51 protein-coding genes and 2 pseudogenes (1 of these 53 only partly in view) are annotated in these 57477 nt (G+C 70.1%); 19 read left to right on the top strand and 34 right to left on the bottom strand.

The features are described 5' to 3' along the window. The 3 genes from ACWDV4_RS03985 to ACWDV4_RS03995 form a co-directional block, all read left to right on the top strand. Window positions 1-1125: alpha/beta fold hydrolase (locus ACWDV4_RS03985; RefSeq protein ID WP_449974696.1), on the top strand; the 1125-nt coding region annotated here is incomplete at its 5' end. Window positions 1126-1404: 279 nt separating this feature from the next. Further along, window positions 1405-2673 (top strand): sensor histidine kinase, encoded by a 1269-nt coding sequence (locus ACWDV4_RS03990; protein ID WP_449974698.1) that lies wholly within the window; start codon window positions 1405-1407, stop codon window positions 2671-2673. After that, the gene (locus ACWDV4_RS03995; RefSeq protein ID WP_449974699.1) at window positions 2670-3953 is read left to right on the top strand and encodes a S8 family serine peptidase; all 1284 of its coding nucleotides are present in this window, start codon (window positions 2670-2672) and stop codon (window positions 3951-3953) included. The genes ACWDV4_RS03990 and ACWDV4_RS03995 overlap by 4 nt, the downstream gene beginning before the upstream one ends. 8 nt (window positions 3954-3961) lie before the next feature. On the opposite strand, the gene ACWDV4_RS04000 is transcribed toward ACWDV4_RS03995, so the two are convergent. The 8 genes from ACWDV4_RS04000 to eccCa form a co-directional block, all read right to left on the bottom strand. Further along, on the bottom strand, window positions 3962-4180 hold the full coding sequence (locus ACWDV4_RS04000) for a hypothetical protein (protein WP_449974701.1): 219 nt from the start codon (window positions 4178-4180) through the stop codon (window positions 3962-3964). Between the two features lie 117 nt (window positions 4181-4297). Beyond that, on the bottom strand, window positions 4298-4702 hold the full coding sequence (locus tag ACWDV4_RS04005; protein ID WP_449974702.1) for a hypothetical protein: 405 nt from the start codon (window positions 4700-4702) through the stop codon (window positions 4298-4300). Then, entirely contained in the window at window positions 4699-6024 is a 1326-nt protein-coding gene (locus tag ACWDV4_RS04010; RefSeq protein WP_449974704.1) for an alpha/beta hydrolase, read from the bottom strand. Before ACWDV4_RS04010 ends, ACWDV4_RS04005 begins: the two co-directional genes overlap by 4 nt. Then, window positions 6021-7283: a PPE domain-containing protein gene (locus ACWDV4_RS04015; RefSeq protein WP_449974705.1), complete on the bottom strand. Its 1263-nt coding sequence runs from the start codon at window positions 7281-7283 to the stop codon at window positions 6021-6023. The genes ACWDV4_RS04010 and ACWDV4_RS04015 overlap by 4 nt, the downstream gene beginning before the upstream one ends. 4 nt (window positions 7284-7287) lie before the next feature. Further along, the gene (locus tag ACWDV4_RS04020; RefSeq protein ID WP_449974706.1) at window positions 7288-7611 is read right to left on the bottom strand and encodes a hypothetical protein; all 324 of its coding nucleotides are present in this window, start codon (window positions 7609-7611) and stop codon (window positions 7288-7290) included. A gap of 197 nt (window positions 7612-7808) precedes the next feature. Beyond that, window positions 7809-8111, bottom strand: coding sequence for a WXG100 family type VII secretion target (locus ACWDV4_RS04025; RefSeq protein ID WP_449974707.1), 303 nt, complete (start codon window positions 8109-8111; stop codon window positions 7809-7811). Between the two features lie 24 nt (window positions 8112-8135). Then, the gene (locus tag ACWDV4_RS04030) at window positions 8136-8492 is read right to left on the bottom strand and encodes a WXG100 family type VII secretion target (RefSeq protein WP_221449026.1); all 357 of its coding nucleotides are present in this window, start codon (window positions 8490-8492) and stop codon (window positions 8136-8138) included. Between the two features lie 200 nt (window positions 8493-8692). Next, complete coding sequence (gene eccCa, locus ACWDV4_RS04035) at window positions 8693-12679, bottom strand: type VII secretion protein EccCa (protein WP_449974710.1); 3987 nt, start codon at window positions 12677-12679, stop codon at window positions 8693-8695. A gap of 219 nt (window positions 12680-12898) precedes the next feature. Here eccCa and ACWDV4_RS04040 point away from each other — a divergent pair, with 219 nt between their 5' ends. The 5 genes from ACWDV4_RS04040 to eccD all read left to right on the top strand — a co-directional run bounded on the left by ACWDV4_RS04040 (window position 12899) and on the right by eccD (window position 19011). Beyond that, entirely contained in the window at window positions 12899-13687 is a 789-nt protein-coding gene (locus tag ACWDV4_RS04040; RefSeq protein WP_449974711.1) for a hypothetical protein, read from the top strand. A 138-nt stretch (window positions 13688-13825) separates the two neighbouring features. Further along, entirely contained in the window at window positions 13826-14908 is a 1083-nt protein-coding gene (locus ACWDV4_RS04045; protein ID WP_449974712.1) for a hypothetical protein, read from the top strand. Window position 14909: 1 nt separating this feature from the next. Beyond that, complete coding sequence (locus ACWDV4_RS04050) at window positions 14910-17318, top strand: TPR repeat region-containing protein (RefSeq protein ID WP_449974714.1); 2409 nt, start codon at window positions 14910-14912, stop codon at window positions 17316-17318. 17 nt (window positions 17319-17335) lie between these two features. Beyond that, the gene (locus ACWDV4_RS04055; protein ID WP_449974715.1) at window positions 17336-17635 is read left to right on the top strand and encodes a YbaB/EbfC family nucleoid-associated protein; all 300 of its coding nucleotides are present in this window, start codon (window positions 17336-17338) and stop codon (window positions 17633-17635) included. Further along, the gene (gene eccD / locus ACWDV4_RS04060; RefSeq protein WP_449974717.1) at window positions 17635-19011 is read left to right on the top strand and encodes a type VII secretion integral membrane protein EccD; all 1377 of its coding nucleotides are present in this window, start codon (window positions 17635-17637) and stop codon (window positions 19009-19011) included. The genes ACWDV4_RS04055 and eccD overlap by 1 nt, the downstream gene beginning before the upstream one ends. Here eccD and ACWDV4_RS04065 read toward each other — a convergent pair. Then, the gene (locus ACWDV4_RS04065) at window positions 18981-20255 is read right to left on the bottom strand and encodes a type VII secretion protein EccE (RefSeq protein ID WP_449974719.1); all 1275 of its coding nucleotides are present in this window, start codon (window positions 20253-20255) and stop codon (window positions 18981-18983) included. The genes eccD and ACWDV4_RS04065 overlap by 31 nt on opposite strands. Window positions 20256-20353: 98 nt before the next feature. Here ACWDV4_RS04065 and eccB point away from each other — a divergent pair, with 98 nt between their 5' ends. Beyond that, entirely contained in the window at window positions 20354-21859 is a 1506-nt protein-coding gene (eccB, locus tag ACWDV4_RS04070) for a type VII secretion protein EccB (RefSeq protein WP_449974720.1), read from the top strand. A gap of 28 nt (window positions 21860-21887) precedes the next feature. Further along, window positions 21888-22541, top strand: a complete 654-nt coding sequence (locus ACWDV4_RS04075) for a response regulator (protein ID WP_449974721.1) — start codon at window positions 21888-21890, stop codon at window positions 22539-22541. Window positions 22542-22592: 51 nt separating this feature from the next. On the opposite strand, the gene ACWDV4_RS04080 is transcribed toward ACWDV4_RS04075, so the two are convergent. From ACWDV4_RS04080 to sigJ, 7 genes and pseudogenes are all read right to left on the bottom strand, one after another. Further along, entirely contained in the window at window positions 22593-22910 is a 318-nt protein-coding gene (locus ACWDV4_RS04080) for a hypothetical protein (RefSeq protein ID WP_449974722.1), read from the bottom strand. 574 nt (window positions 22911-23484) lie between these two features. Further along, window positions 23485-24675, bottom strand: coding sequence for a helix-turn-helix domain-containing protein (locus ACWDV4_RS04085; RefSeq protein WP_449975135.1), 1191 nt, complete (start codon window positions 24673-24675; stop codon window positions 23485-23487). Between the two features lie 211 nt (window positions 24676-24886). After that, a pseudogene (locus ACWDV4_RS04090) lies at window positions 24887-25153 on the bottom strand (transcriptional regulator); the annotation flags it as partial. A gap of 33 nt (window positions 25154-25186) precedes the next feature. Beyond that, window positions 25187-25780: a TetR/AcrR family transcriptional regulator gene (locus tag ACWDV4_RS04095; protein ID WP_449974724.1), complete on the bottom strand. Its 594-nt coding sequence runs from the start codon at window positions 25778-25780 to the stop codon at window positions 25187-25189. Between the two features lie 78 nt (window positions 25781-25858). After that, window positions 25859-26812: an HAAS signaling domain-containing protein gene (locus ACWDV4_RS04100; protein ID WP_449974725.1), complete on the bottom strand. Its 954-nt coding sequence runs from the start codon at window positions 26810-26812 to the stop codon at window positions 25859-25861. Continuing rightward, window positions 26812-27147: a PadR family transcriptional regulator gene (locus tag ACWDV4_RS04105; protein WP_449974726.1), complete on the bottom strand. Its 336-nt coding sequence runs from the start codon at window positions 27145-27147 to the stop codon at window positions 26812-26814. Before ACWDV4_RS04105 ends, ACWDV4_RS04100 begins: the two co-directional genes overlap by 1 nt. A gap of 69 nt (window positions 27148-27216) precedes the next feature. Next, window positions 27217-28101, bottom strand: coding sequence for an RNA polymerase sigma factor SigJ (gene sigJ, locus ACWDV4_RS04110; protein ID WP_449974727.1), 885 nt, complete (start codon window positions 28099-28101; stop codon window positions 27217-27219). 99 nt (window positions 28102-28200) lie between these two features. On the opposite strand from sigJ, the gene ACWDV4_RS04115 reads away from it, so the two are divergent. After that, the gene (locus ACWDV4_RS04115; RefSeq protein ID WP_449974729.1) at window positions 28201-28662 is read left to right on the top strand and encodes a carboxymuconolactone decarboxylase family protein; all 462 of its coding nucleotides are present in this window, start codon (window positions 28201-28203) and stop codon (window positions 28660-28662) included. Window positions 28663-28803: 141 nt separating this feature from the next. Continuing rightward, complete coding sequence (locus ACWDV4_RS04120; RefSeq protein ID WP_449974730.1) at window positions 28804-29529, top strand: alpha/beta fold hydrolase; 726 nt, start codon at window positions 28804-28806, stop codon at window positions 29527-29529. 27 nt (window positions 29530-29556) lie between these two features. On the opposite strand, the gene ACWDV4_RS04125 is transcribed toward ACWDV4_RS04120, so the two are convergent. Beyond that, window positions 29557-30213, bottom strand: a complete 657-nt coding sequence (locus ACWDV4_RS04125; RefSeq protein WP_449974732.1) for a response regulator — start codon at window positions 30211-30213, stop codon at window positions 29557-29559. After that, window positions 30213-31466, bottom strand: a complete 1254-nt coding sequence (locus ACWDV4_RS04130) for a sensor histidine kinase (protein ID WP_449974734.1) — start codon at window positions 31464-31466, stop codon at window positions 30213-30215. Before ACWDV4_RS04130 ends, ACWDV4_RS04125 begins: the two co-directional genes overlap by 1 nt. 133 nt (window positions 31467-31599) lie before the next feature. Here ACWDV4_RS04130 and ACWDV4_RS04135 point away from each other — a divergent pair, with 133 nt between their 5' ends. Both ACWDV4_RS04135 and ACWDV4_RS04140 read left to right on the top strand, forming a co-directional pair. Then, complete coding sequence (locus ACWDV4_RS04135) at window positions 31600-32511, top strand: ABC transporter ATP-binding protein (protein ID WP_449974735.1); 912 nt, start codon at window positions 31600-31602, stop codon at window positions 32509-32511. After that, window positions 32508-33353, top strand: a complete 846-nt coding sequence (locus ACWDV4_RS04140; RefSeq protein WP_449974737.1) for an ABC transporter permease — start codon at window positions 32508-32510, stop codon at window positions 33351-33353. Before ACWDV4_RS04135 ends, ACWDV4_RS04140 begins: the two co-directional genes overlap by 4 nt. A gap of 126 nt (window positions 33354-33479) precedes the next feature. Here ACWDV4_RS04140 and ACWDV4_RS04145 read toward each other — a convergent pair whose 3' ends face one another. From ACWDV4_RS04145 to ACWDV4_RS04200, 12 genes are all read right to left on the bottom strand, one after another. Next, a complete protein-coding gene (locus ACWDV4_RS04145; protein WP_449974738.1) occupies window positions 33480-34643 on the bottom strand; it encodes an acyl-CoA dehydrogenase family protein in 1164 nt (387 codons plus the stop codon). Continuing rightward, entirely contained in the window at window positions 34643-35812 is a 1170-nt protein-coding gene (locus ACWDV4_RS04150; RefSeq protein ID WP_449974739.1) for a CaiB/BaiF CoA transferase family protein, read from the bottom strand. Before ACWDV4_RS04150 ends, ACWDV4_RS04145 begins: the two co-directional genes overlap by 1 nt. 19 nt (window positions 35813-35831) lie before the next feature. Further along, window positions 35832-37325, bottom strand: a complete 1494-nt coding sequence (glpK, locus tag ACWDV4_RS04155) for a glycerol kinase GlpK (protein WP_449974740.1) — start codon at window positions 37323-37325, stop codon at window positions 35832-35834. Continuing rightward, window positions 37325-38977 carry a glycerol-3-phosphate dehydrogenase/oxidase gene (locus ACWDV4_RS04160; protein WP_449974741.1) on the bottom strand — a complete coding sequence of 551 codons (1653 nt, stop codon included), beginning with the start codon at window positions 38975-38977 and terminating at the stop codon, window positions 37325-37327. The genes glpK and ACWDV4_RS04160 overlap by 1 nt, the downstream gene beginning before the upstream one ends. Before the next feature lie 52 nt (window positions 38978-39029). After that, the gene (locus ACWDV4_RS04165) at window positions 39030-40049 is read right to left on the bottom strand and encodes a DUF2804 domain-containing protein (protein WP_449974743.1); all 1020 of its coding nucleotides are present in this window, start codon (window positions 40047-40049) and stop codon (window positions 39030-39032) included. Beyond that, window positions 40042-41493, bottom strand: a complete 1452-nt coding sequence (locus ACWDV4_RS04170) for an NAD-dependent succinate-semialdehyde dehydrogenase (RefSeq protein WP_449974744.1) — start codon at window positions 41491-41493, stop codon at window positions 40042-40044. Before ACWDV4_RS04170 ends, ACWDV4_RS04165 begins: the two co-directional genes overlap by 8 nt. 121 nt (window positions 41494-41614) lie before the next feature. Then, window positions 41615-42271 carry a GntR family transcriptional regulator gene (locus ACWDV4_RS04175; protein WP_449974745.1) on the bottom strand — a complete coding sequence of 219 codons (657 nt, stop codon included), beginning with the start codon at window positions 42269-42271 and terminating at the stop codon, window positions 41615-41617. Window positions 42272-42281: 10 nt separating this feature from the next. Next, the gene (locus ACWDV4_RS04180) at window positions 42282-43445 is read right to left on the bottom strand and encodes a mandelate racemase/muconate lactonizing enzyme family protein (protein WP_449974747.1); all 1164 of its coding nucleotides are present in this window, start codon (window positions 43443-43445) and stop codon (window positions 42282-42284) included. Window positions 43446-43481: 36 nt separating this feature from the next. Then, complete coding sequence (locus ACWDV4_RS04185) at window positions 43482-44354, bottom strand: carbohydrate ABC transporter permease (RefSeq protein WP_449974748.1); 873 nt, start codon at window positions 44352-44354, stop codon at window positions 43482-43484. Beyond that, complete coding sequence (locus tag ACWDV4_RS04190) at window positions 44348-45316, bottom strand: carbohydrate ABC transporter permease (RefSeq protein WP_449974749.1); 969 nt, start codon at window positions 45314-45316, stop codon at window positions 44348-44350. The genes ACWDV4_RS04185 and ACWDV4_RS04190 overlap by 7 nt, the downstream gene beginning before the upstream one ends. A gap of 14 nt (window positions 45317-45330) precedes the next feature. Further along, a complete protein-coding gene (locus ACWDV4_RS04195; RefSeq protein WP_449974750.1) occupies window positions 45331-46713 on the bottom strand; it encodes an ABC transporter substrate-binding protein in 1383 nt (460 codons plus the stop codon). 60 nt (window positions 46714-46773) lie between these two features. After that, entirely contained in the window at window positions 46774-47901 is a 1128-nt protein-coding gene (locus ACWDV4_RS04200) for a zinc-binding dehydrogenase (RefSeq protein WP_449974752.1), read from the bottom strand. A gap of 337 nt (window positions 47902-48238) precedes the next feature. Between ACWDV4_RS04200 and ACWDV4_RS04205 the strand changes: the two genes are divergently transcribed. Continuing rightward, window positions 48239-48694 carry a GbsR/MarR family transcriptional regulator gene (locus ACWDV4_RS04205; RefSeq protein WP_449974753.1) on the top strand — a complete coding sequence of 152 codons (456 nt, stop codon included), beginning with the start codon at window positions 48239-48241 and terminating at the stop codon, window positions 48692-48694. 93 nt (window positions 48695-48787) lie between these two features. On the opposite strand, the gene ACWDV4_RS04210 is transcribed toward ACWDV4_RS04205, so the two are convergent. Next, window positions 48788-49231, bottom strand: coding sequence for a hypothetical protein (locus tag ACWDV4_RS04210; RefSeq protein WP_449974755.1), 444 nt, complete (start codon window positions 49229-49231; stop codon window positions 48788-48790). 97 nt (window positions 49232-49328) lie between these two features. On the opposite strand from ACWDV4_RS04210, the gene ACWDV4_RS04215 reads away from it, so the two are divergent. Continuing rightward, a complete protein-coding gene (locus tag ACWDV4_RS04215) occupies window positions 49329-50291 on the top strand; it encodes a GlxA family transcriptional regulator (protein ID WP_449974756.1) in 963 nt (320 codons plus the stop codon). 54 nt (window positions 50292-50345) lie between these two features. Here ACWDV4_RS04215 and ACWDV4_RS04220 read toward each other — a convergent pair whose 3' ends face one another. Then, window positions 50346-51203 carry a CPBP family intramembrane glutamic endopeptidase gene (locus ACWDV4_RS04220; RefSeq protein ID WP_449974757.1) on the bottom strand — a complete coding sequence of 286 codons (858 nt, stop codon included), beginning with the start codon at window positions 51201-51203 and terminating at the stop codon, window positions 50346-50348. A 227-nt stretch (window positions 51204-51430) separates the two neighbouring features. Between ACWDV4_RS04220 and ACWDV4_RS04225 the strand changes: the two genes are divergently transcribed. Then, window positions 51431-52327: a CPBP family intramembrane glutamic endopeptidase gene (locus ACWDV4_RS04225; RefSeq protein ID WP_449974759.1), complete on the top strand. Its 897-nt coding sequence runs from the start codon at window positions 51431-51433 to the stop codon at window positions 52325-52327. Window positions 52328-52384: 57 nt separating this feature from the next. Here ACWDV4_RS04225 and ACWDV4_RS04230 read toward each other — a convergent pair whose 3' ends face one another. Then, on the bottom strand, window positions 52385-53500 hold the full coding sequence (locus tag ACWDV4_RS04230; protein WP_449974760.1) for an epoxide hydrolase family protein: 1116 nt from the start codon (window positions 53498-53500) through the stop codon (window positions 52385-52387). A 62-nt stretch (window positions 53501-53562) separates the two neighbouring features. Here ACWDV4_RS04230 and ACWDV4_RS04235 point away from each other — a divergent pair, with 62 nt between their 5' ends. Next, window positions 53563-54534 carry a helix-turn-helix transcriptional regulator gene (locus tag ACWDV4_RS04235; RefSeq protein ID WP_449974762.1) on the top strand — a complete coding sequence of 324 codons (972 nt, stop codon included), beginning with the start codon at window positions 53563-53565 and terminating at the stop codon, window positions 54532-54534. 90 nt (window positions 54535-54624) lie between these two features. On the opposite strand, the pseudogene ACWDV4_RS04240 reads toward ACWDV4_RS04235, so the two are convergent. Further along, window positions 54625-55692 (bottom strand): annotated as a pseudogene (locus tag ACWDV4_RS04240) (acyltransferase family protein); the annotation flags it as partial. A gap of 198 nt (window positions 55693-55890) precedes the next feature. Between ACWDV4_RS04240 and lon the strand changes: the two are divergent. After that, window positions 55891-57477, top strand: partial view of an endopeptidase La gene (gene lon, locus ACWDV4_RS04245; RefSeq protein ID WP_449974764.1) — the 5' portion only. It continues 765 nt past the right edge of the window; the window shows 1587 of its 2352 coding nt (coding positions 1-1587); its start codon is at window positions 55891-55893; the stop codon falls past the right edge of the window.

The following is a 57477-nucleotide window of genomic DNA, read 5'->3' on the forward strand; positions in this document are numbered from 1 at the left end:
ACGGGGGAACCTCCGTTCGGGGCAGCAGGCCGTGAAGCAGGAAACCCGGCGGGCGACCGCCGGAATCCCCGCCCTTTAGGGCAGGGAGATGTCAACCAGGACATGGACGCGATCCGGGCCGCCCTCGGCGAGCGGAAGCTGAACTACTACGGCGTCTCGTACGGCACGCTCATCGGCCAGCAGTACGCCCAGCGGTACCCGAACCGGATCCGGACCATGGTGCTGGACAGCAACATGGACCACAGCATCACCACGGCCTGGCGGTTCATGCGGACGGAGGCGACCGGCGTCGAGGAGAGCTTCGACGAGTTCGTTGCCTGGTGTCAGCGCTCCACCGAGTGTGCGCTGCACGGCCAGGACGTACGGAAGATCTTCCGGGAGCTGCGCGCCAAGGTCGAGCAGGGCGAGGTGAGCTACCCGGGTACGGACATCACCCTCACCCCGCTCGTCTTCCTGCGGGTCGTGATGCGCATGCTGTACGGACCCGAGTGGAACGAGCTGGCGCAGTTGCTCGTCGTGTTGCGTGCTGGTGGTCCGGTGCCGGCCGACCTCGCCACGTCGGCCCCGGAACTCCTGCCGACCACCGGTTCGGCCGGTACGGTGACGCTGCCCGCCTCCCCGACCGGGACCACCGAGGTGGCGGTACGCGATGCGACCCTGATCATTTGCCAGGACTGGCGACTGCCGGTGCGCAGCGCGGCCGAGTTGGCCATCTATCGGCAGGCGTTGACTCTGGTCGCCCCGGACATGACCCTCTCGCCGCTGGGCTGGCTGGTCCCGGTCGCCTGTGCCGGGCTGGATAACCTGCACCGTAATCCGCAGGCTCCGCTGCGCTTCACCGGGTCGCCGTCGATCCTGATGCTGACCAGCCGGTACGACCCGTCCACCCCGTACGAGTGGACGATGACCGCAGCCCAGCAGAGCGGCGTACGGGTGCTCCAGTACGACGGCTGGGGGCATGGCGTCTACTTCAAGGGCAGCGCCTGCTCGATCGCGGCTACGGACAACTACCTGATCACCACGCGACTGCCGGCGGCGGGCGCCCACTGCCCGGCGGTGGAGCCGACCGACGGAGCGTTGCGGCGTGGTCCGGTGGCACCGCCGACCATCCGTATGTGGAGTTGATTTGCCGAGGATGATTCGCAACTGAGTAACTGTGCATCCGGGCCCGGGACAACTGTTCCGGGCCCGGCCGTTTCATCGACATCATTCCCCGGGTGAGCTGTGCAGTTGGATACTGGTGGGTAACTAGCAGATTTACGTTGATCTCCTCTTGCCGCGCTTCTTTCCGTCGGGAAAACTGACCTCGACTCCTTTTTCGGGCCGATGACGACGAGTGGCCCGGGGCGTGGACGAAGGGGCTGATCGAGGTGCATGCTGGGCCGGCACGATGGGGAAATATCGATGACGGCCGGTAGCGTCGGCGCGACGAGCACCATGTTCGCGATGCTGACCCGAGGGGCCGTCGCGGGATTCTGGCGGATGACACGTCGACCCCTGTTCGCTCGGCGGCGACAGCCTGTCGAAGCGGGACCCTCCTGGACCGCCGCCTGCGCCACCATCCACCGACAGGCGTTCCGCAGCCTGCTTCTCGGCGCCCTCGCCTTCCGGGTGCTCGTGCTGCTGGCGCTACCCATCCCGATCGCCGCCCGGGGCGGGGCGGAGACCCTGGTCTGGCTGCTGCCCGGTGGCGCGTTGCTACTCGTCGCCAACGTCGGTGCCCTCGCCACGGCATATCGCTACCCGGCCATCGACTTCGGCCGGATCCGGGGCATGGTGCTCGTCGACCTCCTCCTGGCATACGCGGTCAGTCTCCTGATCAGCGCGACGACGTCGTACCCGGAGTTGTTCGTGGCGTACCTGGCCGGCGCGGTGGCCCTGACGACCGGGGCGTACGGCCTGCTCGGCGGATTCGCCGCCGCGCTGCTGTCCGTACCGGTGCAACTGGCCGGCCCGGCCCTGGGCGCGAGTGTCGGTGGGGCGACCGTCACCGGGCGGTTCCTGTGGCTCGGCCTCGCTGCCGTGGTGGCGGTGGCGGCCCTGGTGGTCTGTGGCCTCAGCGTCCACCGGGCGATGCTCTACGGGCTACGCGCCGGTCGGGACGCCGAACGGGCCCGGATGCTGCGGGCCCTGCACGACACCGTGCTCCAGACCCTGGAGGCCATCGCCCTGCAGAGCGCGGCGGACGAGACCGAACCCCGGGTGGCCCTGGCCGAGCTGCGCGGAGCCGCCCGCGTCCAGGCCGGCCGACTGCGCCGGATGCTCGCCGAGGGCGGCGCCACGGACGACACCACCTTCTTCGGGGCACTGGCCGAACTGTCCGAGGAGTTCGCCGTCCAGGGGCTCCGGGTCGAGCTGGCGGTGGCGACCGGTGCCGGTAACGGATTGCCCCGGGCCGGCCGGGCAGCACTGCTCGCCGCGGTCCGCGAGGCGCTTGGCAACGTGGCCAAGCACGCCAGGGTCAACGACGCGGTGGTTCGGGTCGTCGAGGACCATGGCGGCCTGGTCGTGGTGGTACGCGACCACGGGCGGGGCTTCGACGTGACCAACTACCGCCGGGGGTACGGGCTCCGAGAGTCGATCACCGCCCGGCTCCGGGACGTCGATGGTGAGGGCACCGTGGAGTCCTGGCCTGGTCGAGGCACTCGGGTCACCCTGCGGATGCCAGCATGAACCGGGGGCTCCGACCGGGGGCGTTGGGCGCGTCGCTCCGACCGAGTGTGCTGGGCGCGGCTCTTGGCTGCGTCGCCGTACTGGCCTGGACCTCGATGGCTGCCGCCGCGCCGGTGGCACAGTTGGCCGCCGCCGTGCCGGTAGTGCAGCTGGCTGCCGCCGCGCCTGCGGTACCGGCAGCGGGCATGGTCGACGGCTGCACCAAGCCGGTCGGGGTGCACACCACCGGCACCCCCTGGGCGGTGGAGCTGTTTGCCCCACAGCGGCTCTGGCCGATGACCACCGGACGTGGCGTACGGGTGGCCGTACTCGGCACCGGGGTAGACGCGGACAATGCCCAGTTCGGCCCCGACCAGGTCGAGACCGGCACGGATGTGCTGGCCGGACAGCGGGGGGCCACCGACGACTGCGACGGCCGGGGCACCTTCGCCGCCGGCCTGATCGCCGCGCAGCCGCACGACCAGACGACCATGGTCGGGCTCGCGCCCGGGGTGACCGTGCTGCCGGTGCGCTACACGCAGGCCACCCGACAGGGCAATGGCGCGGTGGACCCGAATCGGCTGGCTGCCGCCATCGACGCTGCGGTCACTGCCCGCGCCAAGGTCATCTGCGTGGTGGTGCCAGCCACCGCCGACAGCGAGGACCTGCGTACCGCCGTTTCCCGGGCACTCGCCGCCGACATCGTGGTGGTGTCGCCGGCCGCACCGGGGGCCCAGAGCCGGGGCGGCATCAGCTATCCCACCGCACTGCCCGGTGTGCTGGCGGTCGGTGCGTTCGGGCCGGACGGCGCGGCGGTATCCCCCGAGTCCGGGGAGCACATTCGGGTGGCCGCCCCCGGCCGTGGTCTGGTCAGCCTGGCCGCCGGCACTAATCGGGTCGGCCACACACCAGCGGTTGACGACCCGGCGTACGCGGCGGCGTACGTGGCCGGCACGGCGGCGCTGGTCCGGGCGTACCGGCCGGGGTTGCGCGCCACCGAGGTGGTGGCCCGCATCGAGTCGACCGCCGATCGGGTGGCGGTCGCCGGTCGACATCCGCAACTCGGCTGGGGCATGGTGAATCCCTATCGGGCGGTCACCGCCGAGGGGGTCGGCAGTTTGCCTGCTGACGGCAGCGCCGGACCGGAGATGATCGCGGCGGCGAGGCCCGCTCCGGACGACGGCGCGGACGGTCTCGTCGTACCTCTGGTGTTGGCCGGGCTCGGTGCGGCGGTGGCGACTGGCATCGGCACCGTGGTGGTACGCCGGGGCCGGGCCCGGGGCTGGCGCCCCGGTCCGTAGACCGCGCCTTATTGCTGCCAGACGATGCCTGTGCCGTACGCCTGAATGTAATGGCCGGCCGTAGTGGCGCTGCGGAATACGTGCTTGTTGCCAACGAACCGGAGGCCGACGACGGCATGAAATCCACTGTGCAGCGCCGCAGCCATGATGTCCTGATAGGCCGCGGCGACCGAGGGCTGTGGATGTGAGCAGACAATTCCGCTGTGTATTATCGCGCGGTTCGCCATGTGCGGAATGGTGTCAGTCGTAGACATTGGAACAAAAGGCTGACTCACATCAGCGAGAATATCTGACCGCGACTCGCCAGATGTGCGGTGAAAGTTCCGGCAACACCTGGCACCAGATCAATTCCCTTCTGCGGTCGGTACGCAGGCAGTGGCACCACCGACGACCACGTCACCGGTGCCGTCCCGGGCGATGTGCACACCGAGGTTGGCCCCGTCCCGCTGGAACTGGTAGGCCACCTCGGCCTCGCTGCTGCGGTCGGTGCCGTGCCAACCGTCGGCGGTCAACTCCGGCACCACCTCGGTGAGCAGGATTCCGATCGCCTCCGGTGTGGTGGCCACCCGCAGGTTGTACTCCCACCGGACCGACTCGCTCGGGGTGCCAGCTGGGCGGAACATGTCGCAGTCCAGCTGTTCGTCGCGGCTGATCCGGGCCGCGCCGAACCGGGCCGCGATGCCATCCAGCACCGTACGCAGCGGTGCCGCGACAGCGGCCAACGGTTCGAAGTCGATCGGCGTGGTCACGGCGTCGACCGTACCGGCACCACCGAGCCACCGGTGAAGACGTTGTAGATGTTCCACCACGCGTCCGAGTGGTAGATCAGCACGTCGGAGTGGGCGGCCTTACCCTCCAGCGGCCGGCCGTCGGGATAGTTGCCGGTCTCCAACCGGACCACCCCGGGAAACTTGTCGGGATCGGCCCCGTGGCCCCAGTTGCCGAGGTTGACGTCCCGTACCCAGGCGATCGGGTCGCCGGGGGCGGTCATCGAATAGCGCTGCACGTCCTGGTGGACCGGGCGCAGATCCGCCGGGCCGTCCACGTCGTGCCCCATGCCGGCCGACTCGATGTGCAGCACCCGGTTGGCGTCCAGCCCGAACTGCTCGGCGGTGCCGACGACCGCCCCGCCGTACGAGTGGCCGGCGTAGGTGACCTGCACCCCGTTACCGGCGGCAGCCGAGCCGGCGATCTCCGTACGCAGCTCGCGGGAGAAATCGGCGAGCCGGGGCCCGAGATCGTCGGCATAGCGCGCCGACGGTGCCTGCGGAAACAGGTTGGACGGCAGGTCCCCATCCATCCACAGGACGACCGCCAGGTCCCGCTTCGGGGCCGCGTCCACGAATCCGGCCATCGTGTCGTGGTAGCGCTCCAGGCTGGCCAGCTCGGAGTACGTCCCGGGGACGAAGACCGCCACGTTGCGGGTTTTTGGCCCGATGTCACCGACCAACTCGACCATCGAGCCGTCGCCGGACGGATCGAACGAGAGGATCTTGCGGTGCTCGGCGAGGATGTTCTCGTACAGCTCGATGCGGGCCTGCGACTTTTCGATGTCCTGCTTCAGGAAACGTTCTTCCTGGTAGTCCCGGTGGAACGGTGGGCCGTCCAACTCCTTCTTGAGCTGGGCCAGCCGCTGCCGTTCGGCGTCCAGCGCGGTGCTGACTGCCTGCCGGTTCGCGGCGATCCGGCCGGCGAACGGGGTGGAACCGGCTGGTGCGGCAGCCCCACGTCCGCCCGAGGCCGGGTCGGCGGTCCCGCCGAGCAGGCTCAGGAAGCTCTGACTCACCCGGGTGTCGCCCTGTCGGTAGTTGGCGACCGAGGCGGTCACCCCGGCGGCCAACCGGCGGGTGCTGGTGGCTGCCGTCTCCAGTTCGGTGGTGCTGGCCTGGAGGCTGCTGCCGTGGGCATGCATCGCCTGCTGGGACTGCGGCAGCAGACCGAACGCCTCGGCGGCGACCGGCGGTGTGCCGATCCGGGCCCGTACGCTGCTCAGCTGGTCCGCACCGCTGCCCAGCTCCGTGGCGGCGGTGTCGAGGGCGACCGGGACAGCCCGGAATCCGGTGCCGGTCATGCCCATGGCCGTTGGTTGTTGGCGGGCTGGTTCGGGTCGAGGTCCTCGCCGATCACCGCCGGGGTGACCAGGGACTGTTCACCCCAGACGTCCTCGGTCTCGATCAGCCAGGGCGGGATTCGGCGACCGCCGGCGGCGTCCCCCGCCCCCATCGGCGCGAACGGCATGGCGGGCATGAAACCCCCGGCCATTCCCTTCGCGCCCACTGCCGCCGCCGCTCCGGCGGCCCCGGCGAGCCCGCTCACCACGGGGGCACCGGACTGGCTGCTGAGCATCTGGTTGCCGACCGGGGTCTTGTCGATGCCACCACCACCGATGCCGCCACCCCCGCCTCCGCCGACGCCACCGCTACCACCACTGGCGAGCGAGGCGGTGCTGGTGCCCAGCTTGTCGGCCTTCTTGTCGCCTGGCTTGCTGCCGGGCAGCAGCCGGGGCAGCAAGCTGGTGAACCGGCCACCGAGCGCGGCCGAGGCGGCCGCCAGGCCGGCGGTGAACATCGCGCTGAACAGCGGTGGGCTGGTGCTGGGGCTGGGCTGCGTCGGGTCCGTCGGCGGGGTGCCGTCGGGCGTGGGAGCCACGCCCGGCTGCGGTATGACCGGAAGGGGCGGGGAGACCGGGGCCGGGTCGTTCGCCGGAGGTGTGGCCGTGGGCCGGCTGGCGGCGGTCGGCGCGATCGGCATCGAGTCTTCGGCCACGGTGTACTGCCCGGCCAGCGTGGTCATGACCCGGACGGCCTGCTGGTGGGCCGCGTTGGCGGCGTCCTGTGCCTGCTGATGGGCTTTGACCTGGTTGATGGCGTCGGACTGTTGCCGCTGGAATGCGTCCACCGTCGCCGGCGGGGTATCGGCCGGCAGGGCGAGTGGTGTCGTCGCGGCGGCGATGACCGACGGAGCGAGATCAGGTACGGACTGTGGGGCGGGCATCGTCTTACGGGCGGTGTCGAGCGCCTCGCCCGAGGTGTAGGCCAGGTCCCGGATCGCGTACGCGGTGTCGGCGACCCGGCGGATGCCCGACGTCAAGTCTTTGATCATTGTCTGGTACTGGCGGGCCGCGCTCCCGTCCCACCATTGCTCGAACTCGCGGAGCTGGCGTTCGACGTCGCCGGCCCGATCGTGCAACGCGTTTGCGGCCGCCTCCCAGCCTCGCGCTGCCGAGACCACCGTTTCCGGCTTGCTGGCGTAGAGCATCCGGACCAGTTCCGGGTGACTGTGCTGACTGAAGTCGCTGCGGGCTCGGCCGCCCCGCTGGTTGCCCGGCATCGTCTCAGCCCTTTCCGTGGCCGCGGAAGGAGGTGGCGACGCCGAAGTCGTAATCGGCGTAGCCGTCGGCGATCATGTGGGTCACGTCGTTGGCGAACGCGATGGCTTCTCGCACCGTGTGCAGCAGCTCGTGCATCTGTTCGACCGCCGTCCGGTGCCGGTCGCTCAGCGAGGACGCCTCGACGAAGTCACCGAGCAGCATCGGCTGTACGCGCAGCAAGCCGAGGTTGTCGGTCGGCTTGCGCATCGCCTCCAGCTGGGTCTCCAGCTCCCGGGCGAACTCTTGCAGCGATTCCAGGTGGACCCGGAACGACTCCTCTTGGGACATCGGCGCGCTCTCCTGTCTCGGCGCTCGTCGGCAAGACCGTCGTCAGGCTGGTTCGCCGTCGACGACGGGTCGGGCGACCGGCCCGGTCAGCGATAGCCGCTCCGTGACCGGCCTGATCGGCGACAGCCGCTCCGGCGGCCCGGTCGGCGACGGCGCGGGTGGGTCCCCCGACTCCCCCCGCGCCATCGCCGATCAGCTCAGCCGAAGTAGCTGGCGTTACGGTTCTCCAGCGCCAACTGCACGTCGTGCGCCTCGTTCACCTTGCCGGAGAACTGACCGATGATCGTGATGATCTCGTTCAGCGCAGCGCGCAGCCGGGTTTCGGACTGCTCGGCGGCCTGACCGGCGGAGCTGCCGGAGGCGTACCAGGTTTCCTTGATCGGACCCAGACTGGTGTGCAGCTGCTCCATGTGGCTGGTCAGCGACTGGGCCTTGACGTGCAGCGAGTCTGCGGCGGCACGAAGCCCCGCGAACTCGACGTTGATGACATCGCCGTTCATCTCGAATCACCCCATCCGGGCAGGTTAGGCCGGCCCACCGGCGAGACGGTTGAGTACGGAGCTGCCCTCGCCGACGGCGCCCGCGAGGCCCTTGAGGGAGTCGGCGACGGTCCAGTCGCCAGTGTCGTAGTTACGGAAGCTCTGGTTGACCAAGCCGGACATGGTCTCCAGTTCACGGGCCGCGACCCGCATGCTTTCCTGCAGCCGGTTCTGCAACTGCCAGAACGCGGTTGCCTGGTTGCCGGCGTACCGGCTCAGCACCGAGACGAGTTCGCTCTCCAGCTCGGTCATGGTCCGCGCCGCGTTCGTAGCGGCCTCGTCGAACCCGCTGACCGCTCGCGTCATCGCAGCGGCATCGCTCTTGAATCCGGGACTGGCCACGTCGGGTCACCTCCTTCAGGCGGAGTGGCGCGCCGGCTCGCGGCGCCGTACATGCTGGGGATGTTAGGTAGATGCGACCCTTAGTTAGTACGGCACAACTACCCGCCGGGGACACGGCACTATTACCCACACGACCGACGGGCGGTGTCCACTCGGCCCATCCGTCACCAGCCGGATTCAGGCCGAGCCGTCGACAGGGCTCAGGCCGAATCAACATCGGACCAGGCGATTTGGACCAACGACACCCCGGTACGCCGGTTCACCAACTGGCCCCGACCGGGCGGCTGCACGCTGGGCTTGACGTCCGCCAGCAGTGCCCCCTCGTCCCGGGGACCGGAGAGCAACAGGCCGGGCGTACCGAGGTCGCGCAGCCGCTGCATCCCCGGCTCGTAGAGGGCTCGGCTCGCGCCACCCGTACGACGGGTCACCACCAGGTGCAGGCCGACGTCCTTGGCCTGGGGCAGGAACTCCAGTAGCGGGGCCAGCGGGTTGCGGGTCGGCGTCACCACCAGGTCATAGTCGTCGACGAGGACGAACAGCTCCGGCCCGGTCCACCAGCTCCGCTCCCGCAGCTGCACTGCGGTCAGCTCCGGACCGGGCATCCGCTGCTGGATGCCCTGGGCGGCCTCGGCGATGAGCTGGGTGAGCACCGGCTCGCTGCCGGCGTAACCGAGCAGGTGCGGGCCGGTGATCGCGTCCAGCAGCCCGCGGCGGTAGTCGGCGATGATGATCGCGGCATCGGCCACCGGATAGCGGGCGGCGATCTGCTGGGCCAGCACCCGCAGCAGGTTGGTCTTGCCGGACTCCACGTCCCCGAAGGCGATGAAGTGCGGGTCGGCGTCGAAGTCCAGGTAGCTCGGGCCGAGGTCCGCCTCGGCCAAGCCGACCGGGATACGCCGGTCGGTGCGGGCCTGGCCGTCGGCCGATACCGGTGCCGGTGCCGGCAGGTCGGTGACCGGCACCAGTCGGGGCAGCAGCCGTACCTGTGGGGCTCGCGCTCCCCGCCAGCCGGCGTCCACCTGCTTCACAAGGTCCGCCGCACCGGCCGGCAGGTCGGCGACGGAGCTGCCCGCGTCGATCCGGGGCAGAGCCCCGAGGAAGTGCAGCTTTTCGCTGGTCAGGCCACGCCCGGGGGAGCGTTGTGGCACGCTGGCGGCGGCCCGCCGGTCGTACGCCGAGTCGGCCGGGTCACCGAGCCGCAGTTCGATGTGGGTGCCGATCAGGTCCCGGAGCGCGGGACGGATCTCCATCGCCCGGTTGGCGGAGAGTACGACGTGGATGCCGAAGCCGAGCCCCCGGGCGGCCAGCGTGGTGACCGTTTCGTCCAGCGGCTCGAACTCCTGACGCAGGGTCATCCAGCCGTCGACGACCAGGAAGACGTCCCCGAAGGCCCGACCGTCGGCGGTCGGTGGCGGCTGCCGCCGGAAGGTGGCCATCGAGTCGATCCGGTGCTCCGCGAACAGCTTCTCCCGTTCGGCGAGGAGCGCGGTCAGCTCGGCGACGATGCGGCGTACCTTCTCGGTGTCCATCCGGGTGGCGTAGCCGCTGACGTGCGGCAGCCCGGCCACCGTGGCGAGCCCGCCACCGCCGAAGTCGAGCGCGAAGAATTGCAGCTCGGCGGGGGTGTGGGTAAGGGCGAGGGCGGAAACCAGGGTACGCAGCAGCATGCTCTTGCCGCTCTGCGGACCGCCGAGCACCAGGGCGTGCCCGGCCGCGCCGGAGAGTTCCGCCCAGAACAGGTCCCGGCGCTGCTCGTACGGCTTGTCCACGATGGCCAGTGGCACGGTGAGCTGCCCGTTGCCGGCCCAGCCGACCGGGCTGAAGCCGCGCTCCGGGTCGAGCCCGAGTGGGGGCAACAGTTGGTCGAGGCTGGGCGGGTCGGCCAGTGGCGGCAGCCAGATCTGGTGGGCAGCGGGCCCGTGCCCGAGCAGCCGGCCGACCATCGCGTCCAGGATCGTCGTACCGGTCGTTCCCGGGGCAGGTTTTCGGTCGGCGGTGGCGACGGGGAGGACCGCACCCGCCTCCGCTTCGGCCAGCTCCAGTGGGGCCAGCCGGTACGGCAGGATGCGCCGCTCGTACGGCACCTCCGCCTCGATGCCGGGGGCGTGTTCGGGTGGCAGTTCACCGGAGACGTACGCGGCTTTGAAGCGTTGCAGGGTGGTGGTGTCGTGCTTCAGGTAGGCCGAGCCGGGCACCGAGGGCAGCTCGTACGCGTCGGGCACCCCGAGCACCGCCCGGCTCTCCGAGGCGGAGAAGGTGCGCAGCCCGATCCGGTAGCTGAGGTGGCTGTCCAGGCCGCGCAGCCGCCCCTCCTCCAGCCGCTGCGAGGCGAGCATCAGGTGGATGCCGAGGCTGCGGCCGAGCCGGCCGATCATCACGAACAGGTCGATGAACTCGGGTCGGCTGGAGAGCAGTTCGCTGAACTCGTCGATGATCACCAGCAGGGAGGGCAGCGGACGCAGCGGGGCACCGTCGGCGCGAGCCCGCTCGTAGTCGCGTACCGAGGCGTAGTTGCCGGCGGCGCGGAGCAGTTCCTGCCGGCGTACGGTCTCCCCGCGCAGCGCGTCGCCCATCCGGTCGACCAGGGTCAGGTCGGCGGCGAGGTTGGTGATCACCGCGCAGGTGTGTGGCAGGTCGGTCATGCCGGCGAAGGTCGCCCCGCCCTTGAAGTCGATCAGCGCGAGGTTCAGCGTCTCCGAGGAGTGGGTGGCCGCCAGGCCGGTGACCAGGGTACGCAGCAGTTCGCTCTTGCCGGAGCCGGTCGCCCCGATGACCAGCCCGTGCGGGCCCATGCCGCCCTCGGCGGACTCCTTGAGGTCGAGGTCGACCGGGCGGCCGTCCGGGTCCACGCCGATCGGGATGCGCAGCCGGTCCCGGGAGGCGCGAGGGCGCCAGGTGACGGCGGTGTCGAGGTGTCGAGGGTCGCCGATGCCGAGCAGGTCGGCGAGGCCGAAGGTCCCGGCGAGGGGCTGATCGGTGCGGATCGGTGCCCCGGTGTGCAGCGCGGTGAGTTGCCGGGCGACCACTTCGGCACCGGCCACGCTGAGCTGGTCCGGTTCACCGACCAGGGCCACCCCGTCGGCCGTACGCATGCCGAGGTGTCCCTGGGCGAGGACCAGGTCGAGGATGCCGGCACCGTCGCTCGGTGCGCCGCCGATCTCCAGCACGGTGGTGCCGGCCAGCCCGCCGGCCGGGACCAAGCCCGCGTCGGGGTGGGTGGCCCCGCCGTCGACCAGGATCAGCAGGTGTGGAGCGTCGGGTCGGGTGCCGGGCCGGAACGTGCCCCGGGTGCCCGGCTCGGCGGGGTCGTCGGCGAGCAGCGCGGCCAGGCCGGTCAGGGTGGGCGCGGCGAGCCGGGTGGGGCCGCTCGGGTCGGTCCGGCCCGGGTGCATGGCGTGCGGCAGCCATTTCAGCCAGTCCCAGGCGTCCTGCCGGTCAGGTGCGATGCAGACGGCGATCCGCAGGTCGTCCGGGGAGTGGAAGGTGACCAGGTGGGCCAGCATGGCCCGGACGAGGTGCAGCCCGATCGGCCGGTCGCCGGCCAGGGTGATCCGGCGGAACGAGCGCAGCGAGACCGCCACCGGCAGGTCGGCGACGGTGGCGTAGGTGCGGATGAAGTGCCGTAGCGAGGTGGAGGAGACCGGGTCGAGGTCCTCCAGGGGGGCGGTCTGCGGGGCCCGCAGCGCCGTGGCCAGCCGCTGCGGGCCGACGCCGACGCGTACCCGGCCGAAGTCCGGGTCGGTGCGGGCCCGTTCCCACAGCCGCTCGGTGCCGGCATACGACCACAGGTCGGCCGGTTCGGGCAGCGCGGCGAGGGCGGCCTCCCGTTGCCGTACCGCCACCTCCCGGACCTGGCCGCGCAGGCCACCGAGGTAGCGCAGGTAGTCGCGCCGCTCGTCGTTGATCTGTGCCTTCTTCGAGGCACCGCCCCGGGACAGGGCCATGAGCAGCATGCCCACCATGACGCTGAGGTAGAGCGCGCCGAATACCCAGGTCATCGCGCCGCCAGAGCGTCCGATGTAGACGAATGACATCGCGCCCATGCCCAGCATCATCGGCAGCATGAACATCAACTGCATGCCGCCCTGACCCGAACCGCGGGGCAGTGCCGGGGGCGCCTGGAGCATGATCTCGCCCTGGGGCGGCTCGGGCAGCGCGACCCGGCGGCGGAACATGTCGATCGACATCCGGCCTCCTCGGCAGGGGGATTCGGCCACCGGGATATCGGCAGACTTCCCGGTGACTCGTGGTCACTTCGACAGGGCGGCTAGTGGGTAGTTTTGCCGTACAGAGCGCCGCGCGCACCAACTTACGATGACCCGCAACCATCCGGAAACCGTGCGGACGCAGGGAAATCGCCCTCGCCGCCACGGCTGGTCAGCATGATCGGCGGAAAGGTGCGGGCGATGACGTCAGGCGCTTCCTACCACGTACGGCCGGATGCCGTACGCGGAGTTGTCGGCAACGTGGTCGGCCTCCTGCTCCAGACCTACAGCACGGTGATGGAGTTGGAGGCGCTGACCCTGGCGCCGACGACGTTCGCCAAGATCGGCTCGCCGGTCGCCTCGGCGAACATCGCAATGCAGGGCCAACTCGTCGGCACCATGCGGACCCTCCTTCAGCTGTTGCAGGAGGTCAACGACCTGGTGCACCGCAGCGCCAACGACTACGAGGCGGCCGACCGGGCGGTCGCGGCGGCGCTCGGCGGCAACCTGGGGAGCGACCTGGGCGGCGAACTGGGCGGACACGCCCCGAGCGGCGGCCAACCGGCCGGCGCGACCCTGGCCGGATACGCCATCAACGACAGTGCCGGTGCCGCCGGTGAACCCGGATCCGTCGGCAACGTGCTGGACTACCTGACCCGGGCCCGGCTCGGCGACCTGGCCACCCGGCCACTGACCGAAGTCACCTTCGGTAACGCCGGTGACTTCGCCGACTGGCTCGACCGCAGCCACACCAACCAGGAGCGGGTCGGCCTGCTCGCCGTCTACTCGGGCAGCGGACGGGACGTCTCCGGCGTGGTGAACACCGGTGACGTGGTGGTCGTGCAGCCGTACGTCGGTGATTCCGGCCCGGTGATCGGCGTGGCCGGCGCGAACGGACAGCTCTACAACCACGGTGCGGTCGGCGAGGCGGCCCAGTTCGGGCGGGTACGGGTCTATCGGCCGATGACCGACGCGACCCCGCTGTGGTGACCGGCGTCGTGGCGACCGACGTGATGCCGCCCGTGCCGGCCAGTGCGGTGCCGCCGCTAGCGACCGACGTGATGCCGCCTGCCGCGACCAGTGCGCCGCCGTCCGCAGTGACCGACGTGATGCCGAGAGAGGTGCGTCGTGTTTAACATCCCCAACTCAGGCGCAATGGACGCCGCAGCCAGTGGCCGTGGCCCCAGCACCGTCGCCCTACCCTCGATCATCGGGGGCGACCCGGCGGCGATCCTGGCCCACGCGGCGGCGCTCACCGCCCGGGTGACCCGCCTGGTCAGCCTGCTTGCCGACCTGGAACGGGCCCGCGAGCAGCTACGCGAGGTGTGGTCGGCGGGGGCCGCCAGCGACTCGGTGGTCCAGAAACTCACCAAGTCGTTCGCCAGCTTCCAGAAGATCATCGAGACCGTGTACGCCGGCATCCGCGAACTGGAGGGCTCCGCCGCGCAAATCACGACGGCCCAGGCCGCGTACCGGGCGGTGGTGAGCGCGATCAATCCGACGGTCGCGGCGCTGATGTCCAACCCGTACACCCGGGCGGCCGGCCGGGCGCTGGCGGTCAGCGCCACCGGCATCCTGAAGGCGTTCCTGACCGGCATCGGGGGCATCCTCACCGCCATCGGCGCGACCAACATCGGTCAGATCCTTACCGGCCTGGCCACCATCGTCACCCAGGTCGAGCAGCTCTTCTCCAAGAACAACGACGCCGGACGGTCCACCGCCGCGACGGTGCCGACCGGGATCGCGAACACCGCGATCACCGCCCCGCCACAGATCGGCAGCGTCGCCACCAGCACCGGGCAGACGGCACTGGGCAGCGGCTACCCCCTCGGCCAGACGATGCCCAACTTCACCGGCTCCGGCTATCCGACCACCGGATCGCTCACCAACTACCAGCCGTCGGCGCTCGGCGGTAACGACCAGTGGGTCGCGGTCGACCGGGGGCAGTCCACGTTGCCCGGGGGCACCCCGGTACCCACCGCCCCGGCCCCGACCTCCCCGGCGGACGTCACCCCGGCACCGGCCACGGGCGGCCGGGACGGCGACGACGACGTCACCATCACCGCCAGCAAGGGCGACCTGAAGGTCACCGTCGAGGTGCCGGTCGACACCGGCCGGGCCTTCGACATAGAGGTCTCGGCCAGCTCCGGCGGGCAGACCGTCGAGGCGGACGTCAGCGTCGACGTTGACGGCTCGGTCAGGGTGAGCTGACGTGACCACCGCCGTGCCGCTCTCCGGTCGCCTCGTCCTGGACCTCTCCGGCGCGCTGTCCGGGCTGCTCAACCGGTACGCCCAGGTACTCACCGAGTACCGCCGGCAGATGACCGGCGACCCGGCCGGGCTGTGCGCGGTGGCCCAGTCCTACCGGACGCTCGCCGACCAGGCCGCCGGTGTCTGCACCGACCTGCACCGGCACCGCACCCAGCTCGCCCAGCACTGGTCCGGCGCTGCGTATGACGCGTACGGCACCGCGACCGGTCGGGTCACCGCTGGGCTGGACGGAAGCGAGGCCCGGCTGCGCCGGCACGCCGCCGCACTGGAGAACGCGGCCGGGGCACTCCGATCAGCGGCGGCTGGTGCGGACTCGGTCCTCACCCAGTTCCAGGCCGCCGCCCAGGTGCTCATCGCCTACGCCCGCGCGGTGCCGCAGAACCAGATGGCCGCCCTGGTCAGCCAGGCCCGCCAACTCGGCGAGCAGGCGATCACCGCCATCCGGGGGATCTACGACACCCTCGCCGCCGCGCTGGTCCGAGTCGCCGCCGAACTGGGCGCACCCAGCACCGCCCAGGCCACCCCGGCCCAGGTGACCGCCTCGGCCACCCAGGGGCGGGCCGCCGCCGTGGCGGTACGGGCAGCGCTGGCCGGGGACGCCTCGCCGGAACGGTTCCGCCAGGCCATGGCTGAACTCGGGGCGATCACCGAGCGGCTACGCACCAGCCAACCGCAGTCGGCCGCCGACAAGGCGTACCTGACGGCGTTCTATGGCGAACTCGGCGAGCGGATCTTCGACCTGCCCGGTTACCTCAACGCCGACGATCATCGCTATAACACCAGTCTCTTCGGACTCTTCGGCGAGACCGCGCCCGGCTTCGCCGCCGCCGACCGGCAGGCGATGATGACCACCGTCGGCAACGGCATCCTGACCCTGTCCCAGCACCCGACCGACCTGCCACCTGCCGTACGGGATCTGGTGTTCTCCTCCGCCGCGACCGAGACCAACATCGGCACCGACTCGTGGGGCTTCACCCGGGAGGTCTCCGGCGGTGCGAACGGGCCGCTGACCGGGGTGTTCGGCGAGACGGTCTACACCAACCGGCTCGACGTGCCCCGCTTCGCGCAGTGGGAGGCGCTGTCCCAGCTCACCCACGCCGCCGACCGGAACATGGTCGCCGGCACGGAATTCTCCACCGCGATGACCCGCCGGGTCGGCGAGATCGCCGATGTCACCCAGCGGCTCGACGACATCTCCCGACTCAAGCCCACCGACCCCGGCTACTACGTGTCGACCAACGACGCCGTGCTGTGGGACAAGCCACGGGTGGACACGACGTTGACCTCGATGCTCGACGTGTCCACCCGTAACCACGTTGCCAACGCCGCACTGGTTGGCGACGCCGCCACGCTGGGCCACCTCAGCGGCTTCGCGTGGGCGGATGATGGCCGCGCTGCGGGCCAGGTCATCGACTGGATCGGCTCCGGGACCGCCGATCCTGCCGAACACGACCTGGCCCGCGGCGCGTACGTCGACCTCACCCAGACGATGACCGACCCGTCGTCGTACGAGCGGATGCTGGCCGGGATGCGGGAGAATCCGCACCTCTCCGAGGCGGTCGCCCGCGCCACCGTGCCCAACCTCGACCTGTACGCCCAGCCCCTCGACGGACTGGACACCGACACCCGCGCCGACCGGATCGGCGGCACCGACGCCCGGCACATGCTGATGCTGGCCGAAACCACCCAGACCGGCCGCGACCAGATCAACGCGGGTGCCGACCTCTACAAGGAATACCTGCTCCGGCAGGCCGACGCCGGGACGATCCCGATGGAACAGGCCGGTCGGTACGCCGGCAACGTCGACGGGTTGACCAACGCGGCGGCGGCCAACGCCATCTGGCACGCCAACGTGTCCGACGCCGAACAGGCCACCAAGGTCGCGCAGGAGTCGTACACCCGGCAGATGGCCATCGCCAATGCGGTCAAGGACGTGGCCGGCTTCGGTGCGGGCACGATCCCGCAGGTCGGCTCGTTCGCCGGGTTCGCGGTCGGCCAGGCCGGCAACCTGATCACCGGGGCGATGCAGGCACCCGCCCCGGTGCACCCGGTCAGCCTGCCGACCGACGTCTTCCACCATCCACAGTTCACCGGAAACGGGGCCGTCTACACGGCCGCCAGCGACCTGGCCGGCTATGAGTTGCGTACCGGCGGCAACGCGCCGGACGTACCGGTCGGGTCGATGCACGGCACAGCGGCCGAAGAAGCCGTACGGTGGGCTCGCGCCGATGCCGGGCGGGCCGACTACCTGGACGCCTACAACACCGCGGCGCACTACGTGTACCTGGAGAACCTGGCCACCCAGACACGTGAGTCGATCCAGTACGACGTGCAGGGGCGGCGGCCATAGAACCGGAGGTAGAGGGCATGGAACCGGCGATCGAGGAACTGATGGCCCAGGTGCGCGAGCAGCAGCAGCGCATCGAGGACATTCAGCGTTCCGTCGAGACGATGGAAATCACCGGATACGCCGGCAACGGGGACGTAACCGTAAAACTGAAGGGCGACGGCCGCTTCACCGACGTGTCGATCGATCCGCAGGTGCTGCGCCGCTACGACGCGCAGACCATCGGCCAACTGGTGCTGGAGGCAGTCAACGACGGCCTGGCCAAGTTGGGCGCCGCGAGTGAGGCCAAGTACGCGCCGCTGCTCGCCGAGGCCGAGTAGTGACCACCACGATCGCACCCCGGCGGGTGACGGTGGTGGCACCACATTCCCGGCTGGACGTGTCGTTGCCGGTGCAGAGCACCGTGGCGGAGTTGCTGCCGCAACTCGTCCGGCTGCTCAGCGTCGAGACCGACCGGGCCGGTGGCGCCGGCTGGCAACTGCACCGACTCGGCGCTCCGGCGCTGGACAGCGCCGTGACAGTGACCGGGGCTGGCCTGCGCGACGGTGAGGTGCTCTATCTGAGCAGTGTGGACCGACGCGCCACCCCGATGCTCTTCGACGACGTGGTGGACGCGATCGCCAGCGCCGCAGCCGACCGGCCCGGTGTCTGGCGGGGTACGGTGTCCCGCCGGGTCGGTGGGGCGGTTGCCGGTCTGGCCTTCACCGCCACGGCGGTGGCGCTCGGCTTCAGCGGGCTGCCCGCGATCACGGTGACGATCCTGGCCGGGGCGTTGGCCCTGGCGCTGCTCATCGCCGGTGGGGCACTGTCCCGGGCGTTCGGCGACCGGGGGCTCGGCGCGGTCGTGGCTGCCGGTGGCGTACCGGCCGCCGTGGTCGGTGGCCTGGCCGTGCTCGCCGGCGACGGGCAGGCGGCGCTGGCCATGACGGCCGGTCGGCTGGCGTTGGCCGGCACCGCCGCCACCCTCTACGCCGCGCTGGCCGCCGTGGTCGTGGCCGAGCAGCGGTTCGCGGCGGCGGCCGTCGCCGCTGCGGTCGGTGGCATCGCGGCCTTCGTCGCCCTGCTCACCGGGGCGGCGCCGGGCTCGATGGCGGCGATCGTCTGCTGTGCCGCTGTGATGGCCAGCCCGGCGCTGCCGATGCTCGCCCTGCGGCTCGGCCGACTGCCACTGCCCAGTGTGCCGACCGACGTGGCGGCGTTCCGCCGGGACGAGACGCCGACGTTGGGCCCGGAGATGGTCGGCGACACCGAGGCTGCCGAGCGGATCCTCACCAGCCTGCTCTGCGCGCTGGCGATCATCGTCGCCTGCTGCGCCGGGGTGCTGCTGACCACCGACGACCGGTGGTCGTGGGCGTTGTCCGGCCTGCTCGGCACGGCACTGCTGCTGCGGTCGCGAGCCTATGTGGGGGTGGGGCAGCGGGCAGCGTTGCTGCTGGCCGGGGCGGTTGCCGTGCTCGGTACCACCGCCCGGATCGGGCTCGCCGGAGACGCGGGCACCCGACTTCTGCTGGCCGGACTGATCGGGCTGGTGGGGGTGGTGTGTGCCACGTACGCGGTCCGGGCTCCGGCCGGCACGCCATCGCCGTACTGGGGGCGGCTGCTCGACGTGGTGGAGTTCCTGACACTGATCAGCCTGGTTCCGGTGGCCGGTGCGGTGCTGGACGTCTACGGCGCGGTACGCGCGTGGGGCGGCTGAGTCACCTGCGCGCCGGCCGGGGGGTGTGGATGGAAGCCGGCCGGGGAGGTCGCCTGCGCGCCGGCCGGGGAATGCGGTTGGCGGCCGGCCTGGGGATAGAGCCGGAGGCCGGCCAGCGGAAGGGTGTCCCAGGCTGCCACGGCATGTGTGCCGTGCAGCGGGACGAATCCCTTGCCGAACCCGGCGGTGGCCCGGCCGACCACTTCGGCGACCGCCTCGGGCGTGGGTCCGGCCGGCACCCCGAGGCGGACCAGGGCACTGGTACGGGTGCCGCCGCCGCGCTGCCGGTCCAGCCGGATCGAGACGGCGCTGACCAGAGCCGGGGCGCTGCCGTGCCGGCGCAACAGGTGGGCCACCTCGGCCCAGTCCCGGGGCGTCCGGCGCGGCCGGTAGCAGACCTGGTGCAGCATCCCCAGCGACCAGTAGCGCCAGTTCTCGGTGGTGGGCTCGGCAGCTTGTCGGGGGTCGACGCCGAGCGAAGCCGCCCACGCATCGGGCAGTCGGGTGCCGTCGGGCAGCACCACCGGGTGGCCGGCGGCGCGCAGCACGGTGGCGATCTGCAGTGCGGCGGTGCCAACCGTACGGATCAGGCCCTGATCGCCGCCGCCCCGGGCCTCGACGGCGCGTGCCGCGTGCCTGGGGTCGACCCGGAGGGCGAGCCAGCGGGCGGTCTGGCCGGTGACTGGGGAGGCCCAGTCGACGAGTTGCAACCCGGTCAGGGGCAGTTCGGGATCGGAGTAGCTGGCCGAGAGATGACGCAGCAAATCATCGAGGTCGCCAGACGGGTCGACCTGCAGCAGGGCGCTCCACGACCTCCCGTCGCCGGCCAGTCCGGCGCGGTTGCCGGCCCGGTCGGCGTAGGTGCGGGTCGACAGAGTGGGCAGGGCCGGCTGCGGTTGCCGGGAACGCCGCTGGTAGCGCTGCCGGACCAGCGCCCAGTCCGGCAGCCACCGACCCCGGACCCGCAGCGCGGTGCCGGCCACCACGAGGGTGGCGAGCCCGGTTGCGGTGCCGCCAACGGCGTCGAACGGGCCACCCGCCACGATCGCCCCCACCGCCGCTGCCTGCCAGAGGGCGACCCGGCCAGCCTCGACCCCCAGCCCGCGGCGCTGCCCGACCGGCGGCCGGGGCAGTCGCCCGGCCCGCGCGAGCGCCGGGTCGCCCGTCGGCCCGCTGGCCGGTTCGATTGCCGACGCGCTGGCCGGTTCGACAGTCGATGTGGCAGTCGGTGTGGCAATGGGCATGGCCGGGTCCCCTCGGCTGGAAATTGCCGGATGGCTATACCTTGCACCCGTAGTTCTAGTGCACCGGAGCGGTGTCGCACCAGTCAGGAGACGAACTGATGTGGACGCAGCGCGACCAGTTGCAGGCGTACCAGTTCCTGCGTCGCCGACTCGTCTCGGCCGTACAGGTGGGCGACGCCAACCATCCGGTGTCGCCGAGCCGGCGGTTGGTGATCGGCTGCGCGCTGGGGGCCGCCGCCGCGCTGCTGGTGACCGCCGGCTTCGGCGTGTACGGGTTGCTCCGCCCCGGCGCGAACACCGACTGGCGCAAACCCGGCCAGGTGGTGATCGAGAAGGAGACCGGTGCCGCGTACGTGATGGGGGCCGACGGCCTGCTGCACCCGATGCTCAACTACACCTCGGCCCGGCTACTCGCAGGTGGCGACGGTACGGCGACCAAGCAGGTGTCGCGCAAGTCCATGGCAAAGGCCCCGCGCGGTGTCCCGCTGGGCATCCCGGGTGCACCGGCCTCCCTGCCGGCGAAGGACCTGTTGACGACCGGCCCGTTCACTGTCTGTGTCCAACCGGCCCAGGGGCGGCCGGTGGGCAGCCCGCCGGTGACCACCGCCCTGGTCGGGGTGGCCCCGGTGGGTACCCAGGTCGATCCGGCTATGGCCGTGGTCGTGGCCGATTCGGGGGGTGTCCGGTACGTGGCGGTGGCCGGCCGGCGGCACCGGATCGCCGACCAGGGGGCGGCCATGGCCCTCGGTTACGACTCGACCCGACCGCTACCGGTCAGCGCGGCTTGGCTCAGCGCCGTACCGGCCGGTCCGGACCTGCGCTTGATCACCGTGCCCGAGGTGGGGGACGCCGGCCCGAGGGTGGGTGACCGGACCACCCGGGTCGGTCAGGTGCTGGCTGCCACGACCGTTGGCGCGGAAACCCGCTACTACCTGGTACGCGCCGACGGCATCGTCTCGATCAGTCAGACCGAGGCGGCGTTGGTGCTCGGCAACCCGGCCAACCGTGCGGCGTACGCCGGGGGCCCGGCCCGTGAGGTGCAGGTGTCGCCCGTGGACATGACCGAACTAGGCTCGGTTTCAGGCGCTTCAGGTGCTTCAGGTGTGTCGGGTGCCTCGGACGCGTCGGGCGCTTCTGGTGGCTCGGGCGCGGCCCCGGGTAGCGGGTCGGCCGGCCATCCACCCCGGCTCGCCCCACCGGTCGTGGTGTCCGGTGAGCGGATCGCCGTGTGCGCCACCCTCGACGGGGATAGGGCGACGATCCGGCTGGCCGGTTCGATCGGCGTACCGGCCGGGACGCAACCGGTGGCGGCCGGCGGCGGCACCCAGGCCGACGCGGTGTACGTACCGGCCGGTCAGGCGGTCGTGCTCCGGGACCAGCCCGCCCCGCAGGCCGGCCTCGGCACCGTATATCTCCTCACCGACCAGGGGGTACGTCATCCGGTGCCGACCGGCGAGGCGTTGAAGGCGCTCGGCTACGGCTCGGTACGACCGACCCCGGTGCCGGCCTCGGTCCTGGCGTTGTTCCCGACCGGCCCGGTGCTGGACCAGGCCAGCGCGCAACGCACCGCCCCGGTGGTGCCGGCGATGAAGGCGGGAGAATGACCGGAGTGTCGACGATGGAGGCGGAACGGTGAGCGCAGTGTCGACGCCGATCGAGGTTTCCGTGGTCGAGGACCACCCGCTCTACCGGGCCGCCCTGGCCCGGGCCCTGAGCGACGCGCCGGACGTACGGGTCGACGTGACGGCGCGCTCGGTGGAGGAGTTCGCCGCCTACCGGGTACCCACCGGTGGCGTGGTGATTCTCGACCTGAAGCTGCCCGGGGTGCACGACGCGGCGGCGGTGGTCACGGTCGCCGGCATGGGACACCGGGTGCTGGTGGTCTCGGCGCACGGCGACCAGGCCGACGTGTTGGGCGCGATCGCCGCCGGGGCCCGGGGCTACCTGACCAAGGACGCTGACGCCGACGAGATCCTGCGCGCCGTCCGCGAGATCGCCGCCGGCAACACGTACGTCTCCCCGACGCTCGCCTCGATCCTGCTCGACTCGGCCCGGAACCGCCCGTCCGTCTACCGGGTGCCGTTGTCCGACCGGGAACGTCAGGTGCTGTCGCTGCTGGCCGCCGGCGAACGAGACCAGGACATCGCCGACACGCTGGCGATCAGTGTCCGTACGGTCCGCTCGCATCTTGACCGGATCCGGGAGAAGACGGGTCGACGTCGACGTCCCGAGTTGACCCGGCTCGCCATCGAGGAGGGCATCGTCACGCCCACCCCGGACCGCTGACGGCCGTCCGCCGACGGCTGAGCGCCGAGCGTCATTGGAACACCAGGTACGTCATTCGCTTTGGTTGACGTACCTGGTGTTCCAGTGACGGGGTGGGGTCAGGTTGGTGGCGTGGTGGCGGAGGGCTTGGCAGAGTACGCGGAGTTCGATGCAGGGTGGGTGGTATTCGCTGGTGGGCCAGGTGCATTCGGGGGTGTGTCCGGTGATCCAGACGGATATGTCGGTGGCGCTGTCGGTGTGGACTTTGGCGACGATGAGTGCGACGTTGCGGTCGACGTCGAAGGTGGCTTCGTCGGGGTGGTACCACTCCTCGCTGTTGAGGGTGAGCAGGGTGCCAGGCGGGATGTGGGGTAGGTCGGGTCTGGCCATCGGTTGTCTCCGGGTGTTGCGTGCTGGTTGCTGCTGCGGGTGTGGGTGGATGTGACCGACGGGTGCGGTGGGAGCGTTCCACGCCGGTCGTGAGGGCGGGCCGGTGACGGGTACGGGGCGGTGGGGGTCGTCGCGGCGGTGTCGGCCCTGGTAGTCGGTTCTGCGGCGAGTCATCGCAGGTCGGGGCAGTGTCGGACGGGGCCGGGTGGTTCGGGTGGTTCCTGGCTGGTGTCTTCCGTGGGGGTGGGTAGCCAGGGGGTCGGTGGAGTCGCCGGCGGGTCGTCAGGCGTCTTCTCGTTGTCGTTTTTGCTGAACCACCATTTGGCCATCGAGCACACCTTCCGTTGTGGAAGGGGTGCGGCGGTCGGGTTGTCCCCTCGCGCTGACCGCCGCACCCCGGTTGGGTGGGCGCGGCGGCGGGAATGGGGGGAGAACCTACGCCGCGCCCGGCTTGGTCAGGGCGCGGCGGCGGCCGGAGCGGAGGCTGATGAAGACCGTGTACGCCGCGCCCTGTGGTCGAAACGCTACGCAGGGGCGTGGGCGGCGGTAGGGATGATTTGTACCCCTGGTGTGACTACCAGTCGATGCCCATGGCTAACGCCAGTTCGCGGGCGTCCTCGCCGATCGTTCCGCGTCGCCCACACAGCTCAAGCACGGCGCTGCGGGCGTAAGGCTGGTGGCGGATCGTGTCGCTGCTTTCCCGCAGGGCTTTCCCAAGTAGATGCACAGCGGCAACCTCGCCACGACGAAGCATGTGTGCGCGGGCCGCGTCGATCAGAGCAGATGCACGACGGGTGCGGGAGGGCAGCGTCGAATAGTCGGTGTTGTCAGCGCGTCTGGTCGCCTCCCCTGAGCGACAGAGATCAGTCTCAAGAGTTACGGCGTATGCAGCGACCGCAGTCGGACCGAACATCAACCACGGATGTGCGTAGTTGCTGCCGAGGGTGGTGGCAGTCCGGTCAGCGATGTCCCATGCCCGCCAGGCGTCACCGTCACGGCCGGCCTTACCGTGGCCGAGGGCCAAGCCGAGGTGTAGTTGACCCCACCGGGCGAGTTGCCCACCACCGACGGTCGGATCGAGTAGGGCGGTAGCGTCGGTAAGCACTTGCTCTGCCGCGTCGATCTGTGCCGACGAGCGATAGACGTGCGCGTAGTACCAGGCGGCGACCGCGATTGCCGCAGGATCGTCTGCCTCCTGTGCAGCGTGCATGGCGCGATCTGCGGCCAGCCACACCAGTTCCGGATGCGGCTGATGTGCGGTGTAGAGCTGTGCCAGGTGGTAGGTGCGGGCCAGTTCGACGAGGGCGCGACGTCGATCGTTGCCATCGAGTCGTCGGGCGGAGACCCGGCACGCGTCGAGCAGGCCAGGCAGGACGGTTGCCACAGCAGTCCGCTCGGTGCTCGATCGATGCCACAGTGCCCATGCCTGATCGACCTGAGCGCGCAACATCTCAGCCGAGAGCGGCTGACCAGCCGGTACGGTGGTCCGCTGCATGGCTGCCGCGATCACCGGCATGTCTGGGTGGCCAGCTCGGGTCACCGACGTCACGGGTAGTGACTGGTCACCGGTGAGGTCTGCCAAGTCGTTGATCTTGAGTACCTCGGCCAAGCGCAACAGCATGGGCAGTCGGGGTGGCAGAAGTCGGCCTGCCTCAATCGCCTTTACCCACTCTGCGCTGCGCCCGACGAGACCGCCCAGGACTGCGCGAGTCTTACCAGCCCGCTCGCGATGCATCTTGATTCGTTGACCGACGGTCAGGGTCATCGGCTCGTCTTGGCTGTGCACGGTGCCCTCCCGTACGAGCACTGGCGTCCTCACATCGAGAACGATCCTTGTAGATCGCACGGTACGGCTTCGTAGCACCTGCGGCTACCACCGTCTCGGTCAGCGGGGTCGGACGCCGTCCCGGGAGAAGGCCGGTCGACGTCGACGTCCCGAGTTGGCTCGGCTCGCCGTCGAGGAGGGCATCATCTGCCAACAGTTCGGTAGCCCGCCACCAGTTGGAGGGCACGACCCGGCCTGAGGTGATCGCGGCGGTCGTCACAGCGCAGGCCTCGTCGGGCTTGCTGGCTGCCAGCAGAGCAAGCCCGAGATCCAGTCGGGCCGATGCGTAGCGGCGCGGGCGGGTCGCGCCGGCTGCGGCCATCTCCGCCACCACAGTCCGGGCATATTGCTCCGCTGCGGGGTCACCGGACCAGGCGAGAGTGGTAGCGATGTAGCCGGATGCCTTGGTGGGGTCGTACGTTGCTCAGCGTGTGCCCTCGGATTTGTCTGGTCAGCGGGGTCGGACGCCGTCGAGGACGAAGCTGACGGTACGCCGGGCGAAGTCTTCGCCGACCGGTGTCTGACGGAGGACCACCCTCACCCACACGGCACCGGCGAGTAGGTCCATCAGCAGGGTCGGGTCGGTGTCGGGTGGGAGTTCGCCTCGGGCGGCGGCGCGTGCGAAGACAGGGTTCTCTCGGGCGAGCCGGTCGGCGAAGAATGCTCGGGCGTGGGCGGCGAGTTCGGGGCTGTGTGCGGCGGCGGCGAGGGCCGTGACCGCGATGTCGGCGGCGGGCGACTTGGTCAGCAGGGCTAACACCGCCTCGACGAGGGCTTCCAGGTCGCCACGGAGACTGCCGGTGTCGGGTACGTCGAACCGGAGCGTCGGGGTTCCGACGAGGGCTGCGCCGAGCAGCGCCGCCTTGGACGGCCACCACCGGTAGATCGTGGTCTTGTTGACGGTCGAGTGTTCCGCGACCGCTTCGATGGTCAGTCGCTCGTAGCCGTTCTCGGCGAGCAGGCTGAGCGCGGCGTCGAAGATCTCCCGCTGCCGGCGTGGGCCTTCGCCGCGCTGCCGCTCGCGTTGTCCGGTGCCGTCGACCACCTGGTCACCCTAGTACTCCAGCGCCGGCCCTAAACCGGGCGGCGCTGGAGTACCGGATGGTCCGTCGGGGGAGAAGGGTCAGGACCGCCGCGTCTCGCGGAAGCGCTGCACGATCTCGCTGCCGGCCACGGCCAGCACGCCCAGTGCGGCAACGGTGTAGAAGGTGTCCGGCACGGTCCAGTCCTTGGTGATGCTGGCCAGGAACTCCGGGTTGAAGAACTTTTGCTGGTGGAGGATCCAGGCCAGCGGTAGCGCGAAGACTGCCTGCGCGATGGCGTGCGGGACGGCCAGCGTCATGGTCCAGTTGCGGGTGGCGAACCAGATCAGGTTGAGCACCACCAGGGCAGCCAGGCCGGCGAGCATCGGCCAGATCCAACCCGACCAGAGCGCCGGGTCGAGCACCTGAATTCGTTCACCGTTGTCGGCCCGGTACGGCTTGGCGGTGGACTGCCAGACGATCAGCCCGATCAACACCAGGTCCCATACCGCCGTGGCGCAGGCGGTGATACCGCTCTTGTCTGCTGCTTCACGCATCTCCGGCAGCTGGTCGGGCGTCCATTCCGTGGTGCTGCCCTTGATTACTTCGTCGCGCTGGCGGGACCGTTCGATCAGGGCGAACACCACGGTGAGCCAGGCGATCATCTGCGCGCCGATGGTGAGCACCGCGCCGATGCCGCTGCCGATGATCGAGCCCAGGTCGTTCTTGTCGAGTACGTCGATCACCACGACCACGACGGTGACCACGGGCAGCACGGTGGAGAGCAGGAGCCTCAGCAGTCGGACGTACGTCGGGTAGAGCTCGGGTCCGATCAGCGCGAGTGGCCGGCCGGCGTAGCGGGCGGCGAGCCGGATCGGGTCGCCCATCTCGGTGAGCACCTCGCGCTCGGCTGCCGCCGGGTCGGCCGGGTTGCGCGCATCGACGGTGTCGGCGATGGTGGTACGTAACTCTTCGGCGACGTCGTCGCGTTGGTCGGCCGGGATTCGCCGTACGACCTCGTGCACGTACCGCTCGGTCAGCGTGTTCGTGCTCATCAGTTCTCCTTGGTCAGTCGTGAGATCGAGGCGACGAGGTCCTGCCATTCGCGCACCAGTCCGGCGCGTACCCGGGAGCCCTCGGGGCTGGCCCGGTAGAACTTCCTTGGTCGAGACTCGTCGGTGTTCCACTCGCTGGTGAGCAGGCCCTGTTTTTCCAGTCGGCGTAGCAGCGGGTAGAGGGTGTTGCCGTCGACGGTGACCCCGGCGTCGTTGAGCGTCTCCAGCAACGCGTAGCCGTACTGCGGCTCGTCGAGCAGGGCGAGGCAGGCCAGTACGACCGTGCCGCGACGCAGCTCTTGAGCCTGGCTGAGGATCAGTTCTTCTGCGGTCACAGATGACACCATACTGTGTGTCGCACACTAATGTCCAGTGTCGTTTACCGTGCGCGCTCCACTGATGGGTCAGGCGTCGAGGATGGCCAGGTCGAGCTGGCGGAGCCGGTCCGGGTCGGCGAGGATGTCGATCGCGGCGATCCTCCCGTTCGTGATCGTGAAGCTCATGACCGACACCGGCTCTCCGTTGGTGGTGTTGATCAGCCCGGCGAGACCGTTGACCAGCGCCGGCGTCGGACGGGGATTGCTGAACCGCCGGAAGGTGAGCGCCTGCCCGGCCACGGCTGCTGCCCCGCGTACCACCCGCAGGCCGGCCCCGGACAGGCCAGCGTCGGCGCGCAGCACCACGTCTGGGTCGAGGACGGCGACCAGCGCGTCGAAGCCGCCGCCGTGCGCGGCAGCCAGGAACGCATCGACCACTTCGCGTTGGCGGGTCAGGTCCGGGTCGGGGGTAGGTGCCGCGCCCTGTACCCGGCGACGGGCACGGCTGGCCATCTGTCGGGCGGCAGTCGGGGTACGCCCGACGATCGGAGCGATCTCCTCGAACGGCACCGCGAACATGTCGTGCAGCACGAACGCGAGTCGTTCGGCAGGGTTGAGTGTTTCGAGTACGACCAGCAGCGCCAGCCCGACCGAGTCGGCCAGCAACGCCTCGTGCTCGGGGTCGACACCGTTGGCCGGACTGATGATCGGGTCCGGCAGATGCTCGCCCATCGGATCCTCGCGTCGCGAGACGCGGGAGCGGAGCATGTCCAGGCATACCCGGCCAACCACTGTGGTCAGCCAGCCGGCCAGATTCTCCACCTCGCCGGTGTCGGAGCGGCTGAGTCGGAGCCAGGCTTCCTGAACGGCGTCGTCCGCCTCGGTGAGCGAACCGAGCATCCGGTAGGCGACCGCTTTCAGGTGACTGCGGTGCGCCTCGAACCGGTCCGCCAGAAAGTCGTGTTCGTTCATCGGTCACATCTCCTCGTCGGGGTCCGTCAGTGCAGTGACGAACGAAAACCGGTCGGTGTGACGAGCCGGCCGCCGGACGACCATTGGAGATGGCTGATCATGCAGGCACGGATGAAGAACCCAGCGATGGTGTTGCCCGACGCGTTGAAGGGCATTCAGCACCTCCTCAAGGCGGTCGGCCAGGGGGGATTGTCGGAACGGACGCGGGAGTTGGTCGCGCTGCGGGCCAGTCAGATCAACGGTTGCAGTGCTTGTGTCCACGCCCACGTACTGAACGCCAGGAAGGCTGGCGAGACAGAAGAGCGACTGGCCGTCGTGGCGGCGTGGCGGGAGGCACCCTTCTTCACCGACGCCGAACGCGCCGCGCTGGCGCTGACCGAGGCGGTCACCCGGCTCGCCGACCGGAGCGCGGACTCCGTGTCGGACGAGCTCTGGAACGAGGTCGCCGACCACTACGACGAGAAGCAGCTCGCCGCCCTCATTCTCACGGTCGCCACGATCAACTTCTTCAACTGCATCAACACGACCATCAAGGAACCGGCCGGTACCACCTGGGGCTGACCTGACTGCGAGAGTGGTGGCGGCCTGATCGGCCCACTCGGCGGGCTCGAGTCGCCAATTGCAACGCAACGTTGCGTTGCAATTGGCGGCTCTCGTCGCTACGGTCTAGCCATCTGGACCGCGCGTCGGTGGGAGGACCCGATGGACGTCGAGGCTGGCGACACGCTGCCCGTGGTGTTCGTGCACGGCATCCGGCTCAGCGGCTCCATGTGGCAGCCGCTGAGCCAAGTGGTCGGGCAGCACCATCCGTCAGCCGCCCCCGACCTGCCCGGACACGGGCGGCGACGCGGTGAACCGTTCACCATCGAGACGGCGGTCGAGGCGGTGGCCGACACGATCGACCAGCTCGGCGGGCGGGCGCTGCTCGTGGGGCTGTCCCTGGGTGGCTACGTCGGGATCGCCACCGCTGCCCGGCACCCGGAGCGGGTGGCGGGACTGGTCGCCATGGGCTGCAGCGCCCGGCCGACCGGCACCTTCGCGGCGCTTTTCCGCCAGGCCGCTTGGGTGGCGGGCCGATATTCCGAGGTCGCCAACCGGCTCAGCGCACGGGCGTTCCGCCGGGCGTTGCCCGAGCCGCTGGCCGAGGCCATGGTGGCGGGTGGGCTCTCCTGCGAGGTGTTGCCGCAGGTCGTCAACGAGGTGACCCGGCTGGACGTGCTGAGTGAACTGTCCGCGTACCCGGGGCGGGTTTGCCTGGTCAACGGCGCACGAGACCACTTCCGGGCTGACGAACACCTTTTCCTGGACGCCTGTCGGGATGGGCGGCTGGTGGTGCTGCCCCGTCGCGGTCACATCGACTGCCTCGTCGAGGTCGAGCGTCTCGCCCAGATCGTGACCGAGCAGGCCAGGATGGCATTCTCGGCCTGACCTACCCGGAATCGGTGCCGTGCCGGCTCATGACCGTCCCGGTGCTACCAGGCCGCTGTCGTACGCGATGATGACGAGCTGGACCCGGTCCCGGGCGTCGAGCTTGGTGAAGAGCCGGGCCAAATGCGCCTTGGCGGTGGCCACGCTGATGTACAGCTCGGCGGCGATCTCGCTGTTGGACAGACCCCGGCCGACGAGGGTGAGCACCTCGCGTTCGCGGTCCGTGATGCCCTCGATCGCCCGTGGATTGCGGGCCGGCGATGGGCGGCCGGCGAACTCCTCGATCAGGCGGCGGGTGACGCTCGGCGCGATCAACGCATCCCCGGCGGCCACCACCCGAATCGCGCCAATGATCTCCTCCAGTGCCATGTCCTTGACCAGGAATCCACTGGACCCGGCGCGAAGCGCGGCATAGACGTACTCGTCGTCGTCGAAGGTGGTGAGGATGAGGACGCGGGTTGCCGCGCTCGCGGTGATGATCCGGGTGGCCTCGATGCCGTCCATTCCCGGCATCCGGATGTCCATCACGATGACGTCGGGCCGGGCGTCGGTGGCCAGCCGGACCGCTTCCGCTCCGGTCGCGGCCTCCCCGACGACCTCAATGTCGGGGGTGTCGGCGAGCAGTACGCGCAGACCGGCGCGGACCAGGGGCTGGTCGTCGGTGAGGACGACACGGATCGTCATCAGGCTCCTGTCGATAGTGGTAGCCGGGCCGCCACACGGAAGCCGCCCGACGGCCGAGGACCAGCGGTGAACTGGCCATGCAGCAGACTGACCCGTTCCCGCATGCCGACGATGCCGTACCCGTTGCCGCCGATGGCACTGCCCCGGCCATTGTCGACGATCTCGACGGACAGCTCCTCGTCCCCGTAGCCGACGGTCACCTGGCAGTCACCGGTGTGCGCGTGGCGTACGACGTTGGTGACCGCCTCCTGCACGATGCGGTACGCCGACAGGTCGATCTCGGCGGGCAGCGGTCGTCGTTCTCCCCGCCACCGTACGTCGACTCGGACGCCGGCGTCCGTTGCTGCGGCGGCCAGTCGGTCGAGGTCGGCGAGTCCCGGTGTCGGGTCGAGCGGCACCGGCTCGGTTGCGGAGGCCGGGTCGGCCTGACGTAGCGCGCCGAGCATCCGGCGCAGCCCGGCCAGGGTTTCCCGGCTGGTGGTTTCGATGGCCCGCAACGCGTTGCGGGCCTCGGCCGGTTGGGTCTCGATGACCCGGCTGCCCACACCCGCCTGGATGGCGATGATCCCGATGCTGTGCGCGACCATGTCGTGCAGCTCACGGGCGATCCGCAGGCGTTCGGCGGTGACGGCCTGACTGGTCGCCTGTACGCGTAGCGCCGCAGCGTGTTCGCGACGCTGGCGGAGCGAGTTGCCGAGCATCCAGGCGGTAGCCATGGCCAGGGCGTAGAGCAGGCTCTGTGCGGCGAGGTCCGACTCCTGGACCATCGGCCCGGGCAATTGCTGTGCCTCGAAAGGCTGGGCTGCCTCGATGACAGCCTGCACCGCGAACGCGGTGACGGCGGCGGCGATCGAGAACCGGCGGGACCGGGTGGCAGCGAGATAGCCGACCGTCAGATCGATCGCCGCAAACTGCAGATATCGGATGTCCCGCAGGTATCCGACCTCCCATGCGTGCACGGTGAACGGCACGATCACCGCAGCGGCCAACATCAGCGTCAGCGCCGGGAGCGGTCGGTGGCGTAGCAGGCCGAAGGGCATCGCCAGCGCCAGAGCCGGCAAGAGGTAACGGAGAGCTGACCAACTGGAGTGGTTGTTCGCCCCGTCGAGTACCACGACGAACAGGACGACCGGGAAGGCGATGCCTCCACCCCACCGCAGCGTCCCCCGTACCGTCTTCCGCATCGCCTCCCGCATCGGCGAATCCGCGCGCAGGCGCTTCGATGGCCTGGTCAGCGGCGGTGTTACGTCCATGCGCTGAGCGTATTGAGTCGCGCCTCGGCACGGCATTGGCCCACGGGTGTACGACCCCGGGCTACCGCCGGCTGCGCGGATGTCACCCCTGGTCCGCTGCGGTACGGGGGTGATCTCCGGAAGCGTTGGTCAGGTGATCGAAGTCAACGAACTGACCAAGCGGTATCGCAAGGTCAACGCCGTGCACGGGCTGACGTTCACCGTACGACCGGGGCAGGTGACCGGGTTCCTCGGACCGAACGGCGCGGGCAAGAGTACGACGCTGCGGATGCTCCTCGGCCTGAACGAGCCCACCAGCGGCACCGCCACCATCGACGGACACCCGTTCCGGGACCGGCCGCGCGGCCTGCGGCACGTCGGCGCGCTACTCGACGCGCACGACGTACACGGTGGTCGTACCGCGAAGGCGCACCTCTCCGCGCTGGCCCGCAGCAACGGCATCGGCCGTCGCCGGGTGGACGAGGTGCTGGCGGAGGTTGGCCTGACCGAGGTCGCTCGGCGGCGGATCGGCGGGTTCTCCCTCGGCATGCGACAGCGGCTCGGCATCGCCGGTGCGCTGCTCGGCGACCCGCCGGTGCTCATCTTCGACGAGCCGATCAACGGTCTCGACCCGGAGGGCGTGCGCTGGGTACGGGGCCTGTTCCGCCGGCTGGCCGCCGAGGGGCGGACCGTCTTCGTCTCCAGTCACCTGATGAGCGAGATGGAGGCCACCGCCGACCAGCTGATCGTCATCGGCCGGGGGGAGTTGATCGCGGCCGAGAGCCTGGCGCAGTTCGCCGCCCGCAGCACCCAGCAGAGCGTGACCGTACGCACCCCGGACGGCCCCCGCCTGACCGACCTGCTGACCAGCGAGGGCGCGACGGTACGACCGGGCGACGACGGCTCGCTCACGGTCACCGACCTGACCGCCGCCCGGATCGGTGAACTCGCCTTCCAGCACCGCGTGATGGTGCAGGAGTTGACCACCCACACCGCCTCACTGGAGAAGGCGTTCATGGAACTCACCGCCGACAGCGTCGAATACCTGGCCGGAGACCGCCGATGACCACTCTGACGAAGCCCGCAACCGGCACCGGAGCCCGTGTCCGGTTCGGCGACCTGATCGCGGCCGAATGGATCAAGCTGTGGTCGCTGCGGTCCACCTGCTGGGGACTGGCGGTCACCGCGCTGATCGTCGTCGGGATGAACGCGAACTCGGCCATCTCCGACATGAACAACTGGGAGCGCTACTCGCAGGGGATCCGGGACAACTTCGTCCCGACCTGGTCCATCCGGGACGCCTTCACCGACCCCGCCGCGTTGGTGCTCGTCCTCGCCACCGCCAGCATCGGCGCGATCATGATTGTCGGCGAGTATTCCAGCGGGCTGATCCGTACCACCTTCGCGGCGGTGCCCGCCCGTCGCGCGGTACTGGCGGCCAAGTTCCTGGTGGTGACACCGGTGATGCTCGCGTACGGGGCAGTCGTCTCCGCCACCTCGTTCGGGGTGACCCAGGCGATCCTCTCCAGCCGGGACGTCGGGCTGTCCATCAGCTACCCCGGCGCGCTTCAGGCGGTTACTGCCTCGGCTCTGCTCCCAGCGGTGTGTGCCCTGGTCGGCATGGGTCTCGGCGCGCTCATCCGGCACACCGCGACCACCATCGTCACGGCGACGCTGCTGCTGCTCCTCCTGCCGACCATGATCGAACCGAACCAGCCGTGGAAGGCCGCCCTGCACCACGCGTTGCCGCTCAACGCCTGGCAGCGGCTGACCGACATCAGCCCGGTCAACCTGGGGCCGCCCATCCTCTACCCGGCGACGATCACCGAGTCGTGGCTGGTGTACGCCGCTTGGCCGCTCGTCGCGGTGGTGCTGACCCTGATCGTCATACCCCGCCGGGACGTGTGACCCGACCGCCTCTCCACTGGAACACCACGTATGTCAATTTCGCCGGATGACGTACGTGGTGTTCCAGTGAACGACTCAACGACGCGTGGCGACGCGAGCCGGTCAGCGGAAGGCGACGCGAGCCGGTCAGCGGAACGCGGCCTGGCCGGTCAGGGCCTGGCCGACGACGAGCTTGTGCACCTCGCTGGTGCCTTCGTAGGTGAGCACCGCCTCCAGGTTGTTGGCATGCCGCAACACCGGATATTCGAGGGTCACGCCGTTCGCACCGAGAATCGTCCGGGCGGTACGGGCGATGCTGATCGCCGTCTCGCAGTTGTTCAGCTTGGCCAGGCTGACCTGGGCCGGCGTCGCCTTGCCGGCCTCCCGCAGCCGTCCCACGTGTACCGCCAGCAGCATGCCGTTGACCAGGCCCCGGGTCATCTCGGTCAGCTTGTCCTGGGTGAGCTGGAAACCGGAGAGCGGCCGGCCGAACGCCTCTCGGTTGTTGGCGTAGTCGATCGCGGCGCGCAGGCAGTCGTACCCGGCCCCGAGTGCGCCGAAGACGATGCCGAGCCGGGCCTCACCGAGGCACTTCAGCGGCGCGCGCAGCCCGATCGCCTCGGGCATGATGGCGTCGCCGGGCAGGCGTACGTCCTGCAAGACCAGGGCGGACGTGACCGAGGCGCGCAGCGACAGCTTGTGCCCGACCGGCAGGGTGCTCACCCCGGGGGTGTCCATCGGCACGACGAAGCCCCGAATGCCCTCATCGGTACGCGCCCACACCACCGCCACGTCGGCGATCGCCGCGTTGGTGATCCACATCTTCTCGCCGTTGAGGATCCAGTCGCCCCCGTCGCGGCGGGCCGAGGTCCGCATCGCGGCCGGGTCGGAACCCGCGTCCGGCTCGGTCAGCCCGAAGCAGCCGATCGCCTCCCCGGCCGTCATCGCCGGCAGCCACCGCTGACGCTGCTCCTCGCTGCCGAAGGTGCGGATGGCGTACATGGCCAGCGAGCCCTGCACCGACACCAGGCTGCGTACGCCGGAATCGGCCGACTCCAGCTCGAAGCAGGCCAGCCCGTAGGCGACCGCACCCGTACCGGCACAGCCGTAGCCCTCCAGGTGCATGCCGAGCAGGCCGAGCTTGCCGCACTCCCGGGCCAGTTCCCGGGCGGGCAGTTCACCGGCGGCGAACCACTCGGCGATGTGCGGCCGGATCTGCTCGGCGGCGAACTTGCGTACGGTGTCCCGGATGTCGCGCTCCTCCTCGGTGAAGAGGCTGTCGATCGCGGCGAGTTCCAACGGGTCGGTCATCAGTTGCTCTCCAGGGAGGAAGGGGCGGTGAGCCAGGCTCGTACGTCGGCGGTGTGCTCGCCGAGCCGGGGCGGCGGGCGGTGGTAGCCGGCCGGCGTGCTGGACAGGGTGATCGGATTGGCCACCTGCCGGGCCGGCTGGGCACGGTCCGGCCCGTCGATCTCCACCACCGGGGACAGGCCCAGTTCGGTGGCGAGGTCGAAGGCCCCGGCCAGGTCGTTCACCGGTCCACACGGTACGCCGACCGCACTGAGCGCAGCGGCCAACTCGTCGGCGGGGCGCAGCGCCGTCCGCTCACGCAGGGTGGCGATCAGCGGCTCGCGATGCCGTACCCGGTCTGCGTTGGTCAGGTAGCGCGGGTCCTCGGCGAGCGCCGGAACATCGAGTACGCCGCAGAGCGCGGCGAACTGCGCGTCGGTGCCGACCGCCACCGCCAGCGGCCGGTCGGCGGTGGGCAGCAACTGGTACGGCACCACGCTCGGATGCGCGTTGCCCAGGATGCCCGGCACCACGCCCGCCGAGACGTACCCGGATGCCTGGTTGACCAGGGCGGACAGCAGCGACGAGAGCAGGCTGACCTCGACGTGCTGACCCTCGCCGGTGGCGTCCCGGTGTCGCAGCGCGGCCAGGATGCCGATCGTGGCGTGCAGTCCGGTGATCACGTCGACCACGGCGACCCCGGCCTTGACCGGCTCACCCGGCTGCGCCCCGGTGACGCTCATCAGCCCACCGACGGCCTGTACGAGCAGGTCGTACCCGGGTCGGTCGGCCCCCGCGCCGGACCCGAATCCGGTGACCGAGCAGTAGACCGCGCCCGGGTTGACGGCGGCGATGTCGGCGTAGCCGAGGCCGTACCGTTCCATCGTGCCGGGGCGGAAGTTCTGCACGATCACGTCGGCCCGGTACGCCAGCTCACGGGCGGCAGCGAGGTCGGCCGGGTCGGTCAGGTCCAACGTGATCGACCGCTTGTTGCGGTTGACCGCCAGGTAGTAGGTGGCGGTGCCGTCGGCGTCGTACGGCGGCCCCCAGGATCGGGTGTCGTCGCCCTTGCCGGGCCGTTCCACCTTGACCACGTCCGCGCCGAGGTCGGCCAGGAGCATGGTGGCGTACGGCCCGGCCAGCACCCGACTGAAGTCGGCCACCAGCACGCCCTCAAGGGAAGTGGTCACGTCGCCTCGCTGCGCTCGCTCATACCGACCACTCTCGTACAGCGGCGACAGCTCGCCGCCAGCGCTGGTGCGCCTCGTCGCGGTCGTCGGCACCAGCACCGGCACCGGTACCGGCGGTGAACTCCCGATCCAGGTGCCAGCGCTTGGTGATCTCGTCGGTACTGTCCCAGACCCCGGTGGCCAGGCCAGCCAGGTAGGCCGCGCCGAGCGCCGTGGTCTCGGTGATGGTGGGCCGGCGCACCGGCAGGCCGAGCTGGTCGGCCTGCAACTGGCAGAGCAGGTTGTTGACGGCGGCCCCGCCGTCGACGGTGAGCCCGGTCAGCGGATGCCCGGTGCACCGGGCCATCGCGTCGGTCACGTCCCGCACCTGGAAGGCGATCGCGTCCAGGGTGGCCCGGGCGACGTGGGCTCGGGTGGTGCCCCGGGTGAGCCCGAACATCGCCCCCCGGGCGTACGGGTCCCAGTCCGGAGCACCGAGCCCAGTCAGGGCCGGTACGAAGACCAGCCCGCCCGAGTCGGGCACGCTGGCGGCCAGCGGCTCGATCTCGGCGGCAGACGGAATCACGCCGAGCCCGTCGCGTAGCCACTGCACCGCCGCCCCGGTCACGAAGATCGACCCTTCCAGGGCGTACGTGGTGGGCTGACCGTCGAGCTGCCAGCCGACCGTGGCGACCAGCCCGAAGTCCGGTTCGGCGATCTTCGTGCCGGTGTTGACCAGCACGAACGAGCCGGTGCCGTAGGTGCACTTGGAGCTGCCGACGGTGAAGCAGGTCTGCCCGAACAGGGCGGACTGCTGGTCACCGACGAGCGCCGCCACCGGCAGGTCCAGCCCGAGGAAGGCGTCCGGGTCGGTCCGTCCGATCACCGCGTTGCTGGCGACGATCTCCGGCAACGCCGACCGGGGTACGTCGAACAGCGCACACAGCTCGTCCGACCAGTCCCCCTCGGCCAGGTCGAAGAGGAGGGTTCGGGAGGCGTTGGACGGGTCGGTGACGTGCACCCGGCCACCGGTGAGCCGGGCGGCGAGGTAACTGTCGACCGTACCGATGGCGGTCCGACCGGCCCGTACGTCAGCCCAGGTGGCCGGCTCCTCGGCGGCCAGCCAGGCGAGCTTGGTGGCCGAGAAGTACGGGTCGAGCCGCAGCCCGGTCCGGGCGGTGATCAGCGATTCGTGCCCGTCGGCGCGCAGCCGCTCGCACAGTTGCGCCGAACGGCGGTCCTGCCACACGATCGCCGGCCGGGGTGCGGCCAGCGTCTGCCGGTCCCAGAGGACCACAGTCTCCCGCTGGTTGGTGATCCCGATGCAGGTCGGGGTGGTCGGGGCGGCGGCGAGCGCCGAAGCGCTCGCCGCCCGTACCGCGTCCCAGATGCTCTCCGGGTCGTGTTCGACCCAGCCGGGCCGGGGGAAGAGTTGCGGGAACTCCTGGTATCCCCGGGCCACCACCGTGCCGTCGGGGTCGATGACGACCGCGGTGACCCCGGTGGTGCCGGCGTCGATGGCGAGTACGGCCATCAGGCCACCCCGACCAGCGCGGCCCGGTTGGAGCCGGTGGTCCGCCGGTAGCAGCCCGCCTCCCGCTCGATCCAGTCGTGGTCTTGGCCCAGCGCCTCGGCCATCAGGGTGGCCACCTCGTCGGCCGCGTCGGCAGCCCCGTCGACCGTCTCCAGGCCGGCGTGGCTGCGCCGCAGCAGCACGTCCTCGACGGCGAGCGCGCCCTCGTGGCGTACCGCGTGGGTGACCTCGGCCCGCAGCAGCCCGCCGGCTCCGGCGACCGGCCGCAGGCCCGTCTCGTCGGCCCCGGCGAGCACGTCGGTGACCGCCGTACCGTGCCGACGCAGCAGGTCGTCGATGGTGCCGGCGGTCAGATTGTGCTCGCGGGCGAGGAGCCCGCGCCGGTTCCACAGGGCTTGGAACCCGTCGGCTCCGACCAGCGGCAGCCGGTCGGTGCAGGACGGCGGGTAGCCGCCGCCGAGCCGGTCCACCACCGCGTCGACCGCGTCCTTGGCCATCACCCGGTACGTGGTGAGTTTGCCTCCGGCGATGGCCAGGCACCGGCTGTCGATGTTGGCCACCACGTGTTCCCGGCTGAGCTTGGCGGTGTCGGCGGTGCCGGCCCTGTCGACCAGTGGGCGGAGCCCGGCGTAGACGCCGACCACGTCGGCGCGTTCCAGCGGCCGGCGTAGCCACCGGTTGACCTGGTTGAGTAGGAAGGTGATGTCGTCCCCGTCGGCGGCGACGTCCCGCAGGTCACCCGAGTACGGCGTGTCGGTGGTGCCGACCAGCACGGTCGAGCCGACCGGGATGATGAACAGCACGCTGCGGTCGGTACGGGTGATCACCGCCCGGTCGACTCGCAGCGCCGACTTCGGCACCACCAGGTGTACGCCCTTGGAGGCGCGAACCCGCAGCACCTCCCGTCCGACGAGCCGCTGTACCTCGTCGGTCCAGACGCCGGAGGCGGCGAGCACCTGCCGGGCCTGGATGGTGCTCTCGGCACCGGTCAGTTCGTCGCGGACGGTGACCTGGGCCCTGTCCGGACCGGAGGTGTAGCCGACGGCGCGGACCCGGGTGGCGATGACCGCCCCTTCCCGGGCGGCGGTACGGGCGACGGCGAGGGTGAGTCGGGCGTCGTCGACCTGGCCGTCGTCGTATTCGAGCGCGCCGGTGGTCAGCTCGGCGCGCAGCGCGGGCATGGTCCGGGAGAGGCCGCGTCGGCTGAGGTGCCGGTGGATGCGGAAGACCCGTTCGGCCTTGCCGGAGGGGAGTTGCCCCATGCCGTCGTAGAGGCTGAGTCCGGCTCCGATGTAGGCCCGTTCCCACACCCGGTGGGTCAGTGGCAGGACGAACGGCAGCCGGCGGACCAGGTGCGGGGCGAGTCGCCCGCCGAGCAGGCCGCGTTCCCGTAGCGCCTCGCGGACCAGCCCGAATTCGAGTTGTTCGAGGTAGCGCACGCCGCCGTGTAGCAGTCGGCTGGACCGGCTGGAGGTGCCGCCGCCGAGGTCACCGGCCTCGACCAGGGCGACGCGCAGGCCCCGGGACGCCGCGTCCAGGGCTGCGCCGGTGCCGGTGATGCCGCCGCCGACGATGAGCAGGTCGTAGGTTCCTTCTTCCAGTGCCGCCAGTGTCGCGGGCCGCCGAGCGGCGTCGATCATTCCGCTGTCCACGTCCAGGTCCTTTCCGCAGAATATAGAATCTGTCTGCCGGTAAAGCTCGGCGTCACCATCGGCGCCGGACCTCCTCGGCCCAGCCGAGCAGCCCGTCGACCGGGATCCGCTCGCCCTCGTCAGTTACCACGTGCCCCGAGTAGTGCCCAAAGACCTGGTGCTCGGCGCTCTCCACCACCAGCCAACTGCTGTACGCGGCCCGGTCGTGGAACGGGGTGAAGGTCAGATCGACCCGCTTACCCACCATCCGCCACGGGGCCAGCCAGTCGTGGCTGTCGTAGTACCAGGTCAGCTCGTCACCGATCTTGTGGAGCCGACCATCCACCCGGATCGCGTTCTCCGTCATCCCGGTGCCGACCGTCCACTTGCCACCGATCTGCAACCCGATCTCCCGACCGTGGCACCGGCCACTGGCCGCACCCCAGTTCCAGACGATCGAGTACGGCCACCGGCCCCGCCCGTGGTCCAACGTCGCGTACGCGGTGTCCGGGTCGAACTCGTACGCCTGCCCGTCGGCCACCACCCGGCCCTGCGCCCGTAGACAGTTGTCCTTGCGGGTGTACTGGAACGTCCGGTCGTCCCACGGCACCACCACGCCCAGCGACTCGTGCCCATCGGGCCGGTCCACCAGCAGGTCGACCGAGAGCCGCTCCGACCGGGCACGCAGCCGGGTGCCCGACGGCGTCTCGTCGAAACCGAGCGCGATCTTCCGGCCCCGGGCGCGTACCCCACCCTCGCCGGAGATCGTCGGCATCGGCGCGCCGAGCGGCAGCACGTGCCGCTCGGCGACCTGGATCTCCTGGTCGGTGGCGAAGTCCAGGAAGAACGCGGCATAGGTGACCCGGTAGTCGGCGTGCGAGATGTTCACCGCGACCAGGTGGGTCGGGGTGGTCACACACCAGTACTCGAACCGCTTGTTCCGGCCCCAGCCGCGCAGGTTGGCCCGGTGCAGCGGCTGGCGGGTCCAGCCCACCGCGTCCGGGTTCAGCCGACCGTCGAGCAGACACAGGTCCACCCGACTGGTGATCTCCCGCTCGTGCGTCAGGTGATCGTCGGCGAGTTGCTTATCCATCGAGTTCCACCGCCAGGTACTTGTAGTCGAGGTAGTGCTCGACGCCGTGGTGGCCGCCCTCGCGGCCGTACCCGCTGCCCTTGATCCCACCGAACGGACCCTGCGGCGCGGCGAAGTTGCCGCCGTTTACCGAGACCATGCCGAAGCGCAGCGCCTCGGCCGTACGCATCACCCGGGACAGGTTCTGGCTCCACAGGTAGGAGGCCAGGCCGTACGAGGTGTCGTTGGCGCGGGTCAGCGCCTCCTCGTCGGACTCGAAGGTGAGCAGCGGCGCGACCGGACCGAAGGTCTCGTCGTTGCTGATCACCATCTCGTCGGTCACCCCGGTGAGCACGGTCGGGGTGTGGAAACTGCCCCCGGCGTACGACTCACCGCTGGGCCGGTCCCCACCGGTCAGCACCTTCGCGCCCCGGTCCAGGGCGTCCGCCACGTGGGTGGCCACCTTGTCCACCGCCGCCACGTTGATCAGCGGCCCGATCCGGGTGCCCTCGGTCAGCCCGTTGCCCACCGGCAGCGCCGCCGTACGCTCGGCCAGCAGCCGGCCGAACTCCTCGGCCACCGACGCGTGGACGTAGATCCGGTTCGGCGAGGTGCAGGCCTGCCCGGCGTTGTAGAACTTCGACCGGGCCACGCCCGCCGCCGCCTTCTCCAGGTCGGCGTCGGCGAAGACCAGCACCGGAGCGTGCCCGCCCAACTCGACCGACATCCGCTTCACGTCCGGTGCGCTCGCCGCGATCAGCAGCTTGCCGACCCGGGTCGAACCGGTGAAGGAGACCTTGCGGACCTCGGGCGCGGCCATGAAGACCTCGGTGACCTCGGCCGGCCGGGTGGTCGGCACGATGTTCACCACACCCGCCGGCAGCCCGGCCTCGGCGCATGCCTCGGCCACGGCCAGCGCGGAGAACGGGGTCAGCTCGGAGGGCTTGAGCACCACCGTGCAGCCGGCGGCCAGCGCCGGACCGATCTTCCGGGTCACCATGGATAGCGGGAAGTTCCACGGGGTGATCGCGGCGACCACGCCCACCGGCTCCGGCAGCAGCCAGATCCGGGAAGTGGCCGAGGTGGCGGGGATCGTCTCGCCGTACAGCCGCCGGGTCTCCTCCGCCGACCAGAACATGTGCTCGGCACCGGAGAGCACCTCGGCGCGCGCCTCGGCCAGCGGCTTGCCCTGCTCCCGGGTCATCGTCTCGGCGATCTCGTCGGCCCGCCGGGTGAGCACCGCGCCGACCGCGCGCAGCTTGTCGGCCCGCAGGTGGGCCGGGAGTGCCCGCCACCCGGTCAGCGCCCGGGTCGCCGCCTCGACCGCTGCCTTCGCCTCGGCCGCCCCGGCGTCGACCACCGTGCCGAGTACGGCGCCGGTGGCCGGCTCCCGTACCTCGAACACCGCGCCGCCGGCCGGCTCGCACCACTCGCCGTCGATGTAGGCCCGTCCCACGTCACTCATACGCTCTCCTATCAATCGGCCTGTCGGCCGCAGTGCAGTCTCTTGTTGGCGGCAGCTCAGCCCTGGTAAGCGGCCGCCGGCCGCAGCTCAAGCCCTGGTAAGCGGCCTGCCGGCCGCAAGTTCAACCTTGGTTCTGCATGCCTTGCAGCAGGGCCTCCATGCCGGCCTGCTCGTGCTCGCGGACGAGTTGCGCGGCGCGGGCATAGTCCTTGGCCACGATCGCGTCCCGGATCGCGAGGTGCTCGGCGTGCGACTCGGGCAGCCGCCACGGCACGAAGCGGAAGCCGTACTTGGCCCCCTCGGTACGCGACCAGAGCGAGGTCAGCATCCGGTTGATCACCGTCGTTTGGGGCGTGTCCGAGAGCAGCGCGTGAAACCGCCGGTTGAGCTTGGAGAACGCGTCGACGTCCCGCTCGGCCACCACCGGCTCGCACTCGTGCAGTACCGCGTCGATCTCGGCGATTCGCTCCGCTGAGTACGACGAGCCGCCCAACTCGATGGCGAGACCGCCCAGCGCCCCTCGGATGCCGTAGATCTCCTGGACGTTGTCCAGCCCGACACTGGCGACCACCGCGCCGACGTGTGGACGCAGCACCAGCCACTCGTCGGCGACCAGCGACTTGATCGCCTCCCGGACCGGGGTCTCGCTGATGCCCAGCGCCTCGGAGACGATCCGGGCGACGATCCGGCTCCCGGGCGGTGCCTCACCCGACATGATCAGCCGCTTTATGTGGCTGATGGCGATGTCGGACTTCATCTGGAAGGTGTCGGTGGCCACCGGTGTCCCCTCACACTCGCTGCACGGTCAGCTGGTCGATCGCCGCCCGGTCCAATGTGACGCCGAGGCCGGGCGCGCTCGGCAGCCGTACGGCACCGGTGGCCGGGTCGGGCAGCAGCGGCTCGGCCAGCATCACCTGGAAGACCTCCGGCACGATGACCGGCGGGTCGTACGGGTACTCCAGCCATTCGCAGGACGGCAGCGATGCGCAGAGCTGGAGGTTGCCGGCGACGCCCAGCCCAGTCGCCCACGCGTGCGGAATGATCCGCCGGTGTCGCGCGGCGACCATGGTGCCGAACTGCCGCAGGGCATGGATCTCCTCGCTCTCGTTGGCGTCGGGCTGGTAGATATCGAAGCAATCATCTTCCAGCAGCCGGACCAGTTCGGCGAAGCCCCGGTTGTGTTCGCCACCGGAGATCGGCACCGGCGACTCGGCGGTCAGCCGGCGCTGCGCCCGATAGTCGTGCCGGGGTAGCGGCTCCTCCAACCAGGCGACGTCCAGATCGGACAACTCCCGGGCGGTGGTCAGGGCCCGCTCGTACGACCACATCAGCCGGCTGCCGTCCGGTGCGTAGCGCCACCGGGAGGCCGCCTGGTTGGCGTCGACCGCCAGCATGATGTCCGGGCCGACCGCCTCCCGGACGGCGGCGACCTGGCGTAGGTCCTCGGCCACCGTCGCCGAGTGGACCCGCAGTTTGATGCCCCGGAAGCCGGCCGCCACCGCCGCCACCGCGTCGTCGACCCGTTGCGCGGGGTCGCGTACCTCGCCGAAGCTGGCGTACGCCGGGACCTCGTCGGAGGTCCCACCCCACAGTTGGTAGAGCGGCCGACCGCAGGCCTTGCCGACCGCGTCCCAGACCGCGACCCCGACCACCCACGGGCGGGGGAAGAAGTACTGCGCGACGTAACGCAGCCGGTTGGCGATGTGTTCGGTGGCGAACAGGTCGTGGCCGACCAGCAGCGGCCGGATCACGTCCCGGATCGTGGCGAGCAGCAGCGGACCGGAGCCGTGCCCCATGTCGCCGCCGGAGACCCCGACCACGCCGGAATCGGTCTCCACCTCGACCACTACCGCCGCCATCGTCCGATGTGTGCCCTCCGGCGCCCACGACGGTACGAACGGTCGGGGGTAGGGGATCTCGATCAGCGAGGCACGGACATCCCGAATCTTCATGCTTCCCGCCACCTTCTGAGGGGCCGACCTCGGGCGTCAGCCCTTGGTCGCGCCCTCCGCCAAGCCCTTGATCAGCCACTTCTGCACGAACAGCGCGAACACCACCACCGGGATGACGGTGAGCGTGCCGACCGCGGTCAGCGGGCCCCACATCGCGCCCTGCTCGGTGTCGGCGGCCATGCCGGCGATGGCCACCGGGATCGTCGCCGCGTTGCGGTTGGTCAGGACCAGCGCGAACAGCAACTCCTCCCAGGCCAGGATGATGCTGAAGATCAGCGTCGAGATCAGACCGGGCAGGCTGCACGGCACGATGATCCGGAAGAAGGCGCCCAGCCGGGACGCGCCGTCCAGCATTGCCGACTCCTCCAGCTCCTTCGGCAGCGCCAGGAAGAACGACCGCATCAGCCACATCACGTACGGGATCAGGAACGTGCAGTACGCCAGGATCAGCGTGATGTGCTGGTCGGTGAGGTTGAACCGGCGGGCGACCAGGAACATCGGCACGGCCAGGGCGATCGGCGGCACACCCCGCGAGGCGAGGATCAGCGCGCCGATCAGCCCGCCACCCCGGATCGGCAACCGGGCCAGGGCGTACCCGGCCATCGCCCCGGCGACGATCGACAACAGGCCCGACCCGAGCGCGACGATGATCGTGTTGACCATGCGCGGGCCGATTTCGGCCTGTGCGAAGTAGCTGGTGTAGTTCTCCCAGGTGACGGTGCTGAACCAGCGCGGCGGACTGGCGAAGATGTCCCGGGGCAACTTCAGCGAGGTGCTGATCATCCACAGCACCGGGAACAGGAACACCAGCGTCGCGAAGATCGAGCCGCCGATGCGTAGGCCGCGCCCGAGTCGACCGTGCCGGGCCCGGCCGCGAGTGGCGGGAGGCGCCGCCGTCGTGGTCACCATCGGTTCTCCAGATAACGGTTGAGGCGCAGGAACAGGAAGGTCAGCAGCATGGTGATGGCGAGTACGAGGGTCGCCATCGACGAGGCCGTGCCGAACTCCAGGCCACGGAACGCCTTCTCGTAGATGTAGAGGTTGACCACGTTGGTCACCTGGCCCGGTCCACCCTTGGTGGCGGCGAGCGCGATGTCGAACATCTTCACCGCGCCGAGCCAGCGCACGATGAACGCGGCGAGGATGACCGGGGTGAGCAGCGGCAGGGTGACCTTGCGCAGGGTGGCGAACCAGCCCGCGCCATCGACCTTGGCTGCCTCGAACACGTCACCGGGCAGCGACATGATGCCGGCGGACGCGATCAGTACGACGAACGGCGTCCACCGCCAGGTGTCGATGAGCACCAGGCTCACCATGGCCAGGGTGGGGTCGGCCAGCCAGTTGATCGGATCGATGCCGACCAGACCGAGCAGGTAGTTGACGAAGCCCCACATCGGGTCGAGCAGCATCTTCCACACGCCACCGGCCACCACCGGGACGACCACCATCGGGATCAGGAAGAGCGCCCGCAGTACGCCCCGACCCCGCCACTCGGCGTTGAGCAGGAAGGCGATGCCGAAGCCCAGGATCATCTGCAACGGCAGCGCCAGGACCAGGTAGATACCGGTGACCTTCAGCGAGTTGAGGAACCCGGGATCCTCCAGGACGGTCCGGTAGTTGAGCCACCCCACGTTCTCGGCCGGGGTGAAGGTGGCCAGATCCAGCTCGGAGAAGCTGATCTGGATCGTGTAGAAGAGCGGGTAGGCCAGCACCGCCACCAGGATGATCAGCGCCGGGGCGAGGAACAGCCACCGGCCGCCGATGTCCTTCAGGCGGTCACCGATCGGCCGACGCCGAGGGGACATGTCCGCCGGGGCGGTGGGGGGCGCGACCGCGCTCCCCACCGCCTCCGTCTCAGTCTTGGTAGACACCTGATGCTCCGCGCTCAGTAGCCCTTGGACTTCAGCAACTTGTTGATCTCGTCCTCGGCGTTCTTCAACGCCTGCGCCGCGGTGACCTGCCCGGACACCGCCAGGCTGTGCTGGGTCGCCAGGATCTGCTGGATGGCGTCGGACTCGGGGAGCTTCGGCCGCCACATCTTGCCCTTGTCGATGGCGACGTAGCCGTCGGCGATGGCCTTGAAGACCGGGGCCAGCCAGGCCTGCTCCGGGGTGGCGGAGAGGGTCGACTTACGCGCCGGGAAGACGCCCAGGTTGTTGGCGTGCCACTTCTCGCCCTCCTTGGAGGAGAGCCACTGGAGCAGCGTCCAGGCGGCCTCGGCCTGCTTGCTCTTCTTCGCCACGGCACCGGTCCACATACCCCGGTGCGCGCCCGCGCTCTGCGTACCGACCGGCATCACCTGGATGCCGACCTCCTCCGGCTTGAGGGTGGTGGTCTTCGGGTCGATCGCGGTGCCCTTGTAGACGCTGCCCCACATGAACATGGTGGCCGTCTTGCCCTGCCGGAACGCCTCCAGCGGCTCGTTGAACTGGTAGGTGGCCGCGCCGGGCGGGGCGTACTTGAGCAGGTCGATATGGGTTTGCAGGGCGGCGACACCCTCCGGGGTGTTGAACGCCGGCTTGTTGTTGTCGTCGAGCAGCTGACCACCGTTGCTGTTGAGGATGGTCTGCCAGATCGTCGGGGTCAGCGGGTCCTTGGTCCAGTAGGTGCCCACCGCCCAGGCGTCGGGCTTGCCGTCACCGTTGGTGTCCCGCACCAGCTTGGGCGCCTGCTCCAGGTACTGCTGCCAGGTCAGCTCGGGTGTGGGCTCGGCCAGGCCGGCCTTGGAGTAGAGCGTCTTGTTGTAGAACATCAGCAGCACGTTGGAGCGCAGCGGTACGGCGTACTGCTTGCCCTTCCACTCACCGGCGGCCAGTGGTCCGGTGTTGAAGTCGTCCCAGTCGTAGTCGGACTTGGTGTACTTGCCCAGCTCGTCCTTGAGGTCGGCCAGACCACCGGTCTTGGCCAACTGCGGGATCCACGGATCGTCGGCGATGATGATGTCGTACGTCGGGTCCGGAGCGGTCAGCTCCAGCATCTCCTTGGCGAGCAGGTCGCCGTAGGGCACCCCGTCGATGGTGACCTTGATGTGCGGGTAGAGCTTGTTGAACTCCGGCACCATCTGGTCCTGCCACTGCCGCGCGAAGGCGTCATTGGCGATCATCCGGATGGAGACCGGCTTCTCGGCGGTGCCCACACCGCCGCCGGTGACACCGTCGTCGTCGCCGGATCCGCAGGCGGCCAGGGAGAGCGCGACGGTGGCGGCCAGGCCACCGGCCAGGACCGCTCTGCGGGTCGTGCCGCGCGTGGCGCGGGGAAGGCTACGCACAGGTAACCCCTCTCAAGGGAATTGTTTTCACTGGGGGATGGGTGTTGCCGGGGCCGTCGTCTACCGGGACGGGTCGATGGCGATCTTCACGACATCGCTCCCGTTCAGCTGATAGCCCGTACTGAGTGAGCGCAGTGCCAGCTCCACGTCCCGCAGTGGGACGCGGTGCGAGACCACTCGGGCGAAGGGCAGACTGTCCCGGCCGAGGATCTCCAGGGCGCGCAGGTAACGCGCCTGCATGTCGGGGCCGGCGCCGTAGACGCCGGCGATGGTGATGTCCCGCCGGAGCAGATCGGTGTACGGGTTGAACGCCGTCGTACCCCGGTCGGTGAAGTTGCCCAGTTCGGCGAGGGTGCCGCCGTCGGCGACGTAGCCGATCGCCTCGGCGAATCCGGCGGGGGAACCGCTGCATCCGACGACGGCGGTGGCGCCGGTCCCGCCGAGCGCGTCGCGTACTGCCGCGTGTCGGGGGGCGCCGGGGTCGAGGACGCTGATGTCGACCACCGCGTCGGCACCCAACTCTGCTGCGAGGGCGAGCCGGCTGGCGTTGCCGTCCACGGCGACCACGCGGGCGGCCCCGGCGGCTCGGGCGGCGGCGACGACCATCAGGCCGATGGCCCCGACGCCCTGCACCACCACGGTCGAGCCGAGCCCGATGTTGGCTCGGTGGAGGCCGTGCAGCGCCACCGACATGGGCTCGGCCAGGATCGCGACCTCGGGCGGCAGTTTGGTGCGGTAGAAGACGGTTCCCGGGTTGGCCAGGTGGAGGTATTCGGCGAAGCCGCCGGTGAGTGACGGTCCGACTTCGACTGGTGACTTGAATCCGTACGACTGGGGTTTTTGCCGGCACTGGCCGGGGCGGCGCAGCACCACGCACTCGTAGCAGGTGCCGCAGCTGGTCGCCGGAAAGACGCCGATCCGGTCGCCGACGGCGACCGGGCGACCGGCGAAGTCCCGGTCCAGGCCGGGGCCGAGTGCGGTGATGGTGCCGACGATCTCGTGCCCCAGTAGGGCCGGGAAGGTGATGCTCGGTAGGCGGCCGTGGAAGACGTGGGCATCGGTGCCGCAGATGCCGCACAGTTCGACCCGGATTACCGCTTCGCCCGGGCCGGGGGTGGGTACCGGATAGTCACGGATTTCCACCGGTCCATCGGGGCCGGTGACGATCGCCGCGCGGGAGGTTGCCATCACCATCGCCTCCGCCTCTCACTCCGGTTCTACATTCTGGATTCCATAGAATGTGGAGACCGTAACGTGCCGGCAATAAACTGTCTACCCCTGGACCAGGGCCGGTTGGTCGGCATCGACGCAGCTCAGGGTGGTGCGACCGAGCCGAAGTGGCCGCCGTGACGGGGCCCGGACTCCACCTACCCCGTCACGGGCGGACCGAGCGCACCAGGCCACCCGGCATCGTGCGCGCCGCCACAAGCAGACACAGTCGGCCGCGCCACCGATCCCCGACAGCGGCCATGGGCGCGATCCCCGAGAGGTTGCGGACTTCACGGAGTCCTTCACCGATCTCCTCGTGCAGCAGGGGCTGCCCCGGATGGTGGCCCGGGTGCTGGCCTGCCTGTACGTCACCGACTCCGGCAGCCTCACCGCCGCTGATCTGGTCCAGCGGCTTCGAGTCAGCCCGGCGTCGGTCTCACACGCGATCGCCTTCCTCGAACAACAGGGAATGGTCAAGCGGGAACGAGCACCCGGCGGGCGCCGCGAACGCTATGCCATCGGCGATGAGGTCTGGCTCCCGTCTCTTCTTGCCTCGTTGCAGATGAACGAGGCCCTGGTCGCCGCATCGCAGCGCGGAGCCGAGATTTTCGGGGCCACCACTGCGGCTGGTGCCCGCTTCGAGTCCTCCGCCGAACTTCTTCTCCTCATAAGCAAGGCATTCGGGCAGGTCATGGAGCAGTGGCAACAGAACCTGGCCGCCCGGAACTCCGGGCAACAGCTGCGCGACGGTCGGGGCGCTGCTCCGCCGTAGGGCCACTCCTGCACTGGTCGGTCCGGACCGGCAACGGTAGACCGGCCCGGACCGACAGCGGTGGCCCGACTCGACGGTGGTGGGTCGGAGCGGTCAGCCGCCCAGCCGGGTGACCGCGTACCCGAGGATGAGGATGCCCAAGATCATGTCCACGATCGTGCACAACTCCGAGTACCAGCGGGAGACCACCCGGTCGGCCCGGTAGTGGACGAGGTCCCACACCCCGTGCAGGAACCACGCCGCACCCGCCAGCCAGATCGCCACGTCGGACTGCCAGTACGCACTGATGGCCGCGATCGATCCGAAGACTGCGACGCCGATGAGCTGTAGGCCGATCCACTGCCGGCGTACCAGAGCCATGACGAGGTAGACACCCGCCAGAAACAGGAAGATCCAGCCCATAGGTGGGTTGTCGCCCCAGGGCGGCAGTCCGATGAGCAGTACGGCGCCGATCGCGGCGACCGAGACGAGCAGGTGCCGCAGCCAGGGACGGGACGTTGTCTTGTCAGGGGAAACCGAATTGGCGGTAGTGGTCATGCCACTCACGGTCCATCCAGGAAGTACGAAACCCAACGCCGCTGCCCCGCCATGTCCGGAAACCTGCGAACCCTGTCTGCTGGACTAATCTGGATCGATGACCGACCGTCGAGTGGTGGTTGTCGGATACGACGCCGCCGAACTGTTGGACATCGCCTGCGTTACGTCGACTTTCGCGGGTGCCAACCGGCTGGGCGCCGATCCGCCGTACCAGGTGCGGCTGGCGACCCCGGGCGGGCGGCCGATCACCTGCGACTCGGGGTTGGTCCTCGCTGCCCAGGAGACGCTGGAGCGGGTCAAGGGGCCGATCGACACCCTCGTTGTCTCGGGCGGCACCGGCCACGAGTGCTCGGCAGCCGACGAGCGCCTGGTCGGACACGTACGCCGGTTGGCGCGGGAGAGCCGACGGGTGACCTCGCTCTGCACCGGGGCGACCGTACTCGCTGCCGCCGGACTGCTCGACGGTCGCCGGGCGACCACGCACTGGCACTACGCCGCCCGGCTCGCGGCGCAGTACCCGCAGGTCGACGTCGACTCCGCGCCGATCTTCATCCGGGACGGGGTGGTCGCCACCGCCGCCGGGGTGACCAGTGCGTTGGACCTGACACTGGCGCTGATCGAGGAGGACCACGGGGCCGAACTCGCGCGTTGGGTGTCCCGGGTCCTGGTCACCTATCTACAGCGTCCGGGCAATCAGGCGCAGATGAGCATGTTCACCGCCGCGCCCGCTCCGCGTACCAGCCTGGTCCGGGACACCGTCGACCACGTGACCGGGAATCTGGCCAGTGACCTGCGCACGACGGCGTTGGCTCACCGGCTCTCGGTGAGCGCTCGCCACCTCACCCGGCTGTTCGTCGCCGACATCGGGCAGACGCCCGGCCAGTTCGTCCGGGCCACCCGGGTGGCCGCCGCCGCGCAACTGCTCAGCACCACCACGCTGCCGGTGGCAGCGGTCGCGAAGCGGTGCGGATTCGGTACGTCCGAAGCCCTGCGGCAGGCGTTCACCGACCAGTACGGCACCTCACCGACCCGGTTCCGGCTGGCCATGTCGCGTACCTGACAGGTTTGACCTGTTCAGTGCAGGGTTGACGTGCTCGGTGAAGGGGTGACCTGTTCAGTGGAGCAGGACCGGGATCAGGGGCAGCGAGTTGACCGCGCCGTGCACCACGATCAGGGCCCAGACGTTGCGGTACCGGGCCCAGAGATAGCCGACGAAGAGCCCGAACCCGCCGTTCCAGACGGTGATCGTGGCCAGGACCACCCAATGTGGACCAACGCCGATCCGGGACAGGTGCATGGCGGTGAAGAGCAACGAGGTGACCATGATTGCCGGCCACCGGCCCAGCAGCGCCTCCAGCCGGGTCTGGAGCAGCACCCGATAGAAGATCTCCTCGGCCACGCTCGCCGTCAGGAAGGTCAGCACCATGGCGGCGACCAGGAACCCCGTGTCGTACTGCGTGTAGCCGGACATGTCCCGATCCCCGGCGAGCGGGCTGTAGTAGAGCAGGTATCCCCAGGCCAGGATGGCGGGGATCGGCCCGAGCCAGTACGCCCAGCGGGGCAGCGCCGCGCGCTGGGCGGCGGCCCCGGCCGACGGTGCCCGCCAGATTCGCAGGGCCAGCCACGACCCGCCCAGCAGCAGTGTCACCTTCACCAGGCCGTACCAGTCGCCGAGGTCGACGACGAGTACGACCAGCGCGAACAGGACGGCGATCGCGGTCAGCGCCCGGCTCTGCCGAGCCACCGCCGGCCGGTCCGACCCGGCCAGCGGTGGCAACGCCGGCAGTCGGGCCGGGACCAGCCGGATCAGCACCATCGCCACCACGATCGGCAGCAGTACGGTGACCAGCGCGGTCGGCGGGGATTCGGCGTCGGCCGAGGTGCGGATCTCGGTACGCCCGGAGAGCAGCAGCGCTGCCAACGCCGTGCCGAAGATCAGTAAGCCGGTGCCGAGCAGGATTCGCGACCGCATCATCCGAGCGTGGCAGCCAGATCAGCGTCGATCCTCCGCACCGAGATCGATGTTGGGATACCTACTTCGATGGAGTTGGCCTGCGATCCCGGACGGGGCTGGTGCCTGCTCGGCGGTCGCCGGGTAGGTCCAGCCATACCCCGGGTTCGGGTACTGCGAGTAGTGCCTGAGGGGTGGTCCAACTGGTGTCCTGGCCGGGTGAATCAGTTCAACCATGAGGTACGGCCATGACCGCGCAGAGAAAGGGCCTCCCGGTATTCCTGGCGATTTCCTTCGGGGGCGCCTGGTCCTATCTGCTCGTTGCCCGACTGGTCTTCGACTGGTCGTTGGTCAACGCGCTGGTGCAACTCCCCTTTGCCTTCGCACCCGCCATCGCGGCGGTGGTCGTACGCCGTTGGGTCACCAGGGAGGGGTTCGGCGATGCCGGCCTCGCCCTGCGCCTGAGGCAGGGCTGGTGCTACTACCTGATCGCCTGGCTGGGCCCGCTGCTGCTGGTCGCGGCGACGGTTGGGCTGGCCGGTGCGCTCGGACTGTGGGACGGAGATTTGTCCTCATTGGACGAGCTGGCACCGGGTCTGCCGGGCTGGGCTGCGGTGCTTGCCCTGATGGCTGGGGTGCTCCTGCTCACGCCCTTCTACTGGGGTGAGGAGTTCGGCTGGACCAGCTATCTCCGGCTGCGCATATTCGTGGACCGGCCTCTGCTGTCGGTGACGGTGACCGGGCTGATCTGGGCGGTCTGGCACTATCCGCTGGCGTTCCTCGGCTACATCGAGTTCGACAACGTACTGCTCGGATTGTTGGTCTGGACAGTTTCGTTCCTGTGCCAGGAAATGATTCTGGCCTGGCTGCGGCTTCGCAGCGACAGCATCTGGGCACCGAGTCTGGCGCATGCTGGAAACAACATGGTCCTCTCGATGCTCACCGGAATGCTGCTGGCTGGTGGCGGGAAGATCGATGAAATCGGCCTGATCCTGCTCACCGCGGTGCCGATGGCGGCGATCTGCGGCTGGCTGCTGGTCAGCGGGCAGTTCACCCGGCAGTTCACCCGGCAGGCCGACCGGAGCCAGGTCGTCAACGATCGGACCGGACGCGGCCAGCCGGCGGAAATGGCGGAAGGGCACTGAGCAGCCGGCGGGGCCGGACCAGCGATCGCAGGTCCGGCCCCACCTCAGCGACATCGGTCAGCGCAGCCCGCCGTAGAAGGCACGCAGGTCGGTGGCGAGCGCGTCCGGCACGATGTGCGCGGCGTAGTGGCCACCCCGGTCGTACGAGTTCCAGTGCGTGATGTTCTTGTGGTCGCGTTCGGCGAAGGTGCGCATGGAGACGAAGTCACCGGCGAACATGGTCAGGCCGAGCGGGACCGTAGTCGGCTCTTTCGGGGCTTCGGCCTTGGCGTCCTCGTAGTAGAACCGGGTGGCCGAGGTGGCGGTGCCGGTCAGCCAGTAGAGCATCGTGTTGGTCAGGACGAAGTCGGCGTCGATGTCAGGGTCGTCGCCGAAGAGTTGCGAGTTCCAGCCGAGCAGCCCGGCCGGCGAGTCGAAGATCGCGTACGACAGGGTCTGCGGCTGCTGCGAGTGCAGGATGTTGAACGACATCTTGTTGTCGTTGAACCACTGGAGCACTTCCAGCCCCTTCAGCTCCTCCGGGGTGATCTTCTCGAACTCGGCCGGGTCGCCGGAGGGGAACGAGTAGATCTGCGTGACGTGCACACCGACGACGTGCTCGGGGTCGATCCGGCCCACCTCGGGGGAGACGAACGAGCCGCCGTCGTTGCCGACCGCGCCGTACCGGTCGTAGCCGAGTCGGCGCATCAGCTCCGCCCACGCCTTGGCGGTGCGGTACCGGTTCCAGCCCCGCTCCTTCGTCGGGCCGGAGAAACCGAAGCCGGGCAGGGACGGGATCACCAGGTGGAACGCCTGCTCTCCGTCGGCCGGGTTGGTGAGCGGCTCGATGACGTTCAGGTATTCCACGATGGAGCCCGGCCAGCCGTGGGTGAGGATCAGCGGCAGGGCGTCCTCGTGGGTGGAGCGGACGTGCAGGAAGTGGATGTTCTGTCCGTCGATCTCGGTGGTGAACTGCGGGTACTGGTTGAGCTTCGCCTCCCAGGCCCGCCAGTCGTACCCGGTGCGCCAGTAGTCGGCCAGCTTCTTGACGTAACCCACCGGGACGCCGTAGTCCCAGCCGACGCCGGGGAGTTCGTCCGGCCAGCGGGTCTCGTCGAGCCGGCGGTGCAGGTCGTCGAGGTCGGCCTGCGGGACGTCGATGCGGAACGGCTTGATCTCGGTGTTTGCGCTCATGACAGGAACACTACGGACCCTTCCGGACAGGCTCTGTCCTGAAGTTCTGGCAGACTGAAAACATGTTGGAGACCTCGGCGCGGCTGCTGCGCCTGCTGTCGTTGTTGCAGGCCCGGCGGGACTGGCCCGGTGCCGCCCTCGCCGAGCGGCTGAACGTGAGCGAACGGACCGTCCGTCGGGACGTCGACCGGCTACGCGACCTCGGCTATCCGGTGAACGCGACCCGGGGCACCGACGGTGGCTACCGCCTGGGTGCCGGCACCGCCATGCCACCGCTGCTGCTCGACGACGAAGAGGCGGTGGCGGTGGCGGTCGGGCTGCGCACGGCGGCCGGTGGCACCATCGCCGGCATCGAGGAAACCTCGGTACGCGCGCTCGCCAAGCTCGAACAGGTGCTGCCGGTACGGCTACGGCACCGGGTCAACGCGGTGCAGACGTACACCGAACCGGTGCCGGCGGACCGGCCGGGCCCGGTGGTGGACCCGGCCGTACTGACCGTGCTCGCGTCGGCCTGTCGGGACCAGGATCGGCTCCGGTTCGACTACCGCGCACACGACGGGTCGGCGGCGGTCCGGGCCGTCGAGCCGTACCGGCTGGTGTCCTGGGGACGTCGCTGGTATCTCGTCGCCTGGGACGTCGACCGCGAGGACTGGCGTACCTTCCGGGTGGACCGGATCCAACCGCGCACCCCGACCGGTCCGCGCTTCCCACCCCGCGACCCGCCCGAAGGCGGGGCTGCCGCGTACGTCGCCCGGGGCGCATCGGCCGCCGCCTGGCGATACCGGTCCCGGGTCGTCGTGCACGCCCCCGCTGAGGTGGTGACCAGCCGGATCAACCCTGCCGTCGGTGTGGTGGAGGCGGTGGACGAGCACACCTGCGTCCTACACACCGGCGCGGACCGGTTGGACAACCTCGCGGTGCACCTCGGTCTGCTCGACCTCGACTTCGACGTCACCGAGCCGCCGGAACTCGTCGCGTACCTGCGAACCCTGACCGCGCGCTACGCCCGATCCACCCCCGACACCGACCGATAGCGACCGACCGTGGCCGACCTTCACCGGCCGCCCGACCACTGCCGGCTGCCGGTTACCGGTCTGCTCGAACCGGCGGACCGCGAGGACCAGTACGGCCAGCGTGGCGGCCAGCACCGGGAACCAGCCGAGCCGGGCCAACACCCAGTTGCCACTCGTCGGCGCGTCACCCATGCCGGGGAGCGAGCCCACCCGGCGGGTGGCCTCGGCCACCACCACCAGCGCCGTGTTGTGCCAGCAGAAGATGCTCATCGCACTCACGTTGAGCGCGGTGACGATCGCCCACGGGGTCGGGCGGCGCAGCAGCCGCTCGAACCGGTCCCGCAGCAGCAGGGCGGCCCCGATCTGGGCCAGCGCCAGCGCCGGCACCAGCAGCGACGGCGGGTTGGAGTTGGACCGGTCGCTGCCCGGCACGCTGACGATGCTGATCGGATAGCGCGCCACGATCAGCAGGAACGCGAACAGGGCAACACCGCCGGCCAGCATCGACCAGGCCGCGCGCCGGCCGAGCCGGCCATGTGCCCAGGCGATGCCGAGCAGGTAGGCGAAGCCCCAGGCGGGCAGCGTGGTCAGGTAACCGAACCAGTCGGGCACCAGGTCCTGGCCGGGGCCGTACCGCACCAGGTCGACCAGGGCGACCGCACCGACACCGGCCAGCGCGGCGCGGACGCCGTACCGGTGGTCCAGCCGCATCAGGTACGGCGTGAGCATGGTGATCACCGCGTAGACGCCGATGAACCACAGCGGCTGGAAGAAGAGCACCACCAGGGTACGCAGCGTGCCGCTCGGCACCCCGCCGATGGCCGCCCCCACCAGCAGTACGCCCATGAGCCCGACCCCGACCAGCACCGGCGTGCCCAACCGGCGCATCCGTACGCCCACCCAGTCCCGATCGGACTGGCCGCGTCGACGGGCCCGGGCCAGGCTGCGGGCGCACGAGTAGCCGCCGACCAGGAAGAAGATGCCGAGCATCTGCAACAGCCAGGTCGACGGTTGCAGCCACGACAGATAGCGCATCGGGCTGTCGATTCGTAGTGCGCCGGTCGAGTCGGCGACCAGCGCCCCGACCAGCCAGTGCCCGCCGACGACACCAAGGATCGCCAGCGCGCGTAGTCCGTCCACCACCCTGTCCCGGTCCATCCGAGCCTCCCCGTTCGGCATGCCATCGACGGTAGGAATTTCGTCGGGTCGGAACGATCCCGCTCACCGGCCAATCGCTGGTGGGGCCTACCCCACCCGTAAGGGGAGGGCAGGCCGGTCATCGGGCGCTGACTGTGACGTGGATCGCATCGAGGAACATCGGGCTGCGGGTGGAACTTGAGTCTTACACGCTCAACTCGACGTGATAGCAGGTGTTCGATGTCAACTCTTCCGGTTCTGCCCCTGGTCGACGAAGTCCTGTTGCCCGGCATGGTCATCCCGGTGACCCTCGACCCGACCACCCAGGCCGCCGTCGACGCCGCCCGCGCGACCGGCGACAAGCAGCTCCTGGCCGTACCCCGGGTCGACGGGGAGTACGGCTCGGTCGGCGTGGTCGCCACCATCGAAAAGGTCGGCCGACTACCCAGCGGTGAACCCGCCGCCGTGATCCGTGGCCTGTCCCGGGCCCGCATCGGGTCCGGCGTACCCGGGCCCGGTGCCGCGCTTTGGGTGGAGGCCAGCGAACTCGACGAGCCGGCACCCGCCGGCCGGGCCAAAGAACTGGCCCGCGAATACCGCGCCCTGATGACCTCGGTCCTCCAGGAGCGGGGGGCCTGGCAGGTCATCGACGCGATGGAACGAATGACCGACCTCTCCGAACTGGCCGACTCGGCCGGCTACGCGCCCTGGCTCACCCTCGACCAGAAGATCGAACTGCTCGGCGCGCCGGACGTCACCGCGCGCCTCGAACTGCTGGTCGGCTGGGTCCGCGACCACCTCGCCGAGCAGGAAGTCACCGAGCAGATCAACTCCGACGTCCGGGAGGGGCTGGAGAAGTCCCAACGGGAATTCCTGCTCCGCCAACAGCTCGCCGCCATCCGCAAGGAACTGGGCGAGGACGAGCCGGACGGCTCCGCCGACTACCGGGCCCGGGTCGAGGCCGCCGACCTGCCCGAGAAGGTACGCGAGGCGGCGCTACGCGAGGTCGGCAAACTGGAGCGGGCCAGCGACGCCTCCCCGGAGGCGGGCTGGATCCGTACCTGGTTGGACACGGTGCTGGAGATGCCGTGGTCGACGCGTACCGAGGACAACACCGACCTGGCGCAGGCGCGGGCGGTGCTCGACGCCGACCACGCCGGCCTGGCCGACGTGAAGGACCGCATCCTGGAATACCTGGCGGTGCGCAACCGGCGGGCGGCGCGCAACCTGAGCGTCGTCGGCGGGCGCGGCTCCGGTGCGGTGCTCGCCCTGGGTGGCCCGCCCGGCGTCGGCAAGACCAGCCTCGGCGAGTCGGTTGCCCGTGCGCTCGGCCGCAAGTTCGTCCGGGTGTCGCTCGGCGGCATCCGCGACGAGGCCGAGATCCGCGGCCACCGCCGGACGTACGTCGGTGCGCTGCCCGGCCGGATCGTCCGGGCGCTGCGCGAAGCCGGCTCGATGAACCCGGTCGTGCTGCTCGACGAGGTCGACAAGATCTCCGCCGGCTACGCCGGTGACCCGGCCGCAGCCCTGCTCGAAGTCCTCGACCCGGCGCAGAACCACACCTTCCGGGACCACTACCTGGAGGTCGACCTCGACCTGTCCGACGTGTTGTTCCTGGCCACCGCCAACGTGATCGACGCTATCCCCGGCCCCCTGCTGGACCGGATGGAACTGGTCACACTCGACGGCTACACCGAGGACGAGAAGGTCGCCATCGCCCGTGACCACCTGCTGCCCCGGCAGATCGAGCGGGCCGGGCTCACCGCCGACGAGGTGAGCATCACCGACGAGGCGCTGGCCCGGATCGCCGCCGAACACACCCGGGAA

This window comes from Micromonospora sp. NPDC003197, from assembly GCF_053590565.1.

Bases quoted from the DNA above. Each gene is read 5' to 3' on its own strand.
- ACWDV4_RS04015 (WP_449974705.1), bottom strand. From the start codon at position 7,283: ATGCCGGGCAACCAGCGGGGCGGCCGAGCCCGCAGCGACTTCAGTCAG.
- ACWDV4_RS04235 (WP_449974762.1), top strand. From the start codon at position 53,563: ATGTTGGAGACCTCGGCGCGGCTGCTGCGCCTGCTGTCGTTGTTGCAG.
- ACWDV4_RS04020 (WP_449974706.1), bottom strand. From the start codon at position 7,611: ATGTCCCAAGAGGAGTCGTTCCGGGTCCACCTGGAATCGCTGCAAGAG.
- ACWDV4_RS04055 (WP_449974715.1), top strand. From the start codon at position 17,336: ATGGAACCGGCGATCGAGGAACTGATGGCCCAGGTGCGCGAGCAGCAG.
- ACWDV4_RS04145 (WP_449974738.1), bottom strand. From the start codon at position 34,643: ATGACCGACCCGTTGGAACTCGCCGCGATCGACAGCCTCTTCACCGAG.
- ACWDV4_RS04000 (WP_449974701.1), bottom strand. From the start codon at position 4,180: ATGGCGAACCGCGCGATAATACACAGCGGAATTGTCTGCTCACATCCA.
- ACWDV4_RS04100 (WP_449974725.1), bottom strand. From the start codon at position 26,812: ATGAGCACGAACACGCTGACCGAGCGGTACGTGCACGAGGTCGTACGG.
- ACWDV4_RS04065 (WP_449974719.1), bottom strand. From the start codon at position 20,255: ATGCCCATTGCCACACCGACTGCCACATCGACTGTCGAACCGGCCAGC.
- ACWDV4_RS04040 (WP_449974711.1), top strand. From the start codon at position 12,899: ATGACGTCAGGCGCTTCCTACCACGTACGGCCGGATGCCGTACGCGGA.
- ACWDV4_RS04225 (WP_449974759.1), top strand. From the start codon at position 51,431: ATGACCGCGCAGAGAAAGGGCCTCCCGGTATTCCTGGCGATTTCCTTC.
- ACWDV4_RS04220 (WP_449974757.1), bottom strand. From the start codon at position 51,203: ATGCGGTCGCGAATCCTGCTCGGCACCGGCTTACTGATCTTCGGCACG.
- ACWDV4_RS04080 (WP_449974722.1), bottom strand. From the start codon at position 22,910: ATGGCCAGACCCGACCTACCCCACATCCCGCCTGGCACCCTGCTCACC.
- eccB (WP_449974720.1), top strand. From the start codon at position 20,354: ATGTGGACGCAGCGCGACCAGTTGCAGGCGTACCAGTTCCTGCGTCGC.
- sigJ (WP_449974727.1), bottom strand. From the start codon at position 28,101: ATGAACGAACACGACTTTCTGGCGGACCGGTTCGAGGCGCACCGCAGT.
- ACWDV4_RS04025 (WP_449974707.1), bottom strand. From the start codon at position 8,111: ATGAACGGCGATGTCATCAACGTCGAGTTCGCGGGGCTTCGTGCCGCC.
- ACWDV4_RS04125 (WP_449974732.1), bottom strand. From the start codon at position 30,213: ATGACGATCCGTGTCGTCCTCACCGACGACCAGCCCCTGGTCCGCGCC.
- ACWDV4_RS04210 (WP_449974755.1), bottom strand. From the start codon at position 49,231: ATGACCACTACCGCCAATTCGGTTTCCCCTGACAAGACAACGTCCCGT.
- ACWDV4_RS04185 (WP_449974748.1), bottom strand. From the start codon at position 44,354: ATGGTGACCACGACGGCGGCGCCTCCCGCCACTCGCGGCCGGGCCCGG.
- ACWDV4_RS04165 (WP_449974743.1), bottom strand. From the start codon at position 40,049: ATGGATAAGCAACTCGCCGACGATCACCTGACGCACGAGCGGGAGATC.
- ACWDV4_RS04120 (WP_449974730.1), top strand. From the start codon at position 28,804: ATGGACGTCGAGGCTGGCGACACGCTGCCCGTGGTGTTCGTGCACGGC.
- ACWDV4_RS04085 (WP_449975135.1), bottom strand. From the start codon at position 24,675: ATGACCCTGACCGTCGGTCAACGAATCAAGATGCATCGCGAGCGGGCT.
- ACWDV4_RS04115 (WP_449974729.1), top strand. From the start codon at position 28,201: ATGCAGGCACGGATGAAGAACCCAGCGATGGTGTTGCCCGACGCGTTG.
- ACWDV4_RS04180 (WP_449974747.1), bottom strand. From the start codon at position 43,445: ATGAAGATTCGGGATGTCCGTGCCTCGCTGATCGAGATCCCCTACCCC.
- eccCa (WP_449974710.1), bottom strand. From the start codon at position 12,679: ATGTCGATCGACATGTTCCGCCGCCGGGTCGCGCTGCCCGAGCCGCCC.
- ACWDV4_RS04230 (WP_449974760.1), bottom strand. From the start codon at position 53,500: ATGAGCGCAAACACCGAGATCAAGCCGTTCCGCATCGACGTCCCGCAG.
- ACWDV4_RS04010 (WP_449974704.1), bottom strand. From the start codon at position 6,024: ATGACCGGCACCGGATTCCGGGCTGTCCCGGTCGCCCTCGACACCGCC.
- glpK (WP_449974740.1), bottom strand. From the start codon at position 37,325: ATGGCCGTACTCGCCATCGACGCCGGCACCACCGGGGTCACCGCGGTC.
- ACWDV4_RS04215 (WP_449974756.1), top strand. From the start codon at position 49,329: ATGACCGACCGTCGAGTGGTGGTTGTCGGATACGACGCCGCCGAACTG.
- ACWDV4_RS04170 (WP_449974744.1), bottom strand. From the start codon at position 41,493: ATGAGTGACGTGGGACGGGCCTACATCGACGGCGAGTGGTGCGAGCCG.
- ACWDV4_RS03990 (WP_449974698.1), top strand. From the start codon at position 1,405: ATGACGGCCGGTAGCGTCGGCGCGACGAGCACCATGTTCGCGATGCTG.
- ACWDV4_RS04140 (WP_449974737.1), top strand. From the start codon at position 32,508: ATGACCACTCTGACGAAGCCCGCAACCGGCACCGGAGCCCGTGTCCGG.
- ACWDV4_RS04130 (WP_449974734.1), bottom strand. From the start codon at position 31,466: ATGGACGTAACACCGCCGCTGACCAGGCCATCGAAGCGCCTGCGCGCG.
- ACWDV4_RS04200 (WP_449974752.1), bottom strand. From the start codon at position 47,901: ATGGCAACCTCCCGCGCGGCGATCGTCACCGGCCCCGATGGACCGGTG.
- ACWDV4_RS03995 (WP_449974699.1), top strand. From the start codon at position 2,670: ATGAACCGGGGGCTCCGACCGGGGGCGTTGGGCGCGTCGCTCCGACCG.